This is a genomic window from Xanthomonas sp. LMG 12461 (assembly GCF_009192935.1).
In the GTDB taxonomy this organism is placed as follows: Bacteria; Pseudomonadota; Gammaproteobacteria; order Xanthomonadales; family Xanthomonadaceae; genus Xanthomonas_A; species Xanthomonas_A sontii.
Genome location: NZ_NQYT01000035.1, coordinates 1 through 57,671 on the forward strand (window position 1 = coordinate 1; position 57,671 = coordinate 57,671).

At 65.8% G+C, this 57,671-nt stretch carries 46 protein-coding genes, 3 tRNA genes and 2 pseudogenes (1 of these 51 running past the window's edge); 25 read left to right on the forward strand and 26 right to left on the reverse strand.

Features of this window, described 5'->3' with window-relative positions:
* Nucleotides 1–516: 516 nt before the first annotated feature.
* Nucleotides 517–933, reverse strand: coding sequence for a hypothetical protein (locus CEK68_RS09440; protein WP_226977826.1), 417 nt, complete (start codon nt 931–933; stop codon nt 517–519).
* A gap of 285 nt (nt 934–1,218) precedes the next feature.
* Here CEK68_RS09440 and CEK68_RS09445 point away from each other — a divergent pair.
* The 8 genes and pseudogenes from CEK68_RS09445 to CEK68_RS09480 all read left to right on the forward strand — a co-directional run bounded on the left by CEK68_RS09445 (nt 1,219) and on the right by CEK68_RS09480 (nt 9,376).
* Nucleotides 1,219–1,701, forward strand: a pseudogene (locus CEK68_RS09445) (JAB domain-containing protein).
* A 69-nt stretch (nt 1,702–1,770) separates the two neighbouring features.
* Nucleotides 1,771–1,971, forward strand: coding sequence for a hypothetical protein (locus tag CEK68_RS09450; protein WP_017915436.1), 201 nt, complete (start codon nt 1,771–1,773; stop codon nt 1,969–1,971).
* A 107-nt stretch (nt 1,972–2,078) separates the two neighbouring features.
* Nucleotides 2,079–2,762: pseudogene (locus CEK68_RS09455) on the forward strand (thermonuclease family protein).
* 132 nt (nt 2,763–2,894) lie between these two features.
* On the forward strand, nt 2,895–3,536 hold the full coding sequence (locus CEK68_RS09460; protein WP_152239225.1) for a DUF1629 domain-containing protein: 642 nt from the start codon (nt 2,895–2,897) through the stop codon (nt 3,534–3,536).
* 36 nt (nt 3,537–3,572) lie between these two features.
* Nucleotides 3,573–6,152, forward strand: a complete 2,580-nt coding sequence (locus CEK68_RS09465; RefSeq protein WP_152239226.1) for an XVIPCD domain-containing protein — start codon at nt 3,573–3,575, stop codon at nt 6,150–6,152.
* Nucleotides 6,153–6,198: 46 nt separating this feature from the next.
* A complete protein-coding gene (locus tag CEK68_RS09470) occupies nt 6,199–7,209 on the forward strand; it encodes a hypothetical protein (protein ID WP_193314151.1) in 1,011 nt (336 codons plus the stop codon).
* Between the two features lie 9 nt (nt 7,210–7,218).
* The gene (locus CEK68_RS09475; protein WP_152239228.1) at nt 7,219–8,331 is read left to right on the forward strand and encodes an ATP-binding protein; all 1,113 of its coding nucleotides are present in this window, start codon (nt 7,219–7,221) and stop codon (nt 8,329–8,331) included.
* Between the two features lie 139 nt (nt 8,332–8,470).
* Nucleotides 8,471–9,376, forward strand: coding sequence for an EcsC family protein (locus CEK68_RS09480; RefSeq protein ID WP_152239229.1), 906 nt, complete (start codon nt 8,471–8,473; stop codon nt 9,374–9,376).
* Nucleotides 9,377–9,477: 101 nt separating this feature from the next.
* On the opposite strand, the gene CEK68_RS09485 is transcribed toward CEK68_RS09480, so the two are convergent.
* Nucleotides 9,478–12,036 (reverse strand): AAA family ATPase, encoded by a 2,559-nt coding sequence (locus CEK68_RS09485; protein WP_226977827.1) that lies wholly within the window; start codon nt 12,034–12,036, stop codon nt 9,478–9,480.
* Between the two features lie 252 nt (nt 12,037–12,288).
* Nucleotides 12,289–12,615, reverse strand: a complete 327-nt coding sequence (locus CEK68_RS09490) for a conjugal transfer protein TraD (RefSeq protein ID WP_152239230.1) — start codon at nt 12,613–12,615, stop codon at nt 12,289–12,291.
* A gap of 265 nt (nt 12,616–12,880) precedes the next feature.
* On the opposite strand from CEK68_RS09490, the gene CEK68_RS09495 reads away from it, so the two are divergent.
* Complete coding sequence (locus CEK68_RS09495) at nt 12,881–14,491, forward strand: MobA/MobL family protein (protein WP_152239231.1); 1,611 nt, start codon at nt 12,881–12,883, stop codon at nt 14,489–14,491.
* A gap of 53 nt (nt 14,492–14,544) precedes the next feature.
* Here the strand turns inward: CEK68_RS09495 and CEK68_RS09500 are convergent, their stop codons facing one another.
* The 3 genes from CEK68_RS09500 to CEK68_RS20975 all read right to left on the reverse strand — a co-directional run bounded on the left by CEK68_RS09500 (nt 14,545) and on the right by CEK68_RS20975 (nt 16,470).
* Nucleotides 14,545–14,922: a hypothetical protein gene (locus CEK68_RS09500; protein ID WP_152239232.1), complete on the reverse strand. Its 378-nt coding sequence runs from the start codon at nt 14,920–14,922 to the stop codon at nt 14,545–14,547.
* A gap of 280 nt (nt 14,923–15,202) precedes the next feature.
* Complete coding sequence (locus tag CEK68_RS09505) at nt 15,203–15,859, reverse strand: hypothetical protein (RefSeq protein ID WP_152239233.1); 657 nt, start codon at nt 15,857–15,859, stop codon at nt 15,203–15,205.
* Between the two features lie 248 nt (nt 15,860–16,107).
* Nucleotides 16,108–16,470 (reverse strand): hypothetical protein, encoded by a 363-nt coding sequence (locus CEK68_RS20975; RefSeq protein WP_193314152.1) that lies wholly within the window; start codon nt 16,468–16,470, stop codon nt 16,108–16,110.
* 446 nt (nt 16,471–16,916) lie between these two features.
* Here CEK68_RS20975 and CEK68_RS09510 point away from each other — a divergent pair, with 446 nt between their 5' ends.
* Nucleotides 16,917–17,471, forward strand: a complete 555-nt coding sequence (locus tag CEK68_RS09510; RefSeq protein WP_226977828.1) for a DUF3592 domain-containing protein — start codon at nt 16,917–16,919, stop codon at nt 17,469–17,471.
* A 191-nt stretch (nt 17,472–17,662) separates the two neighbouring features.
* On the opposite strand, the gene CEK68_RS09515 is transcribed toward CEK68_RS09510, so the two are convergent.
* The 5 genes from CEK68_RS09515 to CEK68_RS09535 form a co-directional block, all read right to left on the reverse strand.
* The gene (locus tag CEK68_RS09515; RefSeq protein ID WP_226977829.1) at nt 17,663–18,229 is read right to left on the reverse strand and encodes a hypothetical protein; all 567 of its coding nucleotides are present in this window, start codon (nt 18,227–18,229) and stop codon (nt 17,663–17,665) included.
* Between the two features lie 563 nt (nt 18,230–18,792).
* Nucleotides 18,793–18,963 (reverse strand): CsbD family protein, encoded by a 171-nt coding sequence (locus tag CEK68_RS09520; RefSeq protein ID WP_017914264.1) that lies wholly within the window; start codon nt 18,961–18,963, stop codon nt 18,793–18,795.
* Nucleotides 18,964–19,250: 287 nt separating this feature from the next.
* A complete protein-coding gene (locus tag CEK68_RS09525) occupies nt 19,251–19,802 on the reverse strand; it encodes a CPBP family intramembrane glutamic endopeptidase (protein ID WP_193314157.1) in 552 nt (183 codons plus the stop codon).
* 339 nt (nt 19,803–20,141) lie between these two features.
* Nucleotides 20,142–22,277: a glycogen debranching protein GlgX gene (glgX, locus tag CEK68_RS09530; protein WP_152239235.1), complete on the reverse strand. Its 2,136-nt coding sequence runs from the start codon at nt 22,275–22,277 to the stop codon at nt 20,142–20,144.
* A 229-nt stretch (nt 22,278–22,506) separates the two neighbouring features.
* Nucleotides 22,507–23,208: a pirin family protein gene (locus CEK68_RS09535; RefSeq protein ID WP_152239236.1), complete on the reverse strand. Its 702-nt coding sequence runs from the start codon at nt 23,206–23,208 to the stop codon at nt 22,507–22,509.
* A gap of 149 nt (nt 23,209–23,357) precedes the next feature.
* Here CEK68_RS09535 and CEK68_RS09540 point away from each other — a divergent pair, with 149 nt between their 5' ends.
* The 3 genes from CEK68_RS09540 (at nt 23,358) to CEK68_RS09550 (ending at nt 26,600) form a co-directional block, all read left to right on the forward strand.
* Entirely contained in the window at nt 23,358–24,293 is a 936-nt protein-coding gene (locus tag CEK68_RS09540; protein WP_152239237.1) for a LysR substrate-binding domain-containing protein, read from the forward strand.
* Between the two features lie 140 nt (nt 24,294–24,433).
* Complete coding sequence (locus CEK68_RS09545; protein WP_152239238.1) at nt 24,434–25,423, forward strand: DedA family protein/thiosulfate sulfurtransferase GlpE; 990 nt, start codon at nt 24,434–24,436, stop codon at nt 25,421–25,423.
* A 382-nt stretch (nt 25,424–25,805) separates the two neighbouring features.
* Complete coding sequence (locus CEK68_RS09550; protein ID WP_150409709.1) at nt 25,806–26,600, forward strand: SDR family oxidoreductase; 795 nt, start codon at nt 25,806–25,808, stop codon at nt 26,598–26,600.
* A gap of 232 nt (nt 26,601–26,832) precedes the next feature.
* Here the strand turns inward: CEK68_RS09550 and CEK68_RS09555 are convergent.
* The 9 genes from CEK68_RS09555 to CEK68_RS09595 all read right to left on the reverse strand — a co-directional run bounded on the left by CEK68_RS09555 (nt 26,833) and on the right by CEK68_RS09595 (nt 32,789).
* Nucleotides 26,833–26,909, reverse strand: a tRNA-Arg gene (locus tag CEK68_RS09555).
* A 170-nt stretch (nt 26,910–27,079) separates the two neighbouring features.
* Nucleotides 27,080–27,156, reverse strand: a tRNA-Arg gene (locus CEK68_RS09560).
* A gap of 62 nt (nt 27,157–27,218) precedes the next feature.
* Entirely contained in the window at nt 27,219–28,088 is an 870-nt protein-coding gene (locus tag CEK68_RS09565; protein WP_152239239.1) for an alpha/beta fold hydrolase, read from the reverse strand.
* Nucleotides 28,085–28,894 (reverse strand): bifunctional hydroxymethylpyrimidine kinase/phosphomethylpyrimidine kinase, encoded by an 810-nt coding sequence (thiD, locus tag CEK68_RS09570; protein WP_152239240.1) that lies wholly within the window; start codon nt 28,892–28,894, stop codon nt 28,085–28,087. The genes CEK68_RS09565 and thiD overlap by 4 nt, the downstream gene beginning before the upstream one ends.
* Before the next feature lie 47 nt (nt 28,895–28,941).
* The gene (locus tag CEK68_RS09575; protein ID WP_148828178.1) at nt 28,942–29,610 is read right to left on the reverse strand and encodes a YoaK family protein; all 669 of its coding nucleotides are present in this window, start codon (nt 29,608–29,610) and stop codon (nt 28,942–28,944) included.
* Nucleotides 29,611–29,694: 84 nt separating this feature from the next.
* A complete protein-coding gene (locus CEK68_RS09580) occupies nt 29,695–30,156 on the reverse strand; it encodes a hypothetical protein (protein WP_051067627.1) in 462 nt (153 codons plus the stop codon).
* 29 nt (nt 30,157–30,185) lie between these two features.
* Nucleotides 30,186–31,586 carry a PhoH family protein gene (locus CEK68_RS09585; RefSeq protein ID WP_026144466.1) on the reverse strand — a complete coding sequence of 467 codons (1,401 nt, stop codon included), beginning with the start codon at nt 31,584–31,586 and terminating at the stop codon, nt 30,186–30,188.
* An 82-nt stretch (nt 31,587–31,668) separates the two neighbouring features.
* Nucleotides 31,669–32,148, reverse strand: coding sequence for a peroxiredoxin (locus CEK68_RS09590; RefSeq protein ID WP_152239242.1), 480 nt, complete (start codon nt 32,146–32,148; stop codon nt 31,669–31,671).
* Between the two features lie 65 nt (nt 32,149–32,213).
* Complete coding sequence (locus CEK68_RS09595; RefSeq protein WP_087943489.1) at nt 32,214–32,789, reverse strand: glycine cleavage system protein R; 576 nt, start codon at nt 32,787–32,789, stop codon at nt 32,214–32,216.
* A gap of 166 nt (nt 32,790–32,955) precedes the next feature.
* Between CEK68_RS09595 and dapA the strand changes: the two genes are divergently transcribed.
* On the forward strand, nt 32,956–33,864 hold the full coding sequence (gene dapA, locus CEK68_RS09600; RefSeq protein ID WP_152236391.1) for a 4-hydroxy-tetrahydrodipicolinate synthase: 909 nt from the start codon (nt 32,956–32,958) through the stop codon (nt 33,862–33,864).
* A gap of 17 nt (nt 33,865–33,881) precedes the next feature.
* On the forward strand, nt 33,882–34,406 hold the full coding sequence (locus CEK68_RS09605) for a hypothetical protein (RefSeq protein ID WP_010343910.1): 525 nt from the start codon (nt 33,882–33,884) through the stop codon (nt 34,404–34,406).
* 717 nt (nt 34,407–35,123) lie between these two features.
* On the opposite strand, the gene fdxA is transcribed toward CEK68_RS09605, so the two are convergent.
* The 5 genes from fdxA to CEK68_RS09630 form a co-directional block, all read right to left on the reverse strand.
* Nucleotides 35,124–35,447, reverse strand: coding sequence for a ferredoxin FdxA (gene fdxA, locus CEK68_RS09610; RefSeq protein WP_017909525.1), 324 nt, complete (start codon nt 35,445–35,447; stop codon nt 35,124–35,126).
* A gap of 95 nt (nt 35,448–35,542) precedes the next feature.
* A complete protein-coding gene (locus tag CEK68_RS09615; RefSeq protein ID WP_152239243.1) occupies nt 35,543–36,442 on the reverse strand; it encodes a 2-dehydro-3-deoxygalactonokinase in 900 nt (299 codons plus the stop codon).
* The gene (locus tag CEK68_RS09620; RefSeq protein WP_152239244.1) at nt 36,439–37,362 is read right to left on the reverse strand and encodes an SMP-30/gluconolactonase/LRE family protein; all 924 of its coding nucleotides are present in this window, start codon (nt 37,360–37,362) and stop codon (nt 36,439–36,441) included. The genes CEK68_RS09615 and CEK68_RS09620 overlap by 4 nt, the downstream gene beginning before the upstream one ends.
* A gap of 4 nt (nt 37,363–37,366) precedes the next feature.
* A complete protein-coding gene (gene dgoD / locus CEK68_RS09625) occupies nt 37,367–38,518 on the reverse strand; it encodes a galactonate dehydratase (RefSeq protein WP_017913163.1) in 1,152 nt (383 codons plus the stop codon).
* Complete coding sequence (locus CEK68_RS09630) at nt 38,515–39,135, reverse strand: 2-dehydro-3-deoxy-6-phosphogalactonate aldolase (protein ID WP_017909521.1); 621 nt, start codon at nt 39,133–39,135, stop codon at nt 38,515–38,517. Before CEK68_RS09630 ends, dgoD begins: the two co-directional genes overlap by 4 nt.
* A 283-nt stretch (nt 39,136–39,418) precedes the next feature.
* Here CEK68_RS09630 and CEK68_RS09635 point away from each other — a divergent pair, with 283 nt between their 5' ends.
* The 9 genes from CEK68_RS09635 to folE2 all read left to right on the forward strand — a co-directional run bounded on the left by CEK68_RS09635 (nt 39,419) and on the right by folE2 (nt 56,757).
* Nucleotides 39,419–40,381, forward strand: a complete 963-nt coding sequence (locus tag CEK68_RS09635) for a LysR substrate-binding domain-containing protein (RefSeq protein ID WP_148828171.1) — start codon at nt 39,419–39,421, stop codon at nt 40,379–40,381.
* Between the two features lie 351 nt (nt 40,382–40,732).
* The gene (locus CEK68_RS09640; RefSeq protein ID WP_343193918.1) at nt 40,733–43,606 is read left to right on the forward strand and encodes a TonB-dependent receptor; all 2,874 of its coding nucleotides are present in this window, start codon (nt 40,733–40,735) and stop codon (nt 43,604–43,606) included.
* A gap of 86 nt (nt 43,607–43,692) precedes the next feature.
* Nucleotides 43,693–45,627, forward strand: coding sequence for a sialate O-acetylesterase (locus CEK68_RS09645; RefSeq protein ID WP_152239245.1), 1,935 nt, complete (start codon nt 43,693–43,695; stop codon nt 45,625–45,627).
* Nucleotides 45,628–45,644: 17 nt separating this feature from the next.
* Nucleotides 45,645–47,330, forward strand: a complete 1,686-nt coding sequence (locus CEK68_RS09650; RefSeq protein ID WP_226977830.1) for a DUF5597 domain-containing protein — start codon at nt 45,645–45,647, stop codon at nt 47,328–47,330.
* A 53-nt stretch (nt 47,331–47,383) separates the two neighbouring features.
* The gene (locus CEK68_RS09655) at nt 47,384–50,266 is read left to right on the forward strand and encodes a TIM-barrel domain-containing protein (RefSeq protein ID WP_152239246.1); all 2,883 of its coding nucleotides are present in this window, start codon (nt 47,384–47,386) and stop codon (nt 50,264–50,266) included.
* A 755-nt stretch (nt 50,267–51,021) separates the two neighbouring features.
* Nucleotides 51,022–52,515 carry a xylulokinase gene (gene xylB / locus CEK68_RS09660; RefSeq protein ID WP_152239247.1) on the forward strand — a complete coding sequence of 498 codons (1,494 nt, stop codon included), beginning with the start codon at nt 51,022–51,024 and terminating at the stop codon, nt 52,513–52,515.
* Between the two features lie 34 nt (nt 52,516–52,549).
* Nucleotides 52,550–53,890: a xylose isomerase gene (xylA, locus tag CEK68_RS09665; protein WP_152239248.1), complete on the forward strand. Its 1,341-nt coding sequence runs from the start codon at nt 52,550–52,552 to the stop codon at nt 53,888–53,890.
* 91 nt (nt 53,891–53,981) lie between these two features.
* A complete protein-coding gene (locus CEK68_RS09670) occupies nt 53,982–55,409 on the forward strand; it encodes a sugar porter family MFS transporter (protein WP_152239249.1) in 1,428 nt (475 codons plus the stop codon).
* A gap of 397 nt (nt 55,410–55,806) precedes the next feature.
* Nucleotides 55,807–56,757, forward strand: coding sequence for a GTP cyclohydrolase FolE2 (gene folE2 / locus CEK68_RS09675; protein WP_193314158.1), 951 nt, complete (start codon nt 55,807–55,809; stop codon nt 56,755–56,757).
* Nucleotides 56,758–57,001: 244 nt separating this feature from the next.
* Here folE2 and CEK68_RS09680 read toward each other — a convergent pair.
* Nucleotides 57,002–57,076 (reverse strand) — tRNA-Glu (locus CEK68_RS09680).
* A 30-nt stretch (nt 57,077–57,106) separates the two neighbouring features.
* Between CEK68_RS09680 and pcnB the strand changes: the two genes are divergently transcribed.
* On the forward strand, nt 57,107–57,671 hold the 5' end (the start) of the coding sequence (gene pcnB, locus CEK68_RS09685) for a polynucleotide adenylyltransferase PcnB (protein WP_152239271.1). It continues 854 nt past the right edge of the window; 565 of the gene's 1,419 nt are visible here — the first part of the coding sequence; the start codon lies at nt 57,107–57,109; its stop codon lies beyond the right edge, outside the window.

Consider the following 57,671-nt stretch of genomic DNA (forward strand, 5'->3'; position numbering starts at 1 on the left):
CAGATGTGTATAAGGGACAAGACCATGAACAAGGATGCGATCCACCAGCAGGGCTCGACCGCGAGGGCTCAAACGGGCATGTTTATGCAGGTTCATCCGGGGCTCCTGGGGGCTGGGTTGGCTTGGTAACCCCCATCTTCCAGAGATGCCCCGGATGAACAACCTACTGAGAGATCACAGCTAGCGGCCAAAGCCGCTACGATGAAACCCGGACTCTAAAGAGCCACGCTACTGAAAGCGGGGGGACGTCGCAGGTTGTCGATATCCAGCGAGCGAAGGCAGTGCCACTTATTAGGAATGGTGGCTGTCTTTCCACTGGATTCCCGGGAGCGGAGCGCTTTGGTGTTGCCATGTGCTCAAGAAGCCGGCCCGTTGAAGCAGTGGCGCCAGTGCCCGCGTCGTAGCAGGTCCCTCCTCTAGGTCGTCGCTGAGTCGACCGGAAACAAGACTTGCCTTCTTGCATTGCTGCACTGGGGCCACCTTATACGACGTCGTCGCCCGCCTTAGGGTGGTCGACTACTTTTTCGTTGGGATCAGCGCGACAACAATTTTGGTCCCTTTCGGGATGTCCTTGCGCATCTTTGCCTCTCGGCCATTCTCTTTGAGGTCGAACCACGGATCCATGTAGCCGCCAGGGACCTTGAGCAAGTAGTGATGGCTTGCATATCGGGTCCGGCTGTGCACGCACACGATGGTGCCACTGGGAAGCTTCGAAGGAGGGTTCCAGTCAGCGATGACTTTCACGCCTTTGCTGTAAAGAGCCCTGGCGATTTCATCGATCTCAAATCCTTCTGGCTCATCGTCTATCCCGGCACGCTTCTCTTTTTCTAGAAGACGCTTCGCTCGAGAGTATGGGATGTCCAGCAGGGACGCCACGCAAGCAGCGGCGCAACCCCATTCGTCTTCCTGGCTTACAAGATCATATTTGGGCATTTTTCTCGTCCTTGGATTGGTCTGGTCATTCTAATGTAAAGGGTTCTGTGCCCTTCGGTAGGGATGGCAAGCGCACCGGTGCTTTTTACCAGCGCTGTGCCTCTTAAAGGGACCTTAGCTTCGCTGTCCCGACCGCAAGGGCGAGCCTCCTCCTCGGCGCTGACGCTCTGTTTCGGCTCTCCGCTGCGCGCCGCTGCCGCGGTGCTCACTCCCGGGTGCAGTTGGGCCTGGCGCTCCGCCTGCCGGTTCCCACGAGGCGCACAACGCGCTGGTGGAGAAGAACCGATGAAGCGCAACACCCAGGACCGCACGGCCCAATACCAGCTCCCGATGGACGAGGAGGGCATCTTGCTCGCCGCCGCCAACATCCTGGAACAGCGCCTCCAGCGGCGAGGCCGGATCCACAACCCCATCCACGCCGGCAGCTACTTGGTCGCCCGCTGCGCCCACCTGCCTCACGAAGTCTTCGGTGCCATCTTCCTGGATACCAAGCACCACATCCTCGCCACCGAGCATCTCTTCAGCGGCACCATCGACGGCTGCGAAGTCCACAGCCGAGTCGTTGCCAAGCGTGCCCTGGACCTCAACGCTGCCGCCGTCATCCTCTTCCATAACCATCCGAGCGGAAACCCGGAGCCCAGCGACGCCGACCGCCAGGTCACCGAGCGCCTGAAGCAAGCGCTTCGCCTCTTCGACATTTGAGTCCTCGACCACCTGATCATCGGCGGCCACCAGCACACCAGCTTGGCCAGTAGGGGGTGGGCATAGCCCACCCCTTCACCTATGCAGCGTGCCGACGCTAGCCTGCCAAGGCAGATGCACATCCATGGAGCAGGAATGAAAGCGTTTCACGTGCGAGGGATTGTCTGGGAGACCGATGGCAAGCGTCCTGCGTTGCCGGCCGAAGCCACAGTTGAATGCGAGAGCGAAGAGGGTATCGCCGATGCCTTGAGCGACGCATACGGTTGGCTGGTGAGCGAGTTCGTTGTCGTAGAGGAGATCGGCGGCGGCCACACCAGGAACGTGCGTCGGGATTGAAGGGTTGGCGAGTTGGTCGGCCCCGTTTCCCGCTTCCGCTAAAGTGTCGGACCGTGTTTGAACTGGCGCTCGCCACCTGAGCGTGCGCGTAGAGGAAGTCGTTGTTGATGGCGTTGAAGGGTCTGTTGGTTCTGTCTTTGGTTTTTGCTTCGATTCCTGGCGTGGCAGCAGAGTTGGTCGGCCGCGCGACCGTCACGGACGGCGATACCCTCACCGTGGCGAAGCAGCGCATCCGCCTGTGAGGCATCGATGCCCCGGAAAGCGCCCAGCAATGCACCGCCAAGGACGGACGCTCCTGGCCCTGTGGCCGGCGGTCCGCCGCCGCGCTGGACGGCTACGTGCTGGACAAGACCGTTCGCTGACAACCCAAGGACACCGACCGCTATGGCCGGGTGGTTGCGGAGTGCTTCGTCCAGGGGCAGTCCGTCAACCGTTGGATGGCGCGCTCAGGCTGGGCGGTCGCGTATCGCCAATACTCAACAGCGTTCATCGCTGACGAAGCGGACGCACGCCAGCACCAGCGGAACCTCTGGCAAGGGCCCTTCCAGATGCCCGCCGACTATCGGCGCGGCAAGCGTGAGCAGGCCGCACGCCAGGCTCAGGTGACCACGCCGTCCGTGTCCAGCGGATGCCGCATCAAGGGCAACATCTCTCGCCAAGGCAAGAAAATCTACCACGTTCCTGGGCAGCGGGATTACGAGCGAACCAGCATCGACCTGAGCCACGGCGAGCGCATGTTCTGCAGCCCTGAAGAGGCAGCTCGGGCAGGGTGGCAGCCGGTTAGGCGCTGACTCTGCTCGCCATGGTAGAGCGAGTGGCTAGGGTTGGGCATGCGCTCTTTTGTCTGCCCCAGTCGGCGATAGGGGCGGTAGACTCTGCCCGATTGAGGTGGAGACCATACCCAGGTGGACGGGACGGAACGCATGGAAACAACGACGACCAATCAACCCAAGAAAGGGGAGTTCTTCCACCTGCAGCCGGACGTTCGGCGCGGGGGGAAAGGCCATGGAGTTGTCTTTGAGAACCGAGAGGCACTCCTCACTCCGCCTAGGCTGATTCTGAGGCCAAAGGATGGCGGATTTCCTGCTTTGCGCGAGGTTCCACGCCTGGTCTACCACCCCAGTGAAGGCGTGCCTCCTGAAGACCTGGAAGGGGGATTCAGCGGCTACTGGCTGGTGTCAGAGCGCCTGCGTCGAGTGATGGAAGCGGTCGATCCTGGGGCGTTCGCGTTTGTCGAGACAGACTATCGCTTGGCCGATGGCTCGAAGGGGCCAAACGTTTACCTGTGTGAAGTGATTCGCACATTGGATGCGTTGGATGAGGATGCATCTATGCTCAACATCGAAGTCAGTGATGATTTCGAGGAGGGCAAGTATTACGACCTGACGGGTGAAATTCGCCTGGCTTTCAAGCGTGATGTCCTCGGTGATGCGCACGTTTTTAGGTTGGCTTTCCACGGGGGTGTTTTCTGCGACCGGTTTTTCAAGGACGCCGTGGAAGCAGCCGGTATCGGCACCGATGGACAATCGGACGGCCTCTGGTTCTACGACGTGGTCAACCGATAAGGCGAGCCACAAGGTCACCAGGAAGGAGCCTGATCCGTGCCGAACTACCGAACGCTTTTCCAGGACCACCACAACATCGAGCAGCAGACGCTGAAGAACAGCGAGTTGCTTGATGAGTTGCAACGGGTGGGGAAGTTTGACATCCACGCTCCGGAAAACCGACTGTTCCTGCCGGCCAACCCCTCGTTCGCTCAAACGATGGGCATCACGCCGCATAGCGGTGGCCCACTCGGCGAATATCAGTATGGAATGCTGTCGCAATTGCGGCTCATTGAACGCTCCAGAGATGGTCAAGCCATGTTGGAGGGCGACCCAACGGCGATGGACCGTGTTGTCCAGCGCGTCGAGCACTTGCGCGATACCGTCAAAGTAGGCCTGATCAACGGCGATTTGAACACCAATACGCCCGTTGGTTTAACCCCTGCACAGACCAACCAAAAGGTTCAAGACTTTTTCCGCGATATCCCGATCTACCAGCAGACCCATGCCCAACAGATTGAAGCCCTGAAGGGCTTTGTGGGGGTGGACCACGGCTGGGGTGCCGTCGCGCATTCCGAGTCGCGCATCGTCACCACGCTCAACCAAATCCAGGTCAGCAACGCCGCAATCGTTCGAGGCGGGGATATCCAGCTTCAGCGCAGCGGGTTGTCGCTCGCCATCGCCAACGCTCATCACGACGGGCGCGTGGTGTTGTCCGAGCAGGGCATCCTCAAGGTCGAGCAGGTGCTGGGTCCGGAAGCCGCACAGAACATTCGCGTGCCGCGCGGACAGCGTGGCGAAGTCGCCATGGAGCTGTTGATGGGCGAGGCGTCCGCGCGTGGGCTCACCCGTGCCGGCGGACTCTTGGCGACCGGGGCGGATGCGGTGATGACCGCCCGCACGGCGGCCACGCTGATGGAGCAGGGCAACCTCACCGCCGCGCAGTCGGAGGTCAATCACGCCGTTGCGCGCAACCTGGGCGGCTGGGCCGGCGGCGCGTCCACCGCGGCCGCGCTGGGCAGCAGCGGCGGCTTTGTGCCTGCGGCCTTGGTGGTGGGCGACGCGGTCTTGATGAGCAAGGCCTTCGACAAGGCCGTCGACCTCAAAGAGAACCGCGACATCTTCCACCAGACCGATCGGGCCGGCGTGGACTGGAGGTTCAACGGACGAGATTGGGAGCGCCAAGGCGCGTTCGAGCGCGCCGCTGATGGGCGCGAAGCCCCTGTCCAAATATCCGTCGGCGCCAGCTACGTAAAGTCTCAGGAATTGGGTGCCATGGCGAATGCCAAGGCCGCCGAGTTCGCGCTGGGCAAAGCCCCGCCGCCGCAGGACCCCTTCAACCTGCCGGCCCAGCCCGGCGATCGGATTGGGTTGGACAACCAAAATTGGCACCGCAATCCAGACACGGAGAAGTGGGAGCGCCAGGTCAAGACGGGGGTGGACGGCGTCAACGACCGAGGTGTCTATGAGCCCCAGATCGCGAATGCAGAGCAGGCGCAGCGCCTGAACCAAGAAGCCTTGGCACGGATCGAGGGCAACATCGCCAACGGCCGCGAGGCCATCGCCCAGGCCTACCTGGAGAGCCATGCCGCCCAGCGTGGGCAGGACTACGGGGTAGCGGTTCCTGCCGCTGTGGAAAGTGCCCGTGCCCAGCAGGACCGGGTGCAAGGCCACGACGGCCAGACCTACCAGCGCAACGAGGCCGGGCAGTGGCTCGGCAAGGACGGGGTGGCGACCGGCAACCTGGCGGCGGAGCTGGAGCTGACGAACCAGATGCGCCAGCCCTCGCTGGAACGCGCCCAGGAGACCCTGGCGGCTATTGAGGCTCGCCCAGCGCCCACGGCGGCGCAGATGGAGCACAACGAGCTCTTGCACCGCTACCGGGCTGCTGGCGTCGACCTCAACGCCCAGGAGAACAACCTGCAGGCGGTGGAACTGGCCACCCAGCGAACAAAGGAGGCGGAAGGCCTTAGTGGCCCGACGATGCAGCAGCTGAAGCCGAACGAGCAGGGGCAATACGGTTACGACAGCCAGATCGTTCACTACCAAGTTGGCCAGGACGGCGTGGCCCACCAAGTCGCGGTGACCACTTCCGAGGCGCTGCGCCAGGCCAAGGCCGAACTGGGCCAGCCGGCTGTGGCGCACGTGCCGACGCTGGCGACGGTCTCAGTGACTGCGCCTGGGCGCAGCAAGGAGCAGGAGGCCGAACCGGCCCAGGAGAAGGGGACACAGGGGCCGATACTGGCCGACAACCCCACGCACCCGGACCATTCCACCTACCAAACCATCCATTCCTGGGTCAGTGGAACGGGGAACTGGAACGATGAGGAGAGCCGGAACGTCACCGCGGCGCTCTACAAGCAGCAGGCCGAGGACCCGCTGGTGAAGCGGGTGGACCGGGTGACTGGGGCGCTGGACAAGGACGGGGCCGAGAACGTGCTGGCGGTCTACGCGCCGTTTGGCGACAAGGCGCCGTTCTTTCACGCCCGGGTGGATGGGCGGGAAGCAGCCCAGCAGCCAGCGGAGCAGAACCTACAGCAGGCCGAAGTCATCAAGCAGGACCAGGTGCGCCAGCAGCAGGTGGAGATTACTCAGAAGCAGAATCAAGAACAAGTTATGTCAACGCGTTCTTTGTAAATTTCTGCACGCAGGTGGATTTTTATAGATGCTTGGGGGGGTGTGTATGGGTAGTTTGACGGACGCTTTTTTGGCTCATTGTCACGCTCAGCAGAATGTCGCGCCCAATCTTTTATTGGCCGTTCATTTAGACAGAATCCAAAGTGTTCTTGAATTTTTGGATGCTGAGCCGTCTGCTAATAAGTTCAACGTCGACATCAAGCAGATATTCCAGGATTCAAATTGGTTACTTAATCCGGTAGCTTTTCAAAGATTCATTCAGTTGGTCGGTGAAGCTCAATTCTGGCGAATGGCCAAAGAACGAGGGGTGGATCTAGAGCGGATCCCTGAGAGAAGTAATGAAAAGACCCCAGACTTTCGGTTGGCTGGTGTGGCGGGCTTGGCGCCGTGCTTTGAGGTGAAAACCTTGTCAGTTGTTGGTGGCGAATTTCATCTGGCGGAAATGGATGAGATAAGCTTTAAATCTCAACTGTCAATCAGTAGTCAACTTTCAGATGGCCGGCTTATGGCGACGGCCATCACGGAGGTGTCGCCCCATGGGGTGATCAATGATGGAAAAAATATGACGGCCATCATCCGTAATCTCATCGATAAATCAAACAATAATTTTAAGTTAGATCAATATTCGGCCGCGCCAACGTGTTTAGTGCTCAACTTAATGTTGATAGACGGCTACTACAAGGGCAATAGTTCTCTGCGACCAGTAGCATTTGGCTATCCAGATAAATGGCAGATTCGTTCAGGCGCTTACTGGAACCTTGCGTTTGGCCAGCCAGGCAACTTGGTGTTTGGAGTGGTCGAATTTGAGGGAAAGGCTAGTATAGAAGGTCAATTGGATCGAGAGGGCATTTTATGTGCTCATGCCCAAATCCAAGCTTTGTTGATCATTGTCCATCCATTGGGCGAGGAGCCAACGATTTACGGTCTAGCGCGCGAAGCTGACACCGACAAATGGCTGGAAGAGCTCAAGCCTTTGGGGGATGCATTCTGTAAATTGGCCGGTGAGAATTGGAATGATGACGGTGATACTTGTGGATGGCGCCTAAATGGACACTGAGGAAATCCAATGCTTCCTGACGCGCTGTTAGAAGAGCTACGAAGCACAGGAGAGAGTTCGACCCTTGACTACAAAGCCGAGCGCTACAAGTTCGCGAAAGCGACAGATGAAGAAAAGTCTGAGCTCCTAAAGGACATTTTGGCGCTGGCGAATACGCAGCGCACTGGAGAAGCATATATCCTGCTGGGCTTCAAAGAGAATAGTCCTCATCCAGCGGAGGTTGTTGGGCTTTCAGCGGAGGGCGCTATTGACGATTCTCGGATTCAGGAGTTCGTTAACCAAAAGCTGGAGAATAAGCTTGACTTAAAATATGAAGAGCAGTTATTTGCTTGCAAGCATGTTGCTGTCATTACTATCCCAAAGCAATCGCGGCCGTTTTATCTATCTAAGTCCTACGGAAAGGTGGAAGCAAACACAGTCTATGTTCGCCGGGGAAGCTCAACCGGAATTGCCACCCCTCGCGAAATCTACCGCATGGGCATTGTCGACCAGTCAAGGGGGGAGCCACTATTTGAACTGAATGTGCTGGATCATGAGAATCAACCGTTGGGTGCGCTGTTTAAGCGGGTTTTCTTGACTTTCGATGAAATTCCGGATTACGGACGGAAGCGTGTTCCAGGTTACACGTTTGCCTCCGATTATGCCAAAGAAAATCGCAGCTACTGGCGGGAGTGCGCAGAGTATCATCAATCCAAAAGCTGCCTCATCCGCATCCGATTGGCGCTAACCAATCGCTCCAAGTTTTCATTGAGCGGGACTAAGCTCGAAGTCACTTGGGTGGGCGAAGCTTTCAGGACGCTGACAGTCGATGATCTGCCTGACGCTCCAGCGAAGGAGTGGAATTTTCCCCTCGCCAAAGTGCGCAGCACCACGGAGGTGGATGAGGCGAGCGGCCAACCTGTCTATCAGTCCTTTCTGGGCGACGTTCGCCCGGGCGAGACAAAGCGAGTGAGTGACGATATGGCTTTCCTACCTATGAAACCTGGCAACTACACCATGAAAGTCAGGGTTTTAGCCAATGAGATCAGTTGCCCATACTCACTTGAGCGGCTGCTAACCGTTGAAGGTGAGTGCCAGCACCTGAGCTTCGATGGGCTTCAAGATTTGCTAGATAATGATTAGCTCTCCTGCACGCCAGCTTCGGTGGCTGGAAAGATTATTGAGATGAAATTAAAGGGTTATTTGGTGCCAGCAAGCTGTGTGTGGTGGGCCGATTTTTAGCGTGGTTCTATGATGATTTTTAACTTCAGGAGATAGGTCATTGCTTTCGGAATATGAAAAGCGCGCATTGGCGCAAATTCATGCTTGGAAGAACCCTCGGCAGACTTGGTTCGATACCGCCATGGCTTATGTAAACAAGCCTTTGGAGATTGCGGGTCATGCAGTAGATAGGATCCCTGGATTCAGTGAAACTTGTAGTAAGGCAACCAGCGGTATAGTAGGGTTGGTCAACGATTTATCACAATGGTCAGTTAGGCCTGATGCGATTATCGAAGAACTTTCTGCGATCTCTAAGAGGGAAATAACAGGGCTGGATCAAATTCCAAGCCTCGATCTTCAGCTTGTGGACAGAGCCATTGGTTGGCTTGATACCAAATACGAAGGTCTTGCGCTTTTGGAAGGGGCTGCGGCAGGTGGAACAGCTGTGGTTAATCCCCTTGTCGCGCTTGCCGCGATTCCGGTTGATCTAACTGCGCTTCTGGCTATGAGTCTTCGGGCTATTGGGGAATATGGAACCTATTGCGGCTTTGACATGTCATCTCAGGAGGAGAGGCTATTTTCGCTGAACATCTTGGCGTTTGCCTCGAGCAGCACCGATAGCGGAAAGCAGGCTGCCTTGTCTCACTTGGTGAAGATCGCTCAAGACGTAGCCAAAAAGAAGACTTGGGAGCATCTCGAGAAAAGTGTATTTGTTCAAGCCTGTTTGTCTATAGCGAAAGCTATGGGTATAAAACTAACTAAGGCGAAGCTTGCCAATGTTATACCTGTGGCTGGGGCGGCGCTTGGCGGTGGATTCAATGCCTACTATACGGACAAGGTTTGTAAAGCTGCCTTCTACCTCTACAGAGAGAGATTTCTTGCCCTCAAGAGTGGCTCACAGGTGATTGAAGTAACCGTGGAGCCAGCAAAGAGCGATATCTGGACGCCCGAGGAAGCTAGCGCTTAAGCCAGATTTTCGGATGCTACTGCGGGGCTAAGCTGTCTTTGGACCAATCCCTAAGCTTCGTTGATTGCGGAGGTCGCCCAACTCCCGTTACGCAGAACGGGCTAGGCCTTGGGTTTGGCCGCCGCTTCAGCTCGTTTATTGAAATCTTTGGTCCAGGCCAGCATGGCTTCGACGTCCGCCAGTAGATCGTCTGGCTCCGGAAGCCACGTGGGTGCGTCCGTGGGTTGCGAGTGCTCAAACGCGGAGTATTTTGTCATCATCGCGTCGATCAGTGCGCAGTCCGCTGGAGTGATCGCGCTAAGTCGCTGTAGCTTATTGAGGGTGTTGATCTCGCGGCGATAGCGGTTGACGATGCCAGAACAAAGTTCGTCCTCCACGGAGCGCTCAACCAAGATTCGGAAGTTGCTGCAGGCGGCCTTCAGGGCGAGCTCTTTCAACGACGGATCCAGCTTCTTGAGCTGTCCGATGCTGCTGACCATTTGGCCAAGGCTGGCTTGGGGCTTCAGAGAGAACGTGTTGATCTGCGCAGGCATGCCGGTTTTGCTGGCATCCCGCGCAATCGACTCCACGTTGACGCTGACAGTGGGCTGATTGAGCCTGGCCCTTTGCTTGGCGGCGTTCTCGAGAAGAACCATCAGTGAAAGCCGGTGCGTAAACACGATCACTTGGCGGTGCTCGGCCAAGTCCACCAGGCGTCTGGCGACAGCCTCTTCGTAACGCTGATCCAGCGAGGAGATAGGGTCGTCGAACACAACCGGCATCCCCCGATCAACGCCCGTTGCGTCTGCCAGGAACGCGGCCAAGGCCACGATGCGTTGCTCTCCTTCGCTCAGAATCTCACGGTTCTTCACCGAGGCAGTCGTGCCCTTCAGCTCGATGTAGAAGCTGAAAACGCCCTTGCCGGCAGCTCGGTGCGTCATACGCACAGGAAGCAAGTGACCACCTAACTTTTGAAGTTCGGCGTTGAAGCGATCGCAATATCCCTTCGCCAACTCCAACTGGCCAATTTCATTGCTTTTGGTAGTCAGAGGCCTGGTCAGTGTGGAGCGAACAGCCGCTTCCACCGTTGCCACGCGCTTGAGGCGAATGACCTCTGCCCAGACGGAGTCGCGTTGCTCTGCCAGCCATTGCCGAGCTTTGAGCTCGCGTAGGCGGGCTTCCTTCTGCGAGCGTCCCTTCGGGTCAAGCAATACCGCAAGCGCGTGGCGTTCCGCCGTTGTCGTCTTGACCTTCTGATCAAGAGCGTTGGTCAATACGGACCACTCCACAGATGGAGCGGCGGATGCCTCTGCCATGGCCGTTAGCCTGGCATCGATGGCCTTGAACAGCACTGTTGCCTGTTCGACGTCCAGACCGAGGACGTTGCACTGGGCTTGCCAAGCAACGTCAGTAAGAGGGCTCGGTAACGCATTCTTCATCGCTGCCAACGAATCTTCCGCCGCCTTTGCCTCTGTCTGCAGCTTGTCGTTGAGGTGGCGCTCAAAGCTGGTCAGCCGTTCTTTGCCTTCGTCTCCCAGCGTTTGCTGGCAGAGGACACAGCGGGCCTCGTCCCCGACATGCGGGAAGGAATGACCAGGGTAGGCCGGACCGATTGAATACGCCTTGGCGGCGTCCCATAGCGTCTGCCAAACGGCGTCTCCCACCCCTTTCAGCGGCAAACCATTGAGAAAAGCGGTTGCGTAGGCGGTTGCGGCTTGGCGTTTTTGCTCCACGATGGTGCGGGCATCAATAAGCGCTTGGGCCCGTTCATTGCTTAGGTTCTCCTTCATTGCGGAGAAACCAGTGGCCAATTGCGACAGGCGCTCCAAGTCGCTTACAGCTTTGGCATGAGCGACTTCGGGATTGGCTTGAGCCAACGCTGATTCCAGTGCCAAGCGCTCTTCATTGACGGAAGAGGGGAAGGCGCAGGCCTTGTTGATGTCGTCCTCGGTTAGCTTTGCGTTGAGCTTGTTGAGAAGCGTGATTGCACTGCTCGCTGCATGTTCCGCAGGCACGAGGGGGAGGCGGGTGGTCAGGCTCGCTGCACGGGCCTTCAGTCGATCACCGACGGCGTCAGAAATCCGGATGAGCACGCCCACAAACCGCATCGCACGTGGAAGGTGGGTGGCGGTGGTCGCGGTGTCCCCCAACTCCAGAGCGGTGGCCGAATCGAAGACGGGGACTGCGCTCAGCTTCGAATGGGGACCATTGGCCGCTTCCCAGGCGAGATCGGTGGACGTGGAACTGCCATCGGATCCTTGGGTGGTGACCTTAATCAACGCAGAGGCTGCGGCGGGGCCTTGATGGAAGACGTTTGCGTGGATTGACCCTTTGGCTCGCGCACCGCAGACGTGCTTCATCAGGCGCGCATAGCCGGATTTACCTGCGCCGTTAGGCCCGTAGACCACGGTCATTTGGCCCCGACTGAGATCCAGGACTGCGTTCTCGCCGATGGCGTTGACACCGCGGATGCTTGATACCATATCGATGCGTAGGTCGGCCGCCGCTGCTGTTCCCAAGATCGTCCCGGGCACCAACGGAGGATGCTGGGTATCCAATGTGTTGGCCGCTTCTGCAAGGCAATGGGTCGTCAAAGCCTCAATCTCAGCTTCCGTCGGCATGCGTCGGTTTTGAATCACGCCGGCAGCTGCCATACGCAACCAACTGGCGCGTCCATTCAACCAGTCTTCCAGCGTCGCGTGCGCAGCGGCCCCGGGCCCGTCCCTCCTCGTCATCGATCACATCCCCTGTGTATGGCCGTGAGCCAAGGTGACTCCTCCCCCTTGTCAAATAGTGACGCTAGTCTCGTTATGGCGCAAGTCGGCGGTCGTAGACGAAGCAAAGCTGCTCAGCGACCGGCGAGTATGTTCTGGCTCAACTCCAGGACGCTGCCGCGATGCGATGCACGCACATGCCAATCCTGAAGAGCCAGATCAGTGCATCATTTGGCTGTCTTCTGTGTCTGCCATTGTCAGCCGCGAGGTGCCGCGCAGACGTGCTTGGCTGCGGATGTCGTGGTCATTGCGGCTTTCTATATAGCTCAACAGCGCGCCGACCAACTCAGCATCCTCCAGCATTTCGGCACCGGCCAAGAACACAAGCTCCGCGACCCGGGTGCGTCGCTTGGCCTCTTCGCGGCGTTGCGTTTCCTTAGCCTTTGCCGTTTGGCGCTGGCTCGCTAAAAGCTCGCGCGCTTGAAGCTGCGCCAGTCGTTCCGTAGCTCGATGGATTCGGTCGTGGTAGTGGTTTGTCGCGCTCATCTGATTTCTCCTCTGCTTGCTTATGAGTCAACCAAAGAAATGGCTCGCGTCAAGTTCTTGCAGGCTTGAAACTTTGGGCTGTCTCGAGATCGAAGAGATCTGAAAAACAAGGCTTAAAAGAAAGAAGCAAGAGCGCACCTAGGTGTCACTGCGTGACACGTGCGCAAAGGGCTCCGCCCCTTGAACCCCAAGCGCTGGCGGCGCTTGCGCAAATCCAAAGCCGAGGCATAAACCAAGCAACCCCACTGCTTCGGAGCAACACCTCATGGCCATCTACCACGCCAACATCAAGACGTTCAGCCGCGCCAAAGGACATTCGTCCATCGCTGCGGCCGCCTACCGCGCCGGCCTGCGTCTCGAGGACGAGAAGACCGGGCAGCGCCACGACTACCGCCGCAGGGACGGCGTGGTCGAAACGCGCTGCGTCGCCCCCGAGGATGCGCCCGACTGGGCCCTGGTCCCGGCCGAGCTCTGGCCGGCGGTGGAGGCGGCCGAGCGGCGCAAGGACGCCACGATCGCGCGCGAGTTCGAGTTCGCTTTGCCCCACGAACTCGACGAGGCGCAGCGATCGGCGCTGGCCATGGAGGTCACCCGTGCGCTGGTCAGTCGCTACGGGTTCGCAGCACAAGCCAGCATTCATAGCCCAGGCAGCAAAGACGGCTTGAACTGGCACGTCCACGTCTTGGCAACGACGCGGCGCATGGGGCCGGACGGTTTCACGGACAAAACCAAGGAGCTGGACGGTGGGCCTTCTGGCCGGGCGGAGGTGCATTGGGTCCGCGAACTGATCGCCACGACCGTCAATGCCTACCTCAAGGCGGCTGACCTAGGAATCCAGGTGGATCACCGAAGCCTTGAGGCGCAGGCCGGCGAGGCCATGGCCCGCGGCGACCTGGTTGCCGCTGCCGTGCTCTCGCGGGAGCCGACCAAGCATGTGGGCAAGAACGCGACCGCCATAGCCCGCCGGGGCCAGGCCTCTGAGCGCGTGGAAGCGAACCGCCGAATCGAAGAGGCGAATGAGGAGGCCTTCCAAAAGCTCATCGCCGTCTTCGAAAACGAGGGGCGAGCGGTGGAAGTGCCCGATGGGCACAGCCACGAACAGGCCCAACGGGAACTCCGCCGTCCACCGGCCATGCTGCCCCTGTCGCTGGGCCGCGGGGCAGGGCACATCGAGGTCTCTCGCAACATGGGGCCCATCGCCCAGCGGCTGGGGTTGCTGGAGGAGACCGCTCCCGGGGCGCCACGCCCGGAGCCGGTGTCCATCCCGACGCTCGTTGCCGGGTTGAGCCAGGAGTGGGGAGCACTGCGCCACGAGGCAGTCGCGCGGGCGCTCCACGCCACCCGCCAGCTCTTGTCCTGGGCGGCCGAGCGCGCCGCGGCGTTCGCCGAGCACGCCCGGCTCCGCTCAGACCTGCTGGAGTTGTCACGGCGGTTACGCCGTTTCAAGGCCGGCTTGACCAGGTTCGGCCGACGCCTGCAGGCGGAGCAACGCGCCTCCAGGCTCCGCCATCTGGCGGAGCGGTCTTGGGAGGACTTCACCGTCAACAATCCGCAGCCTGGCACGTCATGGACGGAGCAGGATTGGAAGCAGCGGCGGGCGTGGCGCTTGAGCACGCTGGAAAAGCGGACGGCCGAGCTGGCCGAAGCGCGGGCCCGGGTCACCCCGGAGCAACAGACCTTTTGCGAAAAGGAGGCGGCAGAGAGTGGCCGCCTCCTGGAGGCCTGGAGCCAGGAGATGCTCGGGCGCTATCCCCTTGAGCTCGACCGACCGCTGGTCTTTGGAGTCCAGGAGGCTCAACCGGCTGCGCTCGATGACCTGCCGACCCTGGACCTTGCGCCGAGTGGCCCCCGACCACCGCGCCCACGCCTCCACTGAAACAACGGTGCCCCGCTTGCGGGGCACTTTGTTGTTGGGGCGGCGGTGGCGGATCAGTGGAGCGTCGGCTTCTTCTTGTTCGCCACCGGATCGGGAGCCGCTTTGCGTCGGCGGTTCTTGCGCCACTCTTCGACGGACGGGATATCGCGCACCACGACCGCCTCCCGGGTGCGGATCTCTTGCAGGCGCGGTGCTTGCGACGGGGAGGGCGACGCTGGTGGCGGCGGCAGCGTCGGGGCCGGCGTGGGTGGGACGTAGCCGTGCGCCGGAGGCACAGAGGAGCCACCGCGGTATTGGCGCAGCATTTCCGCGGCCACCTCCAGGGCGTGCCGGATGTCGTCGACACGGTCGGGCAAGCGACAGTGCCGCTCTTGGCAGAGAAGGCCGCTGACGAGACGGCTGGCGATTTGAAGCGTGAGTTCGGACTGCATGGATGCTCCTTGGAGCCTGTGGAAGGAGCTTTCATCCAAGCACCAAGTCGCTAACCCGCAAGTGCAAATTTCAGAGATATTTCACAAATATAAATAGGCGGCGCAAAGTTGGCTTTGCGCTGTCCTTTGATGCCTAGAAGGAGTCAATCGACGGTCAAGTTTCGTCAGTTGCCGGCGCACGAGCTTTGGTGTCCTTGCTCCAAGTGGCGAGCGACGCCACCGCCAGCGAAGAGCTGTGACTGAAGCAAACAGACGTCGCAACGGTCTATCGAATGCGCTGCTACTTCCGATCGATCCTGTCAGCTGCGAGGGACAGGAGCGCAGCGATGTGCTCCAACTTGGAAGCGAAGACCGTAAGCGCTGCGGCTCCCAGTAGGACGCCAAGGCTTCCGGAGTAAACGAAGAGTGGCAAATCCTTTGCGTGGACAAGCATTTCGGCTTTTTCAGCTGAGGTTTGGAAATTGATGACAACTGCGCCGATTGCCGCTATCACAGATCCCATTCCAGCTTGGCGAGTCAGTCGCTTTGATTTGGCTTCCATGTGCTTGGAGCGCTCGCGCAACTTGAACGGATCGCAGGCGGTCAGCTCTTGGACGACCACGTCGTCATGTTCGATGTCCCGATCCACGCTGTTGGCGGCATTGTGGTAGCCCGTTCGCACTGCCAGCAGCATTTCGACAATCTGGCTGATAGCCCATATCAGAAAGAGAGCTAGAACTACGATGAGCGGGAGCATCGTGAGGAAGCGGGTGACTTCCTTCGAAAGCAGGCCTAGAAAGCCCAGACCTGCTGCGACAAGCATCACGCCCCCGAGGCCCAATGTCGCTTTGAAGACAAAGCGCTGAATCCAGTCGAACACGCTCGGCGGCTTGGGCCGCTTGAGTTTGTTTAGGAAGGCCAGGGTAGTGGGAATGGGGGCGTAGTTGAGGGCGGTCATGTGATGGTCCAGGAATGGGCCCGCTCAGTTTGAAAGGCGCCAGTCTCGCTAGCCGCGACAGAACCAGGTCGGGGGCGGCTCATGAACAGTTGGCCGGCTGTGGGGATCCACATTGCAGGCTGCCTCGGCTACGATCCCGGACGCAGGACCATCCCTTGGGCACTATTTGCGGGTGTCCAGGTGGGAAAAGACAATTGGCATCAATGGGTTAGAGGACTCTGAATTGTGTCCCTCTCACTCCGCCAGTTTCAAGGAAACGCCCGCAAATCAACGATTTGTGGGCGTTTTTCTTTTTCCCGACCTTGGACACTCGCTTGGACACTTCCATGCGAGTCGCGCATTACCTGACGCGCGGCGAGACCGGCCGCTACCACGTTCGTTTGCGCGTTCCTGCTGACCTGTAGAAACAGTTCGAGCGCAAAGTCTTCAGTGCAGCACTGAAGTGATGTGCAATGGCTTCGTGCAGCTCCAGCGATGTCATGCTTGCCTCCGCGCGTCAGCATGGTGGCACGTGAGCGCTGACGCACCTTGCAGGAGTTCGAGCAGACGGTATCGCGCATGTCTGCGCTCAAGGAGCCGGTGACGAGCGTAGCGGCCTTGACGTGTTGCATGACGAAGCTTGGAGCCTGTTGCTGCGTTCAAGCTTCCCGTGGGCACCCGCCGTGGGCCGTGGAGGATGAAGGCGAGGGCCATCGCTGCCACGCAATGTCATCAATCGCGTAGAGCCAAATCCTGTTTCAGGCAGCGCGGCAGCCATCCTGCCGGTATCGATCGGCCGTCTCTCCGCGGTGTGCCCTTGTTGACGATGTCGCAAGTCAGGTCGCGCTACTGCGTTTGCTTTCCGAGTTCATCTGGACACGCGCGATGACAGTGGCAAGTGTGTGCTGCAGTGCTGCTTCATGTCGCTTTCCAGCGACGCATTGGGGCTACTCATCTTCCGCCCGTCGCGTGTCGCGGTTGCAGGCTTCGCTCAGCAAAGGTTGACGCGACGCCTCATTGGGATCGAAGTGCTTGAGCCAGGAGACAGGACGCCTACGGTGTCATTGAGTTGCAGGGGATGGGCGATCCATCGATTGATTCCCATGCGCTGTCACGAAAAAATGTGCGTCGTCGCTGGATCGCGACGTTTCCTTCTTGCTCTGGTATCGAGATGCAGTCACACAAGATCCGCTTCATCATCATCGCGTTGCTTTGCCTTGGCGTCACGATCGCCAGCGCTGTAACGTTTTTCAGCAGGCCTGCGGCAGTGCCGACACATTTGGCTGAAGCCGATGGGACGGTCAAAAAGGTCGACGCAACGCAGCGAAAGGGACGGCTTCAAAGCGTCAACTTCACCCTTGCGACCGGAGGCGATGCATTCGAGTACTCCAGTGTGCTGCCTGGCATCGATGCGGTGTGGGGTCGTCTCAAGGTGGGATCGCCGGTTCACGTCATCTTCGACGATGCGGACAGCAAGCGATCCATCTGGGGAATGCGCTTGGGCGATGACGTGGTCGTCACGCCTGAGCAGGCGCTCCATGCGCGGCGCAAGAATGGCCAGATTGGTGCCATGATCGGACTGATTGCTTTGCTTGGAACGGGATACTTTCTGCATCGTGCTCGCAAGGCGTAGAAAGGCGGCCCTGACAGTCTCGGCGCCGCAGCGGCGCGCCGCCGAGTCTTGATCTGCGAACAAGAAAGACAAGCTGGACCAGTGGTCTCCGGCAAGAAGCGTGTTTCGCCATGTTTCTGTTCCGGGCGAGCACCGGGAGCGGCCGCCTGACGCCCGAAATGGCGTTGCTGGCGCATGGCACAGCGCTGATTTCAGCTGTCCGTGTCGAGGGTCATCATGATGTGGATGATTCTTCCATGTTCAAACTGAAACGAGAGGCGCTTGTTCTTGGTCTCATAGGAGCGCCAGTGCTGGCCATCGCTGTCATCCGTGGTGCCTTGGCCATAGGTGCTGATCAACAGATTCTGCGTGTCGCCGATCGCGACGCCTCTGGCCGTTCTGATCGCGGGTACGTTGATGGTGATCTGCGCAATGACGTAGCTGTCGATGTCGCGTTGCTCTTTTTGCCAGGATAGGTTTGCCGTATAGATGTCAAACCCGGCATAGCGATGCTGGTAGTACTTGTAGCTTGTCTCCCCGGCGGGCACGTCTCCTACAAAACTCTCGCTGATCTGGGTGCCTGCCTGCGTCCTGGTTTGCTCGCTCCAGCGTTCACCCAGGGCGAAAGAGTGGTTGTTGATGGCTACGGCGAAGTCGCTTTCGGTCATTTCGACAGGTGCTGCGCGAGCTGCTGCCGCAGCAGTCATATCCGCCTGGGCGGCAGGAAGCAGCAGGAGAAGCAAGAACGCTGCTCTTCTGGGGGAGGTAATCGTGTGCATCGATGCTTTGAGTGGGGGCGGAAATATCACGGGTGTGTTCGTGTTCGGGAGCCTGTACACATCCGGGGGTTGTCAGATCACACAGTGCGTTGCGCATTAGCGAGTTTGTCGCGATGCAGGCGTAACGTGAGTGTCAGTATGGTGGGATGCATGGGGTGGCGCCAGCGCTTCCGGACTGGCATGCACCAAGCGACGTCAGGGTGGTGCCTTCGCAACAGTTCGGCGTCGATCTGATCGGGCGTGTAATTGACTGTTTGCGGGTCGATCCGAGTCCACGGTGCGCAGCGCATCGGGTCGTTTGGGATGCGCCTGGCAGCGCTGTCGGCAAGCCGCTCCTGGATGTGCCGTGTTCGATCGCCTTGCTGTCGAGGACTGGTGCCGTGGCAGCTTGTTGAACGCTGTACTGCGTCTCGCTACTCCAGTCCACGCGTTGGTCATTGCGGAGGCCTGTGTGCACCCCGTGGAGCTGCGCATCAGGCGAATCGACAGCGAGTCGGCGAGGTGCAGGTCGCTCGCAACAACTCCCCTGCCATTGGCGGCAGGGGAGCACGAGAACTTGGAACTCAGCCGCGCGCGTGGTCGCGCGCCTTGCCCACTTCACTCTGTACCTTGCCGGCGTTCTTCTGCATCTTGCCTTCGACTTCCTTCAGCTTGTTGCCGGTGACCTTTCCGGCGACTTCCTTGATGGTGCCCTTGATCTGGTTCTTGGCGCCTTCGGTGCGATTCTTGTCCATCGTTGACTCCGCAGTAGGGATGCCCTCAAGTGGGCATGGCCAAACTGCGCGCAGGCCGGTGGCGTGCAAGTGAAAATTGAGCGGGCGTGCGCTCGATCATTTAGGTAGCGGACGGGTTGTATGCCGAAGCCTGTAGCGGCGATCGCGCGTCCCGTTCGGGCTGAGCGCGCTTGGTGCTTCTACAGCGGGAACATGAGCACCGCGACACGTCCTTCGTCTGTCTGCTGGCGGCGACGGCGTGGTCCGCATAGGTGCGCCGAGTGGCGACCCTCGACTGCGCTGCGCGCTCAGTACCAGCCCAGATAGAGGGTGGTCACGCCCCAGGTGTCGATCAGGCCGTGCGCGAGGATCATGGCCCACAGATTGCGCCTGGAGCGCAGATAGGCATATCCGAACATCGTGCCGACCACGCCGGTCAGCAGGATGCCGGAGGCGCCTTGCGCGGCGTGCATCAGGCCGAACACCACACCACCGGTCAGTGCGGCGATCCAGCGGCCGCCGCGCAGACGGCCCAGCAGCGCATCGAGCTGGTGCATGAGGAAGGCGCGGAACACCAGTTCTTCGCCGAGCGCCGCGCTCAGCCACGCCGCGCCGATCAGTTGGGTCGTCGCCTGGACGTTGCCCTTGAGCGCGCCGTAGGCGCTGTAGTCGGTCTTGTGTCCGGTGATGGTGTCGATCAGCGGTTGCAGCACCGGTGTGATGAAGCCGACGGTCAACAACACGAGCAACGCTGTCCAGCCGATCGCGGACGCCAGGCGTGGGCGTGCGACGCCGCACGCCGTGGAGGAACGCGTCTCGACCCAGACCAAACAAAGACCGATCAGGCCGACCACTGGCATGCGCCACGGAAACGGGAGCCACGCATAGAACGCCAGCGCAAGAATCGCGGCGCTCAGCGCGATGCGCAGCAGCTGGTGGCGCATGAAGGAGGTGTTGGACGTGGCGTGGATGTCGCCTTGCGCGGAGTGCTGCATGCCTGACCTGGAAGAAAGTGGGCACTCAGCCTAGCGAGCCTCCGCCATCGCGCACCGTGCCAAAGGCCATGTAGACCAATGCAATGCGGCGCATCGTAGAGCATGAAGATGCCAGCACACGCGCGTCGCCAGCGGCAAGCGCTGGCGACGTAATGCAGGCGCGGACGCGTCAGTCCGCGCGCAATCCGAAGTGGCGAGTGGAGACTATGCGCCCGCCGTCTGGCACTCGAACACGCTGACGCTGCGCGGCGGCGCCAGGAACTCGCTGGCACCGGCCGGCATGCTGTCGACCTGCAGCGCATCGTCGGTGGACAGCACCAGCTTCCAGTGAAGTTGCTCTTCCGAAGACGGCAGCACGAAGCTGACGCCCTCGTGGTAGGCGTTGATGACGATCAGCAAGGTGTCGTCGTTGGCCAACTCCCTGACGCCGGACGTTTGCGCCTTGCCTTCCAGTAGCAGGCCGACCGAGCGCGCGCCAGCGTCGCTCCAGTGCGCTTCGTCCATCTCGGTGCCGCCGGGGTTGAGCCAGGTCAGGTCGCGCACGCCCGCATCTTCGTTGTACTGGCCGTTGAGGAAGCGGCCGCGGGTCAGGATGCGATAGCGCCGGCGCAGCGCACTGACCGCCTTGACGAATTCGGTCAGGCGGCCCTCGGTGGGGTCGCGCTCCCAGTCGATCCAGGTGATCTCGTTGTCCTGGCAGTAGGTGTTGTTGTTGCCGCCCTGGGTCTGCGCGCGCTCGTCGCCGGCCAGCAGCATCGGCGTGCCTTGCGCGAGCAGCAGGGTGGCCAGCAGATTCTTCATCTGCCGCTGGCGCAGTTGCAGGATGCCGGCGTCGTCGGTCTCGCCTTCCACGCCATAGTTGGCGGAGATGTCGTGGTCCGAGCCGTCGCGGTTGTGCTCGCCGTTGGCCTCGTTGTGCTTGCTGTTGTAGCTGACCAGGTCGTGCAGGGTGAAGCCGTCGTGGGCGGTGACGAAGTTGACCGAGGCCCACGGCCGGCGCCCGCGCCGGTCGAACAGATCGGCCGAGCCGGTGAAGCGGGTGGCGAACTCGGCGAGCTTGCCCTCGTCGCCCTTCCAGAACGCACGGGCGTTGTCGCGGAACTTGTCGTTCCACTCGGACCAGCCTGGCGGGAAGGGGCCGACCTGGTAGCCGCCCGGGCCGCAGTCCCATGGCTCGGCGATCAGCTTGACCTGCGACAGCAGCGGATCCTGGTTGCAGGCGTCGAGGAAACCGCCGCGCTGGTCGAAGCCGGTGGGCTCGCGGCCGAGGATGGTGGCCAGGTCGAAGCGGAACCCGTCCACGTGCATCTCCGCCACCCAGTAGCGCAGCGAGTCGTTGACCATGCGCAGCGCGCCGGCATTGGTCAGGTCGAAGGTGTTCCCGGTGCCGGTGTCGTTGATGTAGAAGCGGCGATCCTCGGCCAGGCGGTAGTAGCTGGCGTTGTCGATGCCCTGGAACGACAGCGTCGGCCCCAGTTCGTTGCCTTCGGCGGTGTGGTTGTAGACCACGTCGAGGATCACCTCCAGGCCCTGGCGGTGCAGCGCCTTGACCATGTCGCGGAACTCGTCGCGGTGGCCGCTGGCCAGGTAGCGCGACTTGATCGCGAAGAAGCCGAGCGTGTTGTAGCCCCAGTAGTTGCGCAGGTCCTTGTCGAGCAGGTGTTGGTCGTCGAGGTAAGCGTGGACCGGCAGCAGTTCCACCGCGCTGACGCCCAGTTCCTTGATGTAGCGCAGCACCGGCTCCTGTGCCAGCCCGGCGCAGGTGCCGCGCACCTCGTCCGGCACCTGCGGGTGGCGCATGGTGTAGCCGCGCACGTGGGTCTCGTAGACCAGGGTCTCGCTCCACGGCGTCATCAGGCGCTGGTCGTCCTCCCAGTCGTAGGTGTCCTCGACCACCACGCACTTGGGCATGAACGGCGCGCTGTCGCGCTCGTCGAAACTGAGGTCGCCGTCCGGGTGGCCGACCGTGTAGCCGTACAGTTCGTCGGCCCAGATCAGGTCGCCCTCGAGTTCGCGCGCGTACGGGTCCAGCAGCAGCTTGTTGGGATTGAAGCGGTGGCCTTCGCTGGGTTCATAGGGGCCGTGCACGCGATAGCCGTAGCGCTGGCCGGGCTTCACGTCGGGCAGGTAGCCGTGCCAGATTTCGTTGGTGTATTCGGGCAGGTCCAGGCGCGTTTCGGTGCCGGCCTCGTCGAACAGGCACAGTTCCACGCGCGTGGCGTGCGCCGAGAACAGCGCGAAGTTGGTGCCCTGGCCGTCGAACACGGCGCCGCGGGGGAAGGGGCGCCCTTCGCGGATGCGCGAGGGGGTGGCATAGGCGGCGCTGGTCGGGTGGCGCATCGGCAGGCTCTCGGCCGGCACGCCGGCAGTAGGGGAGGGAGAGCGGAAGCATTGACGCGGAGGCCGTGCAGGACGCGTTACGGGGTGCCGAGGATGGCGTGAGGATGCGGGCATTGCCGCGAATGCAGCGACCCACGCAGCGACGCCGTGGCGCCGCTGCGTGGGCGGATTTCGCGAGACCGTCGCGGCCCGGTCCAGTGGGCCGCGGGCGCGACCTGGCCTGACCTGCTCAGCGCGGCAGGTCGAACAGCAGGAACTCGCTGTCCTGGGCATCGGCGAACTGCAGGCTGGCCTCGTCGATCGCCTGGATCGCGTCGCCGGCCTGCAGGGTCTGGCCGTTGACGCTCAGCGTGCCGCGCACCACCTGCACATAGGCGCCGCGCCCGGCCGCCAGCGGGTAGTCCAGGCGCGCATCGCCGTCGAGGATCGAGGCGTAGATGCGCGCGTCCTGGTGGATGCGCACCGCACCATCCTCGCCCTGCGGGGCGGCGATCAGGCGCAACTGGCCGCGCTTGCTGTCCGGGGCGAAGTGCTTCTCCTCGTAACCGGGATCGATCCCGGCGCGCTCGGGCATCACCCAGATCTGCAGGAAATGCACCGGCTCGCTGGCAGAGTGGTTGAACTCACTGTGGGTGACCCCGGAGCCGGCGCTCATGCGCTGCACGTCGCCGTAGCGCAGCACCGAGCCGTTGCCCATGCTGTCCTTGTGCTCCAGCGCGCCCTCGACCACGTAGGACAGGATCTCCATGTCGCGATGGGCGTGGGTGCCGAAGCCCTGGCCCGGCTGCACGCGGTCCTCGTTGATCACCCGCAGCGGCCCGAAGCCCATGTGGCGCGGGTCGTGGTAGTGGCCGAAGGAGAAGGTATGACGCGAGGACAGCCAGCCGTGTTCGGCGCGGCCACGGGTATTGGCGGGGCGGATCTGCAGCATGGGAGGCTCCTTGGTGGCGTTGATGTGCAAGTGGATCGAAAGCGCCAGGCGGGTTGATTTCGCGTGCGCTTCGGCTTGGAAACAAGTATCGGTGCTGTCGCCGGGTTTGAAAAACGGATAGATTCGGCATCCATCATCGAAAAATTCGAATGCTCAAGCTCAGCCTCGATGCCCTGCAGATCCTCGACGCCATCGACCGTCGCGGCTCGTTCTCGGCCGCCGGCAAGGCGCTGCACAAGGTGCCGTCGACCATCTCCTACACCGTCGCCAAGCTGGAGGAGGACCTGGGCGTGCAACTGTTCGAGCGGATCGGGCCAAAGGCGGTGCCGACCGCCGCGGGGGCCGAACTGCTGCGCGAAGGCCGTCACCTGCTGCGCGCCGCTGGCGACCTGGAACTGCGCGTGCGCCGCGTGGCCTCCGGCTGGGAGACCGAGTTCGCGCTGGGCCTGGATGCGGTGTTCGCGCCGGAATGTCTGGCGCAGGACATGGCGGCGTTCTATGCGGTTGCCGACCAGACCCGGCTGCGGGTGGTGCAGGAATCGCTGTCCGGCACCTGGGAAGCGCTGCTGGACCGGCGGGTGGATCTGCTGGTCGGGGCGGCCGGCGAAGGGCCCAGCGGCGGCGGCTACGTGACCGAGCTGCTGGGCACGCTGCCGTTCGTGTTCGCGGTCGCGCCCAGTCACCCGCTGGCGCAGGCGCCGGAACCGCTCAGCCGCAGTCAGCTGAGCGCGCATCGCGCGATCGCGGTGGCGGATTCGGCACGGCGTTTGCTGCCGCGCACGGTCGGGCTGCTGTTCGGCCAGGACGCGCTGACCGTGCCGGACATGCGCAGCAAGTACCGGCTGCAACTGGCCGGGCTCGGCTTCGGCTTCCTGCCCGAGCCCTATGCGCGCGCCGCGCTGGCGCGCGGCACGCTGGTGCGCAAGACGGTGGAGGAACCGAAGCCGGACGAGGTGTTCCAGCTGGCCTGGCGCAGCGGCGAGGAGGGCGCGGCGCTGGCCTGGTGGCGCGCGCGCATGCGCCAGCCGGGCGTGTTCGCGGCATGGCTGGAGCAGATGGCGGCGCGGCTGGACGAGGGCGGGTGATGGCGTGCGGGGCAACGGCAAAGCGTTCTCCGCGGCGGCGATGGATGGGTCTGTTCCGCCGGTGATGCCGTGATGCCTGCGCGCGCGGTGGGCGACGGGAGGATAATGCGCGGCATCTTCTTCTTTCCACCCGCCACGCCATGCAGGACCTGATTGCGCGCTATGGACTCGGGCTGGTGTTCGTCAACGTCCTGGCCTTGTCGCTGGGCCTGCCGGTGCCGGCGCTGCCCACGTTGATCCTGGTCGGGGCGACCTATGCGCTGCTCGATGGCGCGGCGATGTGGAGTGCGTTGCTGGGCGCCTTGTCGGTGTCGATCGCGGCGAGCCTGCTCGGCGATCTGCTGTGGTTCGGCGCCGGCCGCCGTTACGGCAATCGCACGCTGCAGTCGCTGTGTCGGCTGTCGCTGTCGCGCGACACCTGCATGAAGCGCACCGAGCGCTTCTATGCGCGCTGGGGTGTGCGCGTGCTGGCGGTGGCCAAGTTCGTGCCCGGCCTGTCGATGGTGTCGGTGCCGATGGCCGGCGCGATGCGCGTGCGCCCCGTAGCCTTCCTGCGCTACGACGCGCTGGGCGCGGCCTTGTGGGCGGGCGTCGGGTTGTTGCTGGGCCTGTGCTTCGCCGACCAGGTGCAGGACTTGCTGGACTGGCTGAGCCTGCTCGGCAGGCGCGCGGCGCTGCTGCTGGTCGGCCTGCTGGCGCTGTACGTCGGCTACCGCGCCTGGCGTCGGCATACGCTGCGCAAGGCGATGGAGATGCAGCGCATCGACGTCGACGAACTGCACGCGCTGTTGCAGGGCGAGGCGCCGCCGCTGCTGCTGGACATTCGGGCGCCGGGCTACCGCACGCTGGAGCCGTTCGCCATTCCCGGTGCGCTGGAAGTGGACGATCGCCAGGTCGATGCGCTCGTCGCGCGCTTGCCGCGCAATCGCAGGATCGTCATCTATTGCGCCTGCCCCAGCGAAGTGTCGGCCGCGGTGCTGGCCAAGCGCCTGCGCCAGCACGCGTTCGAGGACGTGCTGCCGCTGCGCGGTGGGCTGGATGCGTGGCGTGCGGCGGGCCATCCGCTGGTCGCGCTGGACGCTGCGGCTGCAGTCGCGCCGCCACCGAAGGGCGACACGATCGCGGCGTGAGTCGGTGAGGAGGAGGCGTCATGCCTGTCGATGGCGCCTGCGATGCACAGCCGTGCGTGCGCGCCGGCTGATGCAGGCAGGTGCGTTGTCCGCAGGCGCGTGCGGGCGGCTGTGTGAGGTGGACAAGTTGTGCGGTCATGCGCTTGATCCTCTTGCCTGTGCCGTCTGTGCCTCGCTGATGCGGCGACCTGCTGCAATGGGCGAGGTTCACGTCGTGACGTTCACTTGCCGTTCCTTGCCTTGCGGTTGGATGCGCAGATGATGAATCGATAGAACGAATCGACAGCACGACCGGCGCGGCCAGCGTGTGTCTGTGGCGACGACCTCGCACGGCGTGCGCCGAAGCGACTCCTCATCCTCAACCTCATCCTTGGAGACAGCCATGCACATCGATCTATCCGGTAAAACCGCCCTCGTCACCGGCTCCACCGCCGGCATCGGTTTCGGCATCGCCAAGGGCCTGGCCGCGGCGGGCGCCGAGGTCGCGCTGAACGGCCGCGACCAGGCCCGCACCGAGGCCGCTGTGGCTACCCTCAAGCGCGACCTCGCCAATGCCCGCGTGCGGGCCGTAGTGGGCGACGTGGCGACCGCGGCCGGCTGCGAGGCGATCGTCGCGGCGCTTCCCGCCGTCGACATCCTGGTCAACAACGCCGGCATCTTCGGCATGCAGGATTTCTTCGACACGCCCGACGCGGAATGGGAGCGCTTCCTGGCGGTGAACGTGCTGTCCGGTGTGCGGCTTTCCCGCGCGTATCTGCCGGCGATGGCGGACAAGGGATGGGGGCGTGTGCTCTTCGTCTCGTCCGAGTCCGGGCTCAACATCCCGGTCGAGATGATTCACTACGGCGTGACCAAGACCGCCGATCTCGCCCTGTCGCGCGGGCTGGCCAAGCGCATGGCCGGCACCGGCGTCACCGTGAATGCCATTCTGCCCGGGCCGACGCTGACGGAAGGTGTCGCCGCCATGTTGTCCGACCAGGTGCAACAGTCCGGCAAGCCGCTGGACGAGGTGGCTGCCGACTTCGTCAAGGCGCATCGCGCCAGCTCGATCATCCGCCGCGCCGCGACGGTGGAAGAGGTCGCCAATCTCTGCGTCTACGTCGCCTCGCCGCAAGCGTCCGCGACCACCGGTGCGGCGCTGCGCGTGGATGGCGGCGTGGTGGATACCATCGCCTGAGCCGGGCAGGGGGCTCTGCATTCGCGCACGCGAGGCCGAGGCGGCGCCGCGCCGCCGCCTCGTAATGTCTGGCGGATCGCCGGCGCTGGAGTTGAAGTGCCGATGCGCGAGGCGGTGCCGTGATCGGCACATCTTCCGTGTGCATGCGTCACTCGTCGTTGCGCGCGTCGTGCAATCGGAATCACGCAGGCAAAAAAAACGACAAGCGTCGGCTTGTCGTTTTTGATCTGACTGGTGCGCCCGGAGAGATTCGAACTCCCGACCGCCTGGTTCGTAGCCAGGTACTCTATCCAACTGAGCTACGGGCGCGTTGTCAGGCGCGGGATTATTCACGAGTTGCGGCGATTCGTCTACACCTGCGTGTCGACGGCATGACGAATCGCGAACCAGTGCGCTCCCGGAGCGGTCTCGATGCGATCGCCTTGCCGCGGCAAGGCAAAAAAAAACGACAAGCGATGGCTTGTCGTTTTTCATCTGACTGGTGCGCCCGGAGAGATTCGAACTCCCGACCGCCTGGTTCGTAGCCAGGTACTCTATCCAACTGAGCTACGGGCGCGTCGTCAGGAGCGGAATTATGCGGGAGTAGATCGGGCCCGTCAATGCTCTTTCCGAAAAATTTCACCGATCCCCGGCCAGCAACGCCGCGGCCACCGCCGCAGGCCGCTTCATCCAGGCGAAATGGTCGGCGGCCACGCCCAGTTGCGTGGCGTCCAGGCAGCGGATCTGCGGCGCCGGCGTGGCCAGCTTGTCGAGCAGACCGCGCAGCGAACTCTCCGGCGCCAGCCAGTCGTCCTGCAGCACCACGCCACGCGCCGGCAGCGTCAGATGCGCCAGTTGCGCCTCCAGGTCGATCGCCAGGCCGGCCGCGGCGTAGCGGCCGCTACGGCCCACGTGCGCCCAATCGGCGATCAGGCCGCGCGCTTCGGTGCCGCCAAAGCCCAGGCGGCGTCCATGCAGCACGCCTTGCCGCTGCGCCAGCCACGGCAGCAGGCGGTACGCCAACGGCAGCAGATAGCCGCGCGGCGCGGGAAAACGGCGCCAGTACGGCGTGCCGCTGGCGACCAGCCACAGCGCGGCGAAGGCCTGCGGCTGCAGGCTGGCGTAGCAGCAGGCGAGCTGTCCACCGAGGCTGTGGCCGCCGACGAGCAGCGGTGCCGCGATCCCGCACCCGGCGATCGCCGCTTGGCTGGCGGGCAGATCCAGGTGCAGCAGAGCGCGATAGCCCCAGTCGCATTGCCGCGACGGCCGCAGCGTGCTGCTGCCGTTGCCGCGCCATTCGTGCAGGAACACCGCGACGCCGTGTGCGGCCAGTGCTTCGGCGAACGGTAGGTAGTGGCGCGCGGCCACGCCCAGCGCGGGGAGCCACAGCAGCGCCTGCCGCGGTGCGTCGGGAACGCGCGCCATCAAGCTCCAGCGATGGCCGTCGGCTGCGGCGACGGGCAGGGCGTGCTCGGCGACCGCCGCCGCGGCGATGGGCACTGCGCTCATGGGCCGCGCGCCGCGCCGAAGTGGTCCAGCACCGTCACGTCGCTGCGGCCGGGCCGGTAACTGCCGCGCAGGGCGCGCGCCACATAGTCGATCGCCGCTTCGCAGGCGGCCGGCAAGGCCAGGCCCTGGCACAGCTGTGCGGCGATCGCCGCGGCCAGGGTGCAGCCGGTGCCGTGCGCGTCCAGCGGCAGGCGCGCATGGCTGAACTCGCTGCGGCTGACGCCGTCGTCGTAGCGGTCGATCACCCGCTGGCCTTCCTGCAGGTGGCCGCCCTTGAGCAGTACCGCCTGCGCGCCGGCCTTGAGCAGCGCGGCGGTGGCGTGCTCGGCGTCGTCGGCGGTGTCGATCGGGCGGCCGAGCAGCAACTGCGCTTCCGGTACGTTCGGCGTCACCAGCGTCGCCAGCGGCAGCAGGCGCTTGCGCAGCGCATCCAGGGCATCGTCCTGCAGCAGCTTGGCGCCGCTGGTGGCCACCATCACCGGGTCCAGCACCACCCACGGTGGGCGATATTCTTCCAGCGCATCGGCGACCAGGTGGATCACCTCGGCGTTGGCGAGCATGCCGAGCTTGACCGCGCCGATGTCGAAGTCGGCGAAGCAGGCATCGATCTGTGCGCGCAGGAACGACAGCGGCGGCACGTGTACCGCGGTGACGCCGCGGGTGTGCTGCGCGGTCAGCGCGGCGGCCGCCGCCAGCCCGTGCACGCGGTGCGCGGCGAAGGTCTTGAGGTCGGCCTGGATGCCGGCGCCGCCGCCGGAATCGGTGCCGGCGATGCTCAGTGCGGAGACGACGGTGGGTTCGCTCATGCGCCGATTGTGCAGGGCCGGCGCGGGTTATGCACTCGGCCGTGCCTTCAGCGCTCGCGGCTGCGGTAGTGCGCCTGCAGCGCGTACAGCGTGCCGACCGTGCCGGTCAGCAGGGCGGGGCCGAGCAGGGCGTCGAAGCCGACCTGCCGGTAGGCCCAGGCGCCGAGCACGCCGCCGCACAGGAAGCCGCCGATGATCAGCAGGCTCAGGCGGATGCGCCGACGCGGCAGCGGCAGTCCGCGCAGCGCCTGGCCCAGGCCGATGCCGAGGTCGGTGAACATGCCGGTGAGGTGGGTGGTGCGCACCACTGCGCCGCTGTAGATGGTGGTGGTGGCGTTCTGCAGGCCGCAGGCGATCGCGGCGAGCACGGCGCCGGCGAGTTGCTGCTGCTTGAACGCCTGCATCGCCGCCAGCAGCAGCAGCGCCTCCAGCGCCAGCGCCACGCCGTAGCGGCGGCCCAGGCGCAGGCGGCTGTCCTGCACGATGAAGCCGCCGAGCATCGATCCGCCGAGGAACGCCAGCACTACGCCGACCAGTTGCGCGATCGCGCGCGCGTCGCCATCGGCCAGCGCCGCGCCGAGCAGGGTCGTGGTGCCGGTGAGGTGGGTGACCGCCTGATGTTCGAAGCCGAGATAGCCGACCACGTTGACCATGCCGGCGACCGCGGCCAGCGTGCCCGCGAAGGCCCAGGCCCAGCGGGGCAGTTCCAGGTTCATGCCGCGCGCGATGCGGCCGCGGCGCGGCGACCGCGGTGCGCGGCCGCCCCGGCACGCCGCCAGTGGCACCTGACCGCAGCCATCTCAACGTGCGCCGTTGACCGCGATCTCGGAGAAGCGGGCGCTCGCCGGGTCGTAGACCGCGCCCCAGAAACGGTTGCCGCCGCCGCAGGCCTTGACCGCGTCGACCGTGGGGTCGCGCTCGCTGCTGTCGTCCGGCGCGAAGGCGTTGACGTAGATCGCCTGCTTGCCGCGGTACAGGATGCCGACGTACTGGCGATCGGACGCGCTGGGGTCGGCGATCTGCGGCTGCAGTTGCGCCAGGTGCGCTTCTAGTTGCGCGATCTGTTCCGGGGTCGGAATCCAGTAGCCGGTGACCGCGCCGTCCTGGCGCGCCGGGCTGTCGCGCGAGCAGGTGTCCAGCACCTGCGTCGCGGTGCTGTTGCGGGTGACGATCCACGACTGCCCGGCCTTGACCGCGGTCGGCACCATGGCCGGCCCGCGCGCGGTGGCGCAGGCGCCGAGCAGGGCCATGGCCAGCGCCATGCCTGCCAGGCGCACGCCGGTCGCCGCGTTCACAGGACCTCCGAGGCGTAGTCGGCCAGGCGCGAGCGCTCGCCGCGGCGCAGGGTGATGTGCGCGCTGTGCGGCCAGGCCTTGAAGCGGTCCACCGCGTAGGTCAGGCCGGAGGTGGTCTCGGTCAGGTACGGCGTGTCGATCTGCTCGACGTTGCCCAGGCACACGATCTTGGTGCCGGGGCCGGCACGGGTGATCAGCGTCTTCATCTGCTTCGGGGTCAGGTTCTGCGCCTCGTCCAGAATCAGGTAGCGCGACAGGAAGGTGCGCCCGCGCATGAAGTTCATCGAGCGGATCTTGATGCGGCTGGCGAGCAGGTCGTTGGTGGCCTGGCGGCCCCAGGTGCCGCCTTCCTGGGTGTGGGTGAGCACTTCCAGGTTGTCGGTGAGCGCGCCCATCCACGGCGTCATCTTCTCTTCCTCGGTGCCGGGCAGGAAGCCGATGTCCTCGCCGACGCTGACCGTGGCGCGGGTCATGATGATCTCGCGGTAGCGCTGCTGGTCCATGGTCTGCGCCAGGCCCGCGGCCAGCGCCAGCAGGGTCTTGCCGGTGCCGGCGGTGCCGAGCAGGGTGACGAAGTCGATTTCCGGGTCCATCAGCGCGTTGAGCGCGAAGTTCTGCTCGCGGTTGCGCGCGGCGATGCCCCACACCGCGTGCTGGCCGCTGCGGAAGTCGTCGACCAGCGCCAGCGTCGCCTTGCGCTCGGCGTTGACCTTGACCACGCGCAGTTCCACTTCGTCCTCGCCCGGCAGGTACAGGTACTGGTTCGGATACCAGTCCTCGTCGGCGGCCAGGGCGATCTCGTAGCAGGTGCGGCCCTTGTCGCTCCAGCTGCGCAGGTCCTGGTTGTGCTTCTGCCAGAAATCTTCCGGCAGTTCGATCGCGCCGGTGTAGAGCAGGCTGAAATCGTCGAGCGCGCGGTCGTTCTCGTAATCCTCGGCGACCAGGCCGCTGATCGCCGCCTTGATGCGCAGGTTGATGTCCTTGGACACCAGGATCACCGGGATTTCCGGCTGCTCCTCGCGCAGCGCCAGCACCGCGGCCAGGATCTTGTTGTCCGGGGCCACGCTGCCGAAGCTGCGCCCCGGCTCGACCGGGCGCACCTGGAAGTACAGCCGGCCGATGGCGCCGGTGCTCTTGAGCTGGATGCCCTGCGGATGGCTGAGCGGAATGCCGGATTCGATCTGCTCGGCGCCTGCGCCCTCGATCAGCTCGTTGAGGAAACGGCTGACCTGGCGCGCGTTGCGGCTGACTTCGGACATGCCCTTCTTGGCATTGTCCAGTTCCTCGATCACCTGCATCGGCAGGAACACGTCGTGTTCCTCGAACTTGAACAGCGCGGTCGGATCGTGCATCAGCACGTTGGTATCCAGCACGTAGATGCGCTTGCCTCGGGTCATCATGGATTCCTGAAAGAGGAGCAGGGACGCGCCATCGCTGCCTGCGGGGCAGGGCGATGCGGGGTGCGGGAAACGGCGGTGATCACTGCTGGGCGGCGGCCTGCAGCGTGTCGAGCACGGCCTGGGCGTGGCCGGGAACCTTGACCTTGCGCCAGCTGCGGACCAGCTGGCCGGTCGGCGAGAGCAGGAAGGTGCTGCGCTCGATGCCCAGCACCTGGCGGCCGTACATGTTCTTTTCCTTGATCACGTCGAAGGCGCGGCACAGCGCCTCGTCGGTATCGCTGACCAGGGCGAAGCGGAAGCCCTGCTTGGCGCAGAAGTTGTCGTGCGACTTCACCGAGTCGCGCGACACGCCGAGCACCGTGGCGCCGGCCTGCTCGAACTGCGGCAGCAGCGCGTTGAACTCGATGCCCTCGGTGGTGCAGCCGGGCGTGCTGTCCTTCGGGTAGAAATACAGCACCAGCCAGCGGCCGGCGTAATCGCCGAGCGTGGCGCTGGCGCCGCCGGACAGCGCCAGCGGCAAGGCCAGCGTGCTGCGGTCCAGGGTGTCGCCGTCCTTCATGGTGTGTCCTCCGCGTGCATCGCCATCATCTGCGTTCGATTGCGTCGGTGTCCAGCGCGGCGCACTCAGAACTTCATCGGATCCATGATCGCGTCCAGGTTGAGGTGGTCGCAGAACTCGAGGAAGTCGTCGCGCAGCGCGGCGATGTGCATGTTCGCCGGCACCCCGATCGTCACCTGCGCCGAGAACATCTCCGCGCCGGTCTGCATGGCGCGGTAGCGCGTGCTCTGCAGGTTCTCGATGGTGATGCCCTGGCGGTCGAAGAAGTCGGCCAACTGGAACAGGATGCCGGGTTTGTCGGCGGCGATGACTTCGACGATGTACGGCAGCAGGTTGGACTGCGCCTGCTTGGCGCCGGTGCGGTACCACACCAGCTTCATGCCTTCCTCGCGGTCGAGGCGGGTGAGCATGGCTTCGAGCTTGGCCACCGAGTCCCACGAGCCGGTCGCCAGCGCGGTCACCGACACGTCGCGGCCGACCGTGGCCAGGCGCGCATCGACGAGATTGCAGCCGCTGTCGGCGATGCGACGCGTCACCGGCAACAAGGGCGACTCCGGATGCGTCGTGTAGGCGTTGATCAGGAGGTGGTTTTCGGTCGGCGCGGGCCGGGGCGTGGTGTCGGTCAAAGGGGCTTCCGGCATTGCGTAAGGCTGAACGGCATCCGGGCGGTCGCCCGGCATGGTGTGCAGCATACTTGCCCGCGCTTTCGGGCCGCAAGTAACATGCGGGGCGACCCTGCCCCGCGTGCGGGGCCGACCCGTCCGCGCAGCCTGCGCGGCCCTCTTCTCCCAGCGAGCACCCGGCATCTTGTCCCTCTCCGGCATCATCACCGCCCTGGCCACGCCCTTCCAGGGCAATGGCGACCTCGACCTCGACGCCTGGCAGCGGCTGCTCAAACGCCAGCTCGACGGCGGCGTGCAGGGGCTGGTGGTGGCGGGATCGACCGGCGAGGCGGCCACGCTGCTGGACGAGGAGTACGACCGGATCCTGCGCGAGGCGGTGCAGACGATCGGCGGGCGCGTACCGGTGCTGGCCGGGACCGGCCTGTCCGGCACCGCCAAGACCGTGGCGCTGACCCAGCGCGCCGCCGCCGGTGGCGCGCAGTACGCGCTGGTGGTGACGCCGCCGTACGTGCGCCCGACCCAGGCGGGGCTGATCGCGCATTACACCGCGGTCGCCGAACAGGGCGGCCTGCCGGTGGTGTTGTACAACGTGCCCGGCCGCACCGGTTGCGACCTGCTGCCGGAGACCGTGGCGCACCTGGCGCAGCACCCGAACATCGTCGGCATCAAGGATGCCAGCAGCGACCCGCAGCGCATCGCCGCGCTCGCCGCCCTGCGCAGCGATCGCTTTGCCGTGTTCAGCGGCGACGACGGCAGCGCCGCGCAGGCGATGCTGGCCGGCTATGACGGGCTGATCTCGGTCGCCTCCAATGCCTTGCCGCGCGCCTACCGGCGCCTGTGCGACCTGGCGCGCGCGCGCCAGGCCGAACCCGCGCAGGCCTGGGACGCGCGGCTGCAGCCGTTCCATGCGTTCTGCGGCATCGAATCCAACCCGATCCCGGTCAAGGCGCTGTTGCAGCGCGCCGGGATCGGCCACGGCCTGCGGCTGCCGCTGCTGCCGTTGTCCGCGGCGCACCACGCCACGGCCGACCGACTTGCCGCCGACGCTGCCGCGTTGGAAGACCTATCCAGCCGCGAAACGCTCGCGGCCTGACTCCAGGAGATTGATTGATGCGTGCTTCCGTTCCCTACGTCCGCGTGCTGTCGGCCGCCGTGCTGGCGACCACCCTGGTCGCGGCCACCAGCGGTTGCAGCTGGTTCCACAAGGGCAAGCCGCGCGGCGACTACGCGCTGGCGCCCGACATGCGTCCGCTGGAAGTACCGCCGGATCTGACCTCGCCCGATACCTCGGCGGCGATGAAGGTGCCGGCGCTGGCCTCGGCGCAGCGTCCTGCGGCCCCGGCCGGCCAGGCCCCGGCGGCCTCGAACAGCGGCTTCGTGGTGCCGGGCACGCGCGACCAGGTGTTCGGCCAGGTCGGCGACGCGCTGGGCGGCATCGAAGGCGTCACCATCGCCAGCCGCGCGCAGCTGCTGGGCTCCTACGACGTGGCCTACGAAGGCAGCAACTTCCTGGTGCGCGTGGTGGCGGTGGATGCCGGCGTGTACGTCTCGGCGGTGGACCCGCGCGGCCTGCCGGCCACCGGCGAAGCGCCGGTCAAGCTGATCGCGGCGTTGAAGGCCAAGCTGGGTCACTGAGCCGGCGGCGGGTCCGGCGTGTGCGCCGGGCTGCCATGCGGTTAGCATGCGAAACGGGCGCCTTGTGCGCCCGTTTTGTTTTCCGTAGGAGCCAACTGCCACGCGACCGAGATACATGACGCCCGCTAGGTATCCAACCTCAAGGCGTCGGGACTGAAGTCCCTCCCACAGTGCACCCAGCCAACGTGTCGCAAGTCCCGTGCGGGGCCGTTTCGCCGTGTGTGAGCTGCGCCTGCATCAGCTGCTGCGGAAACCAGTCTTCTTGCGTGCCCTCGACGAACAACAGGCGACGTACGTGATCACGAGTAGTGTGCTCATTGGCAGCCATTGCAATGACGCAGGCGTGCGCTGCTGTCGCAGTCGCTTTTGATGTGGCTTTGGCTTTTGACTTACCGGGTTCCCTTCCGCAGCGGCGGCCGTCGCGGGGAAACACCCGGAGGGCGGCGTACATGGATGTACGCCGTCCGCGGCAGGGGCAGGATGCCCCTTCCGCGGATCCCCGTGATGGACGCGGACCCGGAGCGCGTTAGCGCGGAGGGCGCGAGGCAGGGTGTGCTTTCTTTTGGTTACTTTTCTTTGCACAAGCAAAGAAAAGTGACTCGCCGCAAGGCGAAAGCTCTCGCTGTCGCTTGAGATTTGTAAATCAAACGCGAAGAACCTAGAAGTCAACTGTCCTACAGTTGCGAGCGCGGGATTCACGCAGCACGATGAGTGCAGTTACTTCTGCAGCAGTGGCAGCTTGTTCGGCTTGCCGTCCCACTCGGCGGCGTCGGGCAGCGGTTCCTGGCGCGTGGTCAGCACCGGCCAGGCCTTGGCCAGTTCCGCGTTGAGTGCGACGAAGCCTTCCTGGCCGGCCGGCACGTCGTCTTCGGGGTAGATGGCGTTGGCCGGGCATTCCGGCTCGCACAGCGTGCAGTCGATGCACTCGTCCGGATCGATCACCAGGAAGTTCGGGCCGGCGTGGAAGCAATCCACGGGGCACACTTCCACGCAGTCGGTGTATTTGCACTTGATGCAGTTTTCGGTGACGACGAAAGGCATGGCGGAATCCGACGATTAACCCGGTAATTCTAATGCAAAGCGGCTGTCGCCGCCGTGTGTGCGGGCTGGCCGGACGGCGGCCCGCGACGCGCGGCTCAGCCGGCCAGGCCGCCGTGCTGCTGCGCCAGCCGATACAGGCCGCGTGCGGCCAGGTCCTCCGGATGAGTGCGCACGCGGCTGCCGAGCGCGGCCAGCGCATGTGCGTAGCGCGCCAGCAGGCCGCTGCCGCCGACCAGGTGCACCACCGGCGGCAAGACGGGGTGCGCGCGCAGTTCGTGGCCGATCAGCAGGCCGGACAGGTAGGACGGTGCCGCGGCGGCGCTCAGGCGTTCGAACAGGCCCAGGCTGCGCACGCCGAACAGATGGTGCAGCACCCCGCCAGGCTCGCCGCTGCGCTGCACGCCGGCGTCGAACGCGGACGCATCGAAGACGCCGTCGTCGGCGTCCATCAGCCGCGCCAGCAGGCTGTGCGTGCGCAGCAGTGCGTACAGCTCGCCGGTCATCATCGTCGCCAGCGAGGCGATGCGCCCGTCCTGCAGGGTCACCCACTTGCTGTGGGTGCCGGGCAGGCAGACGTGGTGGATCTCGGCCGTCGGCGGTTCCTGCGCAAGCAACGCGAGCAGGCCGATCAGCTGCGTCTCCTCGCCGCGCATCACGTCCGGCACGGCGTCGGCGTCGCTGGCCACGCCGGGCACGAACCACAGCGTGCGGCCGGGCAGGGCAGGATCCTGTAGCGGCTGCATCGCCGCGGCCAGGGCGGCAGCGTCGGCCGGGCAGGGCGCGTACGGCAGTTCGATCCAGCCGTTGCGGCTACCGATCATCCCGCACAGGACGATGTCGCCGTCCCAGCCGTCGATCAGGGTGGCCAGGGTCGCGGCGAAGCGGCCCTGGCAGGCGGCGATGCCCTGGTCGCTGCGGCGCTGGTCGAGAATGCCGCCGTCGGCGTCGAGCCGATAGCCGCGCAGGCTGCTGGTCCCCCAATCGACGACGATCATGCGCTGGCGATGCGTCCTTCGGGCAGGCCGGCGATGCCGACCGCGGCCACGTATACGCCGCCGGCCTGCGGCGTGCGTGCCAGTTCGTCCTCGCTGTGATCCTGCCGCGAGGTGCTCAGGTACAACGTGCCGCCGTCGGTGCCGCCGAGGGCGGGGCAGGTGGGATGCTTGACCGGCAGGGCGACACGGCGCTCGACGCTGCCGTCGGGGCGGTAGCGCACCACCTGCCAGGCGCGCCATTGCGCGTTCCACAGGTGGCCTTCGGCGTCGACGATGGCGCCGTCCGGCTCGGCGCCGGCATGGTCCAGTTCGGCGAACACGCGGCTGTTGGCGGTGTGCGCGCTGTCCGGGTCGTAGTCGCAGCACAGGATGCGCGGCTGCACCGAGTCGCAGTAGTACAGGGTGCGGCCGTCGGCGCTGAAGCAGATCGCGTTGGGAATGGCCACGCCCGGCAGCGGCAGGCGGCGCAGGCCGTGGCGCGCCGACCATTGGTAGAAGCTGCCGACCGGCGCCTGGTCCTCGCGTTCGCTCATGGTGCCGAACACGAAGTTGCCGTGGCGGTCGGCGCGGCCGTCGTTGCTGCGGGTGTCGTCGCGTTCCGGCTCCACGTCCGCCAGGTGCTGCAGTGGCAACACGCCGTCAGCCTCGGCGGCGGCGTCCGGATCGGCGGCGTACACGCCCTTGGCCAACGCCAGCAGCAGGCGGCCGTCGTCGAACAGGCCCAGGCAGCCGGGACGATCGGGCAGATCCCAGTGTCGGCTGACATTGCTGGCGGGATCGTGGCGCCACAGGCGGCGGCCGCTGATGTCGACCCAGAACAGCACGCCGCGGCGTTCGCACCACAGCATGCCCTCACCGTGCGCACAGCGGCTGTCCACCGCCAGCGTGGCGGTGTGGCGGGGCGGAAGAGAGGTGTTCATCGGCTCACCACTCGGCGATGCTGCCGTCGGCGTGACGCCAGATGGGGTTGTGCCAGTCGGGTGGGTTGGCGTTGGCATGGCGCAGGCGCTCCTCGTCGATCTCCACGCCGAGGCCCGGTTTGGGCAAGGCGGCGATGCTGCCGCCATTGTCGCAGGCGAAGTCGTCCTTGTTGAGCACGTAGTCGAGCAGGTCGGCGCCTTCGTTGTAGTGGATGCCGATGCTCTGTTCCTGCAGCACCGCGTTGTGCGAGACGAAATCCACTTGCAGGCAGGCGGCCAGCGCCACCGGGCCGAGCGGGCAGTGCGGCGCCAGGCCGACCTCGTAGGCCTCGGCCATGCTGGCGATCTTCAGGCATTCGGTGATGCCGCCGGCGTGCGAGAGATCCGGCTGCAGCAGCGACAGGCCGCCGGCCTGCAGCACCGGCTTGAAGTCGAAGCGCGAGAACATGCGCTCGCCGGCCGCCAGCGGGATCGGCGTGGATGCGGCCAGCCGCGGGTAGTACTCGGCCTGCTCGGGCAGCACCGGTTCCTCGACGAACAGCGGCTTGAACGGCTCCAGTTCGCGCAGCAGCACGCGCGCCATCGGCGCGGCGACACGGCCGTGGAAGTCGATGCCGAAGTCGATGGCGGTGCCGAACGCCTCGCGGATCTGCGCCACCTTGGCTACCGCCGCATCCACCGCGCGTGGGCCGTCGATCAGCTTCATTTCCTCGGTGCCGTTGAACTTGAAGGTGTCGAAGCCGAGGTCGCGGTAGCCCTGGATCTGCGCGATGGTCGCCGCCGGGCGGTCGCCGCCGACCCAGCGGTAGGTCTTCATGCGGTCGCGCACGCGCCCGCCGAGCAGTTCGTACACCGGCACGCCCAGCGCCTTGCCCTTGATGTCCCACAGCGCCTGGTCGATGCCGGCGATGGCGCTCATCAGGATCGGGCCGCCGCGGTAGAAGCCGCCGCGGTAGAGCATCTGCCAGATGTCGTTGATCCGTGCCGGGTCCTTGCCGATCAGGCTGTCGCCGAGTTCGCGCACCGCGGCCTCGACGCTGCGCGCGCGGCCTTCGATGACCGGCTCGCCCCAGCCGGTGATGCCCTCGTCGGTCTCGATCTTCAGGAACAGCCAGCGCGGCGCGGCGTGGTAGGTGGTGAGGCGGACGATCTTCATGCGCGGTCCAGATAGGCGTGGCGGAAGGCGGCGGCGTGCGCCTGGGTCTGTGTCAGCGACTGGCCGGGGCGGTACAGCTCGCCGCCGATGCCGGCGCCGATCGCGCCCGCGCCGAGGTAGTCGTGCAGGGTCTCGGTGTTGACGCCGCCGACCACGAACAGCGGCACCTGCGCCGGCAGCACCGCGCGCAGGGCGCGCACGTGGCCGGGGCCGTAGGTGGCGGCGGGGAACAGCTTGAGCATCTGCGCGCCGGCATCCAGCGCGTCGAACGCTTCGGTGGCGGTGGCGAAGCCGGCCACCACCTGCAGGCCGCGCGCCACCGCGTGGCGGATCACCGGCGGGCGCGTGTTGGGGGTGACGATGAAGCGTGCGCCCAGATCGGCCAGGGCGTCGACGTCGCCGATCTGCAGCACGGTGCCGCCGCCGATCCAGCAGCGCTGCCCGAACGCCTGCGCGGCCGGGCCGATGCTATCGGCCCAGCGCGGCGAGTTGAGCGGGATCTCGATCGCGTCGTAGCCGGCATCGGCCAGCGCCCCGACGTGCGCCAGCGCGTCCTCGGGGGTGAGACCGCGCAGGATTGCGATCAGCGGGAGTCGGAACGGGGAAGCGGCGGACATCGGAATACCTGGCGGAAATGACGGTGACGGAGGCGCCCGGCCAGCGCGGCGCAGCGGCGGGACCGGACGGCGGGGCCGCTGCAGTCCGCGCCATGCGTCGGCGCGCTGGCCCCACCCGACGGCCTCCGCAGCCGGCGGGCCGGTGCCCGACGACGGCGACGCCAGCGGGGGCGCGATGGGCCGTAGCCTGCGCGCGTGAGCTATGCTCTGCAAATGAAATTTTAGGCATATTCTATTCCGCCGCCGAATACGCGGCTCCGCTCCCCCAGGACGCCTGCCCACGATGAATGCTTCCGCCAACCCCTGGTTCAACGCCGCGCGCCTGAAGACCCGGCATCTGTTGTTGCTGCTGCAGTTGCACGAGCACCGTTCGGTGCTGCGCGCGGCCGAGGCGGCCAGCATGACCCAGCCGGCGGCGTCCAAGCTGCTGGCGGAAATGGAGGACCTGCTGGGGGTGAAGCTGTTCGAGCGCCACGCGCGCGGGGTCGAGCCGACCTGGTACGGGCAGGTGCTGATCCGCCGCGCGCGTGCGGCGATGTCGGAGATCGGCCGTGCCCAGGAAGAGATCGCCGCACTGTGCGAAGGGCGCATGGGCCAGGTCTCGATCGGCACCGTGGTCAACCCGGGCACCAACCTGGTGCCGCAGGCCATCGCCGAGGTCAAGCGCGAGTTCCCCGGCATCCTGGTGCGGGTGGAGATGGACTACAGCCGGCCGCTGGTGGCCAAGCTGCTCGATGGTCAGCTCGACATCGTGATCGGCCGCATCCTCGGCCCCTACGGCGCCGAGGCGCTGGAGTTCGAGCCATTGGCCGACGAGCCGCACTCGGTGATCGCGCGCGCCGGCCACCCGCTGTCCACCCGCGCCGACCTGCGCCATGCCGACCTGGCCCGCTACGGCTGGGTGCTGCCGCCGGCCGACAGCGTGCTGCGCGCGCGCCTGGACGCGATGTTCCTGGAGCATGCGGTGCCGGCGCCGCAGAACGTCATCGAGACCTCGTCGCTGCCGGTGATGACCAGCCTGCTGCGCGGCAGCGACCTGCTGGCCGCGCTGCCGGCCGAGGCGGTGGCGCCGTACGTGCAGGCCAAGCTGCTGACGGTGTTGCCGATCACGCTGGGCGTGCGCATGGAATCGTTCGGTATCGTGCGCCGCCGCGATTATCTGTTGCCGCCGGGCGCCGAACGCGTGTTGCTGGCGTTGCGCAATGCGGCCAAGCGGCTGTATCCCGAGCGCGCGGCGAGCGCTTGAATGCCGTCGCAGGCGCTGCCGTGTCGTAGATGGACGATTTCGTAGACATGCCGTGGTACGCATCCCGCTAGTCGGGAATCACATAGCTTGACGGGAATTTTTCATTTGTTTCACGCCAAGTGCATTCCTAGTCTCGGCCGATCGCGGTAGCGACCGGCCTGCCACTCTGCGCAGCGGCGCCATCCGATACGGCAGCGGCTGAGACCGACGCCGTCACAACTCGCAGGACGGCGCCCTGGTGCGACCGTCGCCCGTGTCTGTGTGCATGTCTCCTGGGAGGGAAACAGCATGGCATCGCAGCATTCTTGTGGTCCGGCTCTGCCGACCGCAGCGTCACGTCGTCCCCGTGTTTTGCCGCATTCGCTCATCGCGCTGAGCATCGGCCTGCTGCTCAGCGCACAGGCACTGGCGCAGGAGGCGGAGTCTGCGAGCGCACCGCCTGCCGCGCGCAAGAAGGGCGACCCGGTGACCCAGCTCGACGCGGTCGAGGTCAAGGGCGTGCGTGCGAGCCTGATCAAGTCGCAGTCGATCAAGCACGACGCCGAGCAGATCGTCGACGCGGTCAGCGCCGAGGACATCGGCGCGCTGCCGGACCGCAGCGTCACCGAGACGCTGCAGCGAGTCAGCGGCGTGACCATCGATCACTTCATGGCGCGCAACGACCCGGACCACTTCTCGGCCGAAGGCAGCGGGGTGATGATCCGCGGCATGACCCAGGTGCGCGGCGAACTCAACGGCCGCGACAGCTTCAGCGCCGCCAGCGGACGCGGGCTCAGCTTCGAGGACGTGCCGGCCGAACTGATGGCGGGCGTGGACGTATACAAGAATCCCTCGGCGGAGATCATCGAAGGCGGCCTCGGCGGCACGGTCAACCTGCGCACGCGCATGCCGTTCGACCAGCCCGGCCGTGTGGTGGGCTTCACCGCCGACGTCAACTACGGCGACCTGAGCAAGACCTACAAGCCGTCGGGCTCGTTCCTGTTCAGCGATCGCTGGAACACCGGCCTGGGCGAGATGGGCTTCATGCTCGATGTGGCGCATTCGGAACTGGCCACGCGCAGCGACGGCATCCAGGTGGAACCGTTCGTGCGCCGCACCGATCCCGCGCTGCTGGCCGGCACCAGCTTCGACAAGGTCTACGTGCCCGGGGGCGTCAACTGGCGCCAGCTGGAGTTCGAACGCAAGCGCAAGGGCGTGGCGGCCGCGTTCCAGTGGCGGCCCAGCGACGCCACCGACCTCTACGTGCAATACCTGCGCTCCTCCTACGACATGAACTGGCAGGAGCGTGCGGCGTTCTTCAACGACGACACCAACGCGATCGCGCCGGCGCCCGGCACCACCTTCACCTACGACGACGCAGGCCGTTTCGTCAGCGGCTCGCCGGTGTCCAGTTCCTGGCGCGGCAACGTCACCGGCAACAACGGCGTGCGCTTCTACACCGACAACCGCTATGCCCGGCAGAGCACCACCACCTCCGATCTGTCCGGCGGCTTCACTCATCGCCTGACCGACCGGCTGACCGTGCGCGGCGATATGCAACTGGTGCAGTCGCAGAGCGATACCCTGGACTTCACCCTGTTCAGCTCGATCTATCTGCCGGGCCTGACCTTCGACCTCAGCGGCAAGTACCCTGCGGTGACGCTGGCCGACCCGAGCTACACCGCCGACCCCTCCAACTACTTCTGGAGCGCGGCGATGGATCACCTGGCCAAGAACCGCGGCCGCGAACTGGCCACACGCTTCGACCTGGAGTACAGCTACGACGACAACCCGTGGCTGCGCACCTTCCGTGCCGGCATCCGCGCCACCGACCGCACCCAGACCAACAAGAATTCCGGCTACAACTGGGGCGTGATCAGCGACAACTGGGCGACCATCCCCGGCACCGCCACCGGCCTGGCCGACCTGGCCAGCTACATGACCGCGTCCTCGTCGCTGTATTCCTTTTCGAACCTGCTGCGCGGCAATGTGCGCGTGCCCAACAACCTGTACTTCCCGCGCAACAGCGCGGTCAAGGATTACGCCGGCACCTCGGCGCTGATCGAGCAGATCGTCGCGCTGCGCGGCTATGGCTGGTCACCGGACCAGTACCAGTTGCAGGACACCAACCGCCAGTTCGAGCGCACCCAGGCTGCGTACATGGTGATGTACTTCGGCAACGACACCGCCCTGGGCGTGCCGGTGGACGGCAACATCGGCGTGCGCGTGGTGCAGACCAGGACCGAGGCCTCGGGCTACGGCCAGTATCCGGACCTGTCCGCCACCTCGGCCTCGGACGCGCTCAAGGCCCAGTACTACGGACAGTACTTCCCGAACGACGCGCGCGGCAGCTACACCGACGTGCTGCCGAGCCTGAACCTGCGCTTCAAGTTCTCCGATGCGCTGCAACTGCGCCTGGCCGCGTCCAAGGCGATGGCGCGGCCGGACTACACCCAGTTGCAGCCGTATCTGCTGCTCACCGCCACCGTCAACGACGACGGCTCGCTGAAGGACTGGACCGGCTCCGCCGGCAACCCCAACCTCAAGCCGATGAAGGCCGACCAGTACGACGCCGCGCTGGAGTGGTACTTCGACAGCAGCGACATGATGTACCTGACGCTGTTCTACAAGAGCGTCAAGGACTACTTCTCCAACCAGACCGTCACCGAGAACTATGGCGGCCAGGACTTCCTGGTGACGCGTCCGTACAACATGGACAAGGGCCGCATCCGCGGCTTCGAGTACGGTTACACCCAGTTCTTCGATTCGCTGCCGGGCTGGATGAGCGGCTTCGGCGTCAATGCCAACTTCACCTTCGTCGACAGCAGCGGTGGCGTGAACACGGCCACCGATCCCTACACCAAGACCACCGTGACCGGCGTGGCGCTGCCGCTGGAAGGCCTGTCGCGGCGCAGCTACAACCTCGCCGGCATCTACGAGAAGGGTCCGCTGTCGGTGCGCCTGGCCTACAACTGGCGCTCGCGCTACCTGCTGACCGCCAGCGACGTGTCGACCAAGCTGCCGACCTGGTCGGACGACTACGGCCAGCTCGACGGTTCGGTGTTCTATCGGTTCACGCCGCACCTGCAACTGGGCATCCAGGCCAACAACATCACCAACGCGGAGACCAAGGTGCTGATGGGGCCGACCTCCTACAGCGATGGCGAGGTCGACCGGCATCTGTACACGCGCAGCTGGTTCGTCAACGATCGTCGCTACTCGCTGGTGCTGCGCGCCAACTGGTAGGCGCGCAGCCGTCTCCGGCACGCGGTCCGCCTGCGGCGAGGCAGGTGGCCGCGGCCGGCTTTTCCTCCCGACGCAGGAACCGCTTCATGACAAGACCGCTGCATCCCACCGTTCGCCTGGCGCTGCTGGCGCTGGCGTTCGCGTCATGGCCGGCCGCGGCGGAACTGCAACTGCCGTTGCTGTTCGCCGACGGCGCCGTCCTGCAGCGCGATGCACCGATTCCGGTCTGGGGTTGGGCCACGCCTGGCGCACGCATCCAGGCGCGCCTGGACGGTGCCAGCGCCAGTGCGGTCGCGGGCCGCGATGGCCGCTGGCGACTGCAGTTGCCGGCGCATGCGGCCGGTGGCCCGTACGTGCTGGAGGTGCAGGGCGACGGCAGCCAGCGGCGCATCGGCGATGTGCTGATCGGCGACGTGTGGCTGGCCAGCGGCCAGTCCAACATGGAGTGGCCGCTGGCGCAGGCGCGCGACGGCGCGCGCGAAGTGGCGGCGGCGACGGATCCGCAACTGCGCAACTTCAAGGTGCCCAAGGCCTGGTCGGCGCAGCCGCAGCCGCGGCTGCCCGGCGGCAGTTGGGCCGCGGCGACGCCGGCCACCGCCGGCGCGTTCTCGGCGGTGGCGTATTTCTTCGCGCGCGACCTGCGCCACCACACCGGCGTGCCGATCGGCATCATCGACAGCACCTGGGGCGGCAGTGCGATCGAGGCCTGGATGGACGCCGCCTCGCCGGGCGTGGACGCGGCGCAGGTGCGCACGCGCATCGCGCAGATGCAGGCCAAGGACGCACAGGACCTCGGCGAGACCCGGCGGCGCCTGGCGCGCTGGCCACAGCCGACCACCGCGGATGCGGATGCCGGCTGGGCCGCTGCCGATCTGGACGACCGCGACTGGGACCGCCAGCCGCTGCCGGGGCTGTGGGAACAGCATGGCTACGTCGGCATGGACGGCGTCGCCTGGTATCGCAGCACTTTCACCCTCAGTGCAGCTGAAGCCAAGGCCGGCGCCGTCGTGGGCATCGGCCCGGCGGACGATGCCGACACCACCTACGTCAATGGCGTGGAGGTCGGCCATACCGAAGGGCGCTACACCGAGCCGCGCCGCTACCGCGTGCCGCCGGCAGCGCTGCGCGCCGGCGTCAACCACATCGCGATCCGCGTCCTGGATACCGGCGGCTTCGGCGGCATTCCCGGCGATGCGGCGGCGTTCTTCGTGCAGCCCGACGGCGGCCAGCCGCGCTCGCTGGCCGGCGACTGGCGGTTCCGCCCGGCCAAGGTCACGCTGGCCGCCAACGACGACAAGAACCAGGTGCCGACGCTGCTGTACAACGCGATGATCCATCCCCTGCAGCCGTTCCCGGTCAAGGGTGTGATCTGGTACCAGGGCGAGAGCAACGCCTACCCGTATGGCGCGCTGCGCTACCGCGAGCAGTTCGCGTCGCTGATCGGGCGCTGGCGGCAGGAGCGCGGACAGCCGCAGCTGCCGTTCCTGTGGGTACAACTGGCCAACTGGAAGGCCGGCAACGACCAGGGCGACCTGAGCCCATGGGCGCAACTGCGTGAATCGCAGACCAGGACACTGGCGTTGCCGGCCACCGGGCAGGCGGTGACCATCGACATCGGCACGCCGGACAACATCCATCCACCCAACAAGCAGGACGTGGGGCATCGCCTGGCGCTGGTCGCACGCCATGTTGCCTACGGCGAAACCCTGGTCTACAGCGCGCCGGTGTTCGCGCGCGCCACGTTCGCCGATGGCCAGGCGCGGGTGATGTTCGACTTGATGGGCAGCACCCTGGCGGTGCGTAGCGGCGGCACTGTGCTGCGTGGCTTCGCCCTGGCCGGCGCCGATCGCCGCTTCCATCCAGCGCAGGCGCGGATCGAGGGCGACCAGGTGGTGGTCCGTAGCGACGCGGTGCCGCAGCCGCAGGCAGTGCGCTACGCCTGGAGCGAAAACCCCGAGGACGCCAACCTGGTCAACCGCGAGCAGTTGCCGGTGGGTCCGTTCCGCAGCGACGACTGGTGAGGCAGGGCATCGGCCGCATGCGAAGAATTGGATCGCCGTCGCGCGCGTTGCGCACCGCATGGCGGCTGCCGGTCCTGCTGTCGCTGCTGCTGGGCGCCTGCCGGGCCGCGCCGGACGCGCCTTCGGCTGATGCGCACACGCCTGCTGCCGCGCCATCGGCGCCGGCCCAGGCACCGATCCCGCGCCTAGTCAGCACCGACGGCCGCCACACGCTGTTGGTCGATGGCGCACCGTTCCTGATCCTCGGCGCGCAGGTCAACAACTCCAGCAACTATCCGGCGGCGCTGGCGCAGGTCTGGCCCGCGATCCGCGCGCTGGGGCCGAACACGGTGCAGGTGCCGATCGCCTGGGAGCAGGTGGAGCCGGAAGAGGGACGGTTCGATTTCTCCTTCGTCGATACCCTGCTGGCGCAGGCGCGCACGCAGCGGGTGCGGTTGGTGCTGCTGTGGTTCGGCACCTGGAAGAACAACGGCCCCAACTACGCGCCGCATTGGGTCAAGACCGACGATGCGCGCTTTCCGCGCGTGGTCGCGCGCGATGGACGGCGCCTGGGTTCGCTGTCGCCGCTGGCGCCGACCACGCTGGAGGCCGACCGCACCGCCTTCGTTGCCTTCATGCGGCATCTGCGCCAGGCCGATCCGCAGCGCACGGTGATCATGGTGCAGGCCGAGAACGAGCCGGGCACCTACGGCAGTGCGCGCGATTTCTCGCCGATGGCGCAGCGCGTGTTCGACGGCCCGGTGCCGCAGGCATTGCTGCAGCGGCTCGGCAAGTCACCTGGCAGCTGGGCGCAGGTGTTCGGCGCCGAGGCCGACGAGATCTTCCACGCCTGGCACATCGCGCACTTCATCGACCGTATCGCCGAGGCCGGCAAGGCCGCGTATCCCTTGCCGATCTACGTCAATGCGGCGTTGCGCGGCCCGTTCAATCCGGGCCAGCCCGGGCAGTACGCCAGCGGCGGCCCCACCGACAACGTGCTCGACGTGTGGAAGGCGGCAGCGCCGCACATCGACCTGCTTGCGCCGGATATCTACATGCCCGAGTACCCGCTGTACACCACGGTGCTGCAGCGCTACGCACGCCCCGACAACGCGCTGTTCGTCGCCGAGACCGGCAACCGCCCCGAGTACGCGCGCTACCTGTATCCGGCGCTGGGCCACGACGGCATCGGCTGGTCCACCTTCGGCGTCGACTACAGCGGCTACTCCAACGATCCGCTCGGCGCCAAGCGCGTGGACGCACAGGCACTGGCGCCGTTCGCGCTGGGCTACCGCGCGGTAGGCATGGGCATGCGCGCGTTCGCCCGCGCCGCGGCCGCCGGCAAGCTGCACGGCACCGCCGAGGCGCCGGGCCAGGCGGTGCAGGAACTGCCGCTCAACGCGCGCTGGAGCGCCACCGTCACCTACGGCGTGCCGCAGTTCTGGTTCCAGGGCGAGCCGCCCGGCAATCCCGCGCCGATCGGCGCGGCGCTGATCGCCGAACTCGGCCCGGACACCTTCCTCATCACAGCCCAGCATGCGCGCGTGACCCTGCATCCGGCCAGCGCCGCGACCGCCAACATGCTCTACGACCGGGTGGAGGAGGGTGAGTACGAGGGCGAGCAATGGCGCTTCCGGCGCAACTGGAACGGCGACCAGACCGATTACGGACTCAACTTTTCCGACGTGCCGCAATTGCTGCGCGTCACCCTGGCGACGTATTGACCATGCGGCGGCGCCAGACGCGCCATGCCGCGTGACTTTCCAAGGGAGTGACCATGCACCACGCCAACCGTTGCCTGCCGCCTTCGTTGCCACGCCTGTTGGCGCTGGCGTTGCTCGCGGTCGCCGCGTCCGCCGCCGCGCAGCAGGTGACCCGCGATGCCGATGGCGTCACCGTGCATCCCAGCGGCAAGGGCGCCGCGCCGGTACGCCTGCAGGTGATCGACCGCGGCATCGTCCGGGTCAGTGCCGATCCGACCGGCGCATTCCAGCGCACACCCAGCCTGATGCGGGTGCCGGTGCAGGGCGACACCGGCTTTACGCTGGAGCAACACGGCGACACGGTGCAGCTCAAGACCGCGCGGATGACCGCGCAGGTCTCCACCGTCGACGGCCATGTCGGCTTCAGCGATGCGCAGGGCACGCCGCTGCTGGCGGAAGTGGCGGGCGGGCGCAGCTTCGCGCCGTTGCAGGTCGAGGGCCGCCACTACCTGAGCGTGCGCCAGCGCTTCGTCTCGCCGCCCGACGAGGCCTTCTACGGGTTCGGCCAGCACCAGCAGGGCTGGATGAACCAGAAGGGCCACGACATCGAACTGCTGCAGAGCAATCTCGACATGGCGGTGCCGTACCTCGTGTCCAGCCGCAACTACGGGATCCTCTGGGACAACAACGCGATCACCCGCTTCGGCGATCCGCGCGGGCTGCAGCCGCTGCCGGCGACGCTGCGCCTGTACGACGCGCACGGCAAGCCCGGTGCGCTGACCGCGCATTACGCGATCGACGGCAAGCCGGTGCTGGAGCGTCGCGAAGCCGACATCGACTATCAATACATCAAGGACCTGGCGAAATTCCCCGCCGCGGCCAAGCCCGGCGACAAGCGCCGCATGCAGGTGCGCTGGGAAGGCCAGATCGAGGCCGAACGCGGCGGCACGCATACCTTCTCGCTCTACGCCAGCGAATACGCCAGGCTGTGGGTCGACGGCAAGCTGCTGGTCGACCGTTGGCGGCAGAACTGGAACCCCTGGCACCACGAGTTCGCGCTGCAGCTGCAACCCGGCCAGCGGCATACCCTCAAGGTCGAATGGGACCTGATCGATCCCAGCTACATCGCGCTGCTGCATCGCGACCCGCTGCCGGCGGCCGAAGCCGGCGACCTGTCGCTGTGGTCCGAAGCGGGGCAGATGATCGACTACTACGTCGTCGCCGGCGACAACGCCGACCAGGTCATCGCCGGCTACCGCACGCTGACCGGCAAGGCCGTGTTGCTGCCGAAGTGGGCCTACGGCTTCTGGCAGAGCCGCGAGCGCTACAAGACCCAGGACGAACTGCTCGGCGCGCTGGCCGAGTACCGCCGGCGGCAGTTGCCGATCGACAACATCGTGCTCGACTGGTCGTACTGGCCGGAGAACGCCTGGGGCTCGCACGCCTTCGACCGCGCGCGCTTTCCCGATCCTGACGGCATGGTCAAGGCGGTGCACGCCAGCCACGCGCAACTGATGATCTCGGTCTGGCCGAAGTTCTATCCGAGCACCGCCCACTACAAGGAACTGGACGCGGCCGGGCACATCTACCGGCGCAACGTCGAGGTGGGCGAACTGGACTGGATCGGCAAGGGCTACACCAACGCCTTCTACGATCCGTATGCGGCCGACGCGCAGGCGATCTACTGGCGGCAGATCGACGAGACGCTCAACCGCAAGGGCATCGATGCCTGGTGGCTGGATGCCGACGAGCCCGACGTGCATTCCAACCTGGACATCGCCGAGCGCAAGGCGCGCACCACCCCGACCGCGCTGGGGCCGTCCACCGAGTTCTTCAATGCCTATCCGCTGCCGCACACCCATGGCGTCTATGCCGGCGACCGTGCCGCCGACGGCAAGCGCGTGTTCATCCTCTCGCGCAAGGGCTACGCCGGCATCCAGCGCAACGCCGTGGCGGTGTGGAGCGGCGACATCGCCTCGCGCTGGGAGGACATGCGCGAGCAGATCTCCGCCGGCGTCAACCTGTCGATGTCGGGCCTGCCGAACTGGACCTTCGACATCGGCGGCTTCGCCGTGGAGAAACGCTACGAAAGCCAGGACCCGGCGCACCTGCCCGAGTGGCGCGAACTCAACACGCGCTGGTTCCAGTTCGGCGCCTTCGTGCCGCTGTTCCGCTCGCATGGCCAGTTCCCGTACCGCGAGATCTGGAACATCGCGCCGGAAGGCACGCCGTACTACACCAGCATGGCCTATTACAGCCGCCTGCGCTACGCGCTGCTGCCCTACATCTACACGCTCGCCGGCGACACCTATCACCACGACGGAGTGATGATGCGCGGCCTGCCTATGGACTTCCCGCACGACCCCAAGGTCGCCGACATCGACGACGAGTACCTGTTCGGCCCGGCGTTCCTGGTCGCGCCGGTGACCCGCTTCGGTGCGACCTCGCGCAAGGTCTACCTGCCGGCGGGCACCGACTGGATCGACTTCAACAGTGGCGCGCGCCATGCCGGCGGCCAGACCATCGACGCCGCCGCGCCGCTGCAGCGCATACCGCTGTTCGTGCGCGCCGGCGCCATCGTGCCGATGACCCGCGTGCAGCAGTACGTCGACCAGATCCCGGATGCGCCGCTGACCGTGGTGGTCTATACCGGCGCCGACGGCCGTTTCTCGCTGTACGAGGACGACGGCACCGGCTACGGCTACGAGCAGGGCGAGTTCAGCCGCATCCCGTTGCAGTGGGACCAGGCCAGCGGCGTGTTGCGCATCGGCGCGCGCGAGGGGCGCTGGCCGGGCATGCAGGACCGGCGCAGCATCCATGTGCGCTTCGTCGATGGCCCGCGCGACGATGCCGGCGTGCTCGAACCCGCGGCCGACGCCAGCGTCGAGTACCGCGGCCAATCCCTGGAGGTGCCGCGCAAGGGGACCGGCCATGCCGTCGCGGCGCGGGCCGGATGAGCCTGGCGCGAGATGTCGCCAATGTCAGTTGCCGCGTGCTGGCGGTCATGGCGTGCTTGTTCGGTCGCGATGCAGCGAAACATGCGCGCTACGCCCGTACCCTCATCCGCCCCTTCGGGGCATCTTCCCCCGAAAAGGGGGCCATGGTCCCAATGGGAGAAGGGAAGCATGTTCGCTGGCGCGGGCACGATCGTGACGTCCGCAAAGAAGCGGCCGCGGCGCGCTTGAGCCCTCTCCCCTCGGGAGAGGGGTTGGGGTGAGGGTACGGAGCGCAGCGCTTCATCCGCTCCCTGGGGTACTTCCCCCGAAGAGGACCATGGTCCACGGGGAGCAGGGATGCATCGAACGCGCTCCGCTGCAACATGCTCCCGCCTTGCGCGCAGGTTTGATGCAGCGCATCAAGATGGTGCCGTGTGTAGACACCTCCTGCGCAGAGGCGAGACCGCGCCAGTCGCCATCGTGTCGCGCATGCGACGGGCCATCACTACCCGTAATGACATGCGTTGGCTCGATCCGTGTCCCGCTTCTGCATGCGTTGACCATGAATTGGCTGCAGGGCGGCAGGATCCATTGCGTGCGCACGCCATCGCTCGGGCCGCCCTGGCAGAGCGCGACGCGTAACGTCATCATGCGCCGCTGCGTGATGCGTGCGGTGCGCACTACACTCGGCGTCACGGCGGGCGGTCCCCGCACGCCGGCCTTTCTTCTGGAGCGATGATGGAACTGGGTGTGTGCACGATGTGGCGGGTAGGGCAATGAGTCTGTACATCGGCCTGGACGTGGGCACGCAGAGCGTCAAGCTGCTCGCCTACGATGCCGACAGTCGGCAGGTGGTGGCCACCCACGGCCACGCGCTGGAGCTGATCAGCCGCGACGACGGCACCCGCGAGCAGCAGGCGCAGTGGTGGATCGACGGCATCGTCGCCTGCTTCGCCGCACTCAGCGCCGAACAGCGGTCGCAGGTGCGGGCCATCGCGGTGTCCGGGCAGCAGCACGGTTTCGTGCCGCTGGATGCGCAGGGTCAGGTCACCGCGCCGGTGAAGCTGTGGTGCGACACCAGCACCCAGCGCGAGTGCGAGGAGATCATGGACGCGGTCGGCGGCGCGCAGCGCTGCGTGGAATTGGCCGGCAACCCGATCCTGGCCGGCTACACCGCCTCCAAGCTGCCGTGGACGCGCAAGTATCGTCCCGATGCCTACGCGGCGATGACGACGGTGCTGCTGCCGCACGACTACGTCAACTTCTGGCTGACGGGCGAGCGCTACGCCGAGGTCGGCGACGCCTCCGGCAGCGGCTGGCTGGACGTGCGCACCCGGCAATGGTCGGCGCCGCTGCTACAGGCGATCGATCCGCAGCGCGACCTGGCCGCGGCGCTGCCGCCGCTGGTGCCGACCGAGACCAGTTTCCTTCTCTCCGCCGCCGCGGCGCAGACGCTGGGCCTGCCGCGCGAGGTGCGCGTGGCCACCGGCGGCGGCGACAACATGATGGCGGCGATCGGCACCGGCAACGTGGTGCCGGGCCGCCTGAGCATGAGCCTGGGCACCTCCGGCACGCTGTTCGCCTACGCCGAGCGCCCGGTGGTCGACCCGGACGCACGCTGGGCCGCGTTCTGCTCTTCCAGCGGCGGTTGGCTGCCGCTGATCTGCACCATGAACTGCACGGTGGCCACCGAGACCATCGCGCGTCTGTTCGGCATCAAGACCGGGCAGGGCGAGGCCTTGCTCGCCGCCACCGCGCCCGGTGCGGACGGATTGGTGCTGCTGCCGTTCTTCAACGGCGAACGCACCCCGAACCTGCCGGCCGCGCGCGGCTGCCTGACCGGCATGGACCTGCACAACACCACGCCGGCGCATTTCTATCGCGCGGCGATGGAGGGCGCCAGCTACAGCCTGCGCAACGGCTTCGATGCCTTCGTCGATGCCGGACTGCAATTCGATGCGATCTCCTTGACCGGCGGCGGCAGCAACAGCGCCGGCTGGCGCCAGCTCATCGCCGATCTGTTCGGCTTGCCGGTGCACGTGCCGGCGCAGGCCGAGGGCGCGGCATTCGGCGCCGCGCTGCAGGCGCTGTGGGCCGACGGCTGGGCGCAGGGCGACCGCGCCAGCTTGGCCGAGGTGGTGCTGCAGCACCAGCAGGACGACGCGACGCGCTCGGCGCAGCCGGATGCGCAGCGCGGCGCGCAGTACCAGGCGCACTACCAGAGCTTCCAGCGGCATCTGCAGGCCATCGGCCCGCTGTACGCCGCGTGATTCCCTTTCCCCCGCAACGCACCAGGACTTCGTGATGAGCACTTCCGTCTACACCGGCGCCAAGGAATACTTCCCGGGCATCGGTCGCATTCCGTTCGAGGGCAAGGCCTCGGACAATCCGCTGGCGTTCAAGGTCTACGACGCCGGCAAGCGCATCGGCGACAAGACCATGGCCGAGCACCTGCGCTTCGCCGTGGCCTACTGGCACAGCTTCTGCGGCAACGGCGCCGATCCGTTCGGCCCCGGCACCCGCGCCTATCCCTGGGACGCCGGCAGCGATGCGCTGGGCCGCGCAGAGGCCAAGGCCGATGCGGCGTTCGAGTTCTTCACCAAGCTCGGCGTGCCGTACTACTGCTTCCACGACGTGGACCTGGCGCCGGACGCCGAGGACGTCGGCCAGTACGAAAAGAACCTCAAGCACATGGTCGGCATCGCCAGGCAGCGCCAGGCCGACACCGGGGTCAAGCTGCTGTGGGGCACCGCCAACCTGTTCTCGCATCCGCGCTACATGAACGGTGCGGCGACCAACCCTGACTTCGACGTGGTCGCGCGCGCGGCGGTGCAGGTCAAGGCCGCGCTGGAGGCGACGGTGGAACTGGGCGGCGAGAACTACGTGTTCTGGGGCGGCCGCGAAGGCTACGCCTGCCTGCACAACACGCAGATGCGACGCGAGCAGGAGCACCTGGCGCGATTCCTGACCCTGGCCCGCGACTACGGGCGCAGCATCGGCTTCAAGGGCAATTTCCTGATCGAGCCCAAGCCGATGGAGCCGATGAAGCACCAGTACGACTTCGACAGCGCCACCGTGGTCGGCTTCCTGCGCCAGCATGGGCTGGACAAGGATTTCAAGCTCAACATCGAGGCCAACCACGCCACCCTGTCCGGGCACAGCTTCGAACACGACCTGCAGGTGGCCAGCGATGCCGGCCTGCTCGGCAGCATCGACGCCAACCGCGGCAATCCGCAGAACGGCTGGGACACCGACCAGTTCCCGATCGATCTCTACGACACCGTGGGCGCGATGCTGGTGGTGCTGCGGCAGGGCGGGCTGGCCCCGGGCGGGCTCAACTTCGACGCCAAGGTGCGCCGCGAGTCGTCCGATCCGCAGGACCTGTTCATCGCCCACATCGGCGGCATGGACGCGTTCGCGCGCGGTCTCGAAGTCGCGCACGCGTTGCTCACGACCTCGCCGCTGGAGCAGTGGCGCCGCGAGCGCTACGCCAGTTTCGACAGCGGTGCCGGCGCGGCCTTCGCCGCCGGCAAGAGCACGCTGGCCGACCTCGCCACGCATGCCGCGCAGGCCGGCGAGCCGACCCAGCGCAGCGGCCGCCAGGAAGCCTACGAGAACCTGATCAACCAGTACCTGCTGCGCTGAACCGGTGTGCGGCGGCGGCCCGGTGCCGCCGCCGCGCATGCTCCTTCCCGCGCGCCGGCCGTCTCCCTCTTGCACGCCACCAGGTGAACCCATGTCCAGTGTTCCGATCGATCGCCACGCCGACGCCGGCGAGAACACCCGCCTCATCATCCTGATCAGCTGCGTCGCCACCATCGGCGGCTTCCTGTTCGGTTTCGACAGCGGCGTCATCAACGGTACCGTCGATGGCCTCAAGCAGACCTTCCAGTCCAGTTCCGCCGGCACTGGCTTCGAGGTCGCCTCGATGCTGCTGGGCTGCGCGATCGGCGCGTTCCTGGCCGGCTCGCTGGCCGATCGCTGGGGCCGGCGCACCGTGCTGATCGTCTCGGCGGCGCTGTTCCTGCTGTCGGCGCTGGGCGCCGGCGCGGCGCACAACTCGGCGGTGTTCGTGCTGGCGCGGATGATGGGCGGGTTCGCGGTGGGTGCGGCCAGCGTGATGTCGCCGGCCTACATCGCCGAGGTCGCCTCGGCGCGCTACCGCGGGCGCCTGGCCACGGTGCAGCAGATCGCCATCATCGGCGGGCTGTTCTGCGCCTTCCTCAGCAATTATCTGCTGGCCAAGGCGGCCGGCGCGTCCACCGAGGCGCTGTGGCTGGGGCAGCCGGCCTGGCGCTGGATGTTCTGGATGCAGGCGCTGCCGTCCACCGCGTTCCTGCTGCTGTTGCTGGCGATTCCGGAGAGCCCGCGCTTCCTGGTGGCGCGGGGCCGCCGCGAGCAGGCGCTGGCGGTGCTGACCCGGCTGTACGGCGCCGGCACGGCGCAGACCAAGCTGACCGAAATCTCCGCCTCGCTGTCGGCCGACCAGCACACGCCGCGGCTGTCGGACCTGGTCAGCAAGGTCACCGGCAAGATCCGCCCGATCGTGTGGATCGGCATCGGCCTGGCCACCTTCCAGCAACTGGTCGGCATCAACGTGGTGTTCTACTACGGCGCGGTGCTGTGGCAGGCGGTGGGTTTCTCCGAGAGCGATGCGTTGTTGATCAACGTGCTGTCCGGTGCGTTGAGCATCGGTGCCTGCCTGATCACCGTGGTGTTGATCGACCGGGTCGGGCGCAAGCCGCTGTTGTGGATCGGCTCGGCCGGCATGGCGGTGTCGCTGGCCCTGGTCACCATCGCCTTCGCCAGCGCCTCGCTGGATGCGGCCGGCAAGCTGGCGCTGTCGCCGGGCATGGGCCGGCTGGCGTTGATCGCCGCCAACGTCTACGTGGTCTTCTTCAACATGTCCTGGGGCCCGGTGATGTGGGTGATGCTGGGCGAGATGTTCCCCAACCAGATCCGCGGCTCCGGCCTGGCGGTGGCCGGTGCGGCGCAGTGGATGTCCAACTTCGCCATCACCGTGACCTTCCCGGTCCTGCTCGGCAGCATCGGCCTGGCCGGCGCCTACGGCATCTACACCGTCGCCGCGTTCCTGTCGGTGTTCTTCGTGCTGCGCTACGTGTACGAGACCAAGGGCAAGGAATTGGAGCAGATGCAGGGCTGAGGCTGAGGCGCACGCGCGTGCTGCGCGCGTGCCATCTCTGGATCGGTGTGTCTGCAGCGAGCGGCCGAAGGCATTGCCGGATCGGCGAAGGCGCTGCGCGCGCCGTACCCTCACCCCAACCCCTCTCCCGGTGGGAGAGGGGCTTTGGCCTTTCCCTTCTCCCACCGGGACCATGGCCCCCTTTTCGGGGGAAGGTGCCCCGCAGGGGCGGATGAGGGTCTGGGCGAATCCTTGTGAGCAGATCCGCGCAGCCCATAGGGATTCATTGATTCCTGAGGTGTGCGAAGGGCGGTCCCATCGGTGTGCGCTTGTTGTGTTACTTTATAACAATTGTCACTCCGCCTTGCTTGCCGTCCCTCGCTCCCTTGCCGCTCCCGCCGTTCCGATGAACCTGCAGATCCCCTCGCCATTGCCCGATGTCGCTGCCGACGAACCTTCGCAGATCGCCGCTCCCCTGAACTGGGTGGGCATGGACGGCATCGCGCTGCCGATCAGTCTGGACATGGGCGAGGGCGCGCCTGCGACACCCGTGCCGGCGCAGGCCGCGCTTGCCGTCGATCTGCCGTCTGCGCAGGTCAAGGGCATTCATATGTCGCGGCTGTACCGCCTCCTCGACGAAAGCGCGCAGCAGCCGCTGTCGCCGTCGCGCCTGTCGCAATTGCTGCGGGCGATGGTGCACAGCCATGCCGACTGCGCCTCGACCGCGGCGCGGGTGTCGCTGCGCCTGGAACTGCTGCGTCGCAGCCCGGCATTGCGCAGCCCGGGGCTGGCTGGATGGCGGGCGTATCCGCTGCGGATCGACGCCGAACTGCGTGGCGGCGTGGTCCGGCTCGGACTCGGCGTGGATCTGCTGTATTCCTCGACCTGCCCGTGTTCGGCGGCGCTGGCGCGGCAACTGCTCAGCGAGGCCTTCGTGCAGCAGCACCCGGAACAGGCCTCGCTATCGCGGGAGGCGGTGGCGGACTGGCTGCTCCGGCACGGCAGTCACGCCACCCCGCATAGCCAGCGCAGCGTGGCCTCGGTGCGGGTCGGCGTGTCGGCGCGCGCGGTGCGCTTCGACGCGGAGGGCGTGATCGCGCTCGCCGAGCAGGCCCTGGCCACGCCGGTGCAGGCGGCGGTGCGGCGTGCCGACGAACAGGCGTTCGCGCGCCGCAACGGCGAGAACCTGATGTACGTGGAGGACGCCGCGCGCCGCCTGCAACAGGCGCTGGGTGCGCGCTACGCCGAGGTGCAGGTACAGGTGCGGCATCTGGAGAGCCTGCATGCGCACGATGCGGTGGCGGAGACCGCATCGGCGCCGGTGGCGGTCATGGCCGGGGAGGCCGCCCCTGACTTGGCGCAGGCCTGACCGCGGCCTGCGGGTGGTCGGTACGTGCGCACTGATGCCGACCGGATCGCGCACGTCGCCCGGGCTGCCCCGGCGTTCCAGGTAGGCTTGGGTCGGCGTGCCGGCGTCTGCAGCCGTCTGGCCGAGGACGATCGACACCCGCGCAACCAGGAATGAGACGCGTCGGGCCGTGGCCGGCGCCGAAACGCAAAAAACCCCGCCAAGGCTGGGTTTTTGCTGTGTCGCGCTGCAGGCGAGGCGAGGATGGCGCTCCCTAGGGGACTCGAACCCCTGTTTTAGCCTTGAGAGGGCCACGTCCTAACCACTAGACGAAGGGAGCGTTTGGTCGCGTCGATTGCAGCGCGCTAGTATATGGGTCTCGCCGCCCTTCGGCAATCCCGCAACCCGATACGGAAGCGCCATCATCAATCCGCCAGTTCCATCGCCATTCACCCTGCGCGCGATCCCGCGCGATCAGCACCCCATCTCGCGCAAGGACATCAGCCCCAACGCCCTGCGCGTGCTGTACCGGCTGCGCGAGGCCGGCTTCGGCGCCTACCTGGTCGGCGGCGCGGTCCGCGACCTGCTGGTCCAGGTCCAGCCCAAGGATTTCGACGTCGCCACCGACGCCACCCCCGAGCAGGTCAAGCAATTGTTCCGCAACTGCCGCCTGATCGGCCGCCGCTTCCGCCTGGCGCACGTGGTCTACGGTCGCGAGATCATCGAGGTCGCCACCTTTCGCGCCAACGTCGACGACGGCAGCGGCGACCGCGAGGTGGACAACGGCCGCCTGGTCCGCGACAACGTCTACGGCAGCATCGAGGACGATGCGGTGCGCCGCGACTTCACCTGCAACGCCTTGTACTACGCCATCGAGGACTTCTCGGTGCGCGACTACGTCGGCGGCTTCGAGGATGTGCAGGCGCGGTTGATGA

Coding starts and splice junctions, on each gene's coding strand:
- CEK68_RS09540 (WP_152239237.1), top strand. CDS start 23,358: ATGCTCAAGCTCAGCCTCGATGCCCTGCAGATCCTCGACGCCATCGAC.
- CEK68_RS09650 (WP_226977830.1), top strand. CDS start 45,645: ATGCGAAGAATTGGATCGCCGTCGCGCGCGTTGCGCACCGCATGGCGG.
- CEK68_RS09645 (WP_152239245.1), top strand. CDS start 43,693: ATGACAAGACCGCTGCATCCCACCGTTCGCCTGGCGCTGCTGGCGCTG.
- CEK68_RS09475 (WP_152239228.1), top strand. CDS start 7,219: ATGCTTCCTGACGCGCTGTTAGAAGAGCTACGAAGCACAGGAGAGAGT.
- CEK68_RS09450 (WP_017915436.1), top strand. CDS start 1,771: ATGAAAGCGTTTCACGTGCGAGGGATTGTCTGGGAGACCGATGGCAAG.
- CEK68_RS09585 (WP_026144466.1), bottom strand. CDS start 31,586: ATGACCCGAGGCAAGCGCATCTACGTGCTGGATACCAACGTGCTGATG.
- CEK68_RS09535 (WP_152239236.1), bottom strand. CDS start 23,208: ATGCTGCAGATCCGCCCCGCCAATACCCGTGGCCGCGCCGAACACGGC.
- CEK68_RS09470 (WP_193314151.1), top strand. CDS start 6,199: ATGGGTAGTTTGACGGACGCTTTTTTGGCTCATTGTCACGCTCAGCAG.
- CEK68_RS09635 (WP_148828171.1), top strand. CDS start 39,419: ATGAATGCTTCCGCCAACCCCTGGTTCAACGCCGCGCGCCTGAAGACC.
- CEK68_RS09505 (WP_152239233.1), bottom strand. CDS start 15,859: ATGACCGCCCTCAACTACGCCCCCATTCCCACTACCCTGGCCTTCCTA.
- CEK68_RS09490 (WP_152239230.1), bottom strand. CDS start 12,615: ATGAGCGCGACAAACCACTACCACGACCGAATCCATCGAGCTACGGAA.
- CEK68_RS09595 (WP_087943489.1), bottom strand. CDS start 32,789: ATGCCGGAAGCCCCTTTGACCGACACCACGCCCCGGCCCGCGCCGACC.
- dgoD (WP_017913163.1), bottom strand. CDS start 38,518: ATGAAGATCGTCCGCCTCACCACCTACCACGCCGCGCCGCGCTGGCTG.
- CEK68_RS09440 (WP_226977826.1), bottom strand. CDS start 933: ATGCCCAAATATGATCTTGTAAGCCAGGAAGACGAATGGGGTTGCGCC.
- CEK68_RS09525 (WP_193314157.1), bottom strand. CDS start 19,802: ATGCCAGTGGTCGGCCTGATCGGTCTTTGTTTGGTCTGGGTCGAGACG.
- CEK68_RS09670 (WP_152239249.1), top strand. CDS start 53,982: ATGTCCAGTGTTCCGATCGATCGCCACGCCGACGCCGGCGAGAACACC.
- xylA (WP_152239248.1), top strand. CDS start 52,550: ATGAGCACTTCCGTCTACACCGGCGCCAAGGAATACTTCCCGGGCATC.
- CEK68_RS09605 (WP_010343910.1), top strand. CDS start 33,882: ATGCGTGCTTCCGTTCCCTACGTCCGCGTGCTGTCGGCCGCCGTGCTG.
- CEK68_RS09500 (WP_152239232.1), bottom strand. CDS start 14,922: ATGCAGTCCGAACTCACGCTTCAAATCGCCAGCCGTCTCGTCAGCGGC.
- CEK68_RS09520 (WP_017914264.1), bottom strand. CDS start 18,963: ATGGACAAGAATCGCACCGAAGGCGCCAAGAACCAGATCAAGGGCACC.
- CEK68_RS09545 (WP_152239238.1), top strand. CDS start 24,434: ATGCAGGACCTGATTGCGCGCTATGGACTCGGGCTGGTGTTCGTCAAC.
- CEK68_RS09620 (WP_152239244.1), bottom strand. CDS start 37,362: ATGAACACCTCTCTTCCGCCCCGCCACACCGCCACGCTGGCGGTGGAC.
- CEK68_RS09515 (WP_226977829.1), bottom strand. CDS start 18,229: ATGCACACGATTACCTCCCCCAGAAGAGCAGCGTTCTTGCTTCTCCTG.
- CEK68_RS09655 (WP_152239246.1), top strand. CDS start 47,384: ATGCACCACGCCAACCGTTGCCTGCCGCCTTCGTTGCCACGCCTGTTG.
- CEK68_RS09590 (WP_152239242.1), bottom strand. CDS start 32,148: ATGAAGGACGGCGACACCCTGGACCGCAGCACGCTGGCCTTGCCGCTG.
- CEK68_RS20975 (WP_193314152.1), bottom strand. CDS start 16,470: ATGCAACACGTCAAGGCCGCTACGCTCGTCACCGGCTCCTTGAGCGCA.
- thiD (WP_152239240.1), bottom strand. CDS start 28,894: ATGAGCGAACCCACCGTCGTCTCCGCACTGAGCATCGCCGGCACCGAT.
- xylB (WP_152239247.1), top strand. CDS start 51,022: ATGAGTCTGTACATCGGCCTGGACGTGGGCACGCAGAGCGTCAAGCTG.
- CEK68_RS09460 (WP_152239225.1), top strand. CDS start 2,895: ATGGAAACAACGACGACCAATCAACCCAAGAAAGGGGAGTTCTTCCAC.
- fdxA (WP_017909525.1), bottom strand. CDS start 35,447: ATGCCTTTCGTCGTCACCGAAAACTGCATCAAGTGCAAATACACCGAC.
- CEK68_RS09565 (WP_152239239.1), bottom strand. CDS start 28,088: ATGAGCGCAGTGCCCATCGCCGCGGCGGCGGTCGCCGAGCACGCCCTG.
- CEK68_RS09550 (WP_150409709.1), top strand. CDS start 25,806: ATGCACATCGATCTATCCGGTAAAACCGCCCTCGTCACCGGCTCCACC.
- CEK68_RS09615 (WP_152239243.1), bottom strand. CDS start 36,442: ATGATCGTCGTCGATTGGGGGACCAGCAGCCTGCGCGGCTATCGGCTC.
- CEK68_RS09495 (WP_152239231.1), top strand. CDS start 12,881: ATGGCCATCTACCACGCCAACATCAAGACGTTCAGCCGCGCCAAAGGA.
- CEK68_RS09630 (WP_017909521.1), bottom strand. CDS start 39,135: ATGTCCGCCGCTTCCCCGTTCCGACTCCCGCTGATCGCAATCCTGCGC.
- glgX (WP_152239235.1), bottom strand. CDS start 22,277: ATGCGCCACCCGACCAGCGCCGCCTATGCCACCCCCTCGCGCATCCGC.
- CEK68_RS09510 (WP_226977828.1), top strand. CDS start 16,917: ATGGGCGATCCATCGATTGATTCCCATGCGCTGTCACGAAAAAATGTG.
- CEK68_RS09580 (WP_051067627.1), bottom strand. CDS start 30,156: ATGGCGCTGGCCATGGCCCTGCTCGGCGCCTGCGCCACCGCGCGCGGG.
- CEK68_RS09575 (WP_148828178.1), bottom strand. CDS start 29,610: ATGAACCTGGAACTGCCCCGCTGGGCCTGGGCCTTCGCGGGCACGCTG.